The 56,593-nt window shown below is 63.8% G+C and carries 54 protein-coding genes (2 of these 54 running past the window's edge); 29 read left to right on the top strand and 25 right to left on the bottom strand.

Annotated elements, in window-relative coordinates; translation table 11 throughout:
- A protein-coding gene (locus KIP88_RS04095; RefSeq protein WP_214486548.1) for a flavin-dependent oxidoreductase crosses the window boundary here: on the top strand, positions 1–904 show its 3' portion. The gene continues 383 nt to the left of window position 1, outside the view; 904 of the gene's 1,287 nt are visible here — the last part of the coding sequence; its start codon lies off the left edge, out of view; it ends in the stop codon at positions 902–904.
- On the opposite strand, the gene KIP88_RS04100 is transcribed toward KIP88_RS04095, so the two are convergent.
- Positions 873–1,328: a PaaI family thioesterase gene (locus KIP88_RS04100; protein WP_214486549.1), complete on the bottom strand. Its 456-nt coding sequence runs from the start codon at positions 1,326–1,328 to the stop codon at positions 873–875. The genes KIP88_RS04095 and KIP88_RS04100 overlap by 32 nt on opposite strands.
- A 76-nt stretch (positions 1,329–1,404) precedes the next feature.
- Positions 1,405–2,529 carry an A/G-specific adenine glycosylase gene (locus KIP88_RS04105; RefSeq protein ID WP_214486550.1) on the bottom strand — a complete coding sequence of 375 codons (1,125 nt, stop codon included), beginning with the start codon at positions 2,527–2,529 and terminating at the stop codon, positions 1,405–1,407.
- Positions 2,530–2,733: 204 nt separating this feature from the next.
- Here KIP88_RS04105 and KIP88_RS04110 point away from each other — a divergent pair, with 204 nt between their 5' ends.
- From KIP88_RS04110 to KIP88_RS04150, 9 genes are all read left to right on the top strand, one after another.
- Positions 2,734–3,213, top strand: a complete 480-nt coding sequence (locus KIP88_RS04110) for a DUF721 domain-containing protein (RefSeq protein ID WP_214486551.1) — start codon at positions 2,734–2,736, stop codon at positions 3,211–3,213.
- A gap of 115 nt (positions 3,214–3,328) precedes the next feature.
- A complete protein-coding gene (locus KIP88_RS04115; protein ID WP_214486552.1) occupies positions 3,329–3,985 on the top strand; it encodes a DsbA family protein in 657 nt (218 codons plus the stop codon).
- A gap of 226 nt (positions 3,986–4,211) precedes the next feature.
- Positions 4,212–7,676 carry a chromosome segregation SMC family protein gene (locus KIP88_RS04120; RefSeq protein WP_214486553.1) on the top strand — a complete coding sequence of 1,155 codons (3,465 nt, stop codon included), beginning with the start codon at positions 4,212–4,214 and terminating at the stop codon, positions 7,674–7,676.
- 128 nt (positions 7,677–7,804) lie between these two features.
- Positions 7,805–8,773 carry a small ribosomal subunit Rsm22 family protein gene (locus tag KIP88_RS04125; RefSeq protein WP_214486554.1) on the top strand — a complete coding sequence of 323 codons (969 nt, stop codon included), beginning with the start codon at positions 7,805–7,807 and terminating at the stop codon, positions 8,771–8,773.
- Between the two features lie 217 nt (positions 8,774–8,990).
- Positions 8,991–9,551 carry a LemA family protein gene (locus KIP88_RS04130; RefSeq protein ID WP_214486555.1) on the top strand — a complete coding sequence of 187 codons (561 nt, stop codon included), beginning with the start codon at positions 8,991–8,993 and terminating at the stop codon, positions 9,549–9,551.
- Positions 9,552–9,582: 31 nt separating this feature from the next.
- Positions 9,583–10,773, top strand: a complete 1,191-nt coding sequence (locus tag KIP88_RS04135) for a M48 family metallopeptidase (RefSeq protein ID WP_214486556.1) — start codon at positions 9,583–9,585, stop codon at positions 10,771–10,773.
- Positions 10,774–10,939: 166 nt separating this feature from the next.
- Positions 10,940–11,692, top strand: coding sequence for a hypothetical protein (locus KIP88_RS04140; RefSeq protein WP_214486557.1), 753 nt, complete (start codon positions 10,940–10,942; stop codon positions 11,690–11,692).
- Positions 11,693–11,752: 60 nt separating this feature from the next.
- On the top strand, positions 11,753–12,421 hold the full coding sequence (locus KIP88_RS04145) for a hypothetical protein (RefSeq protein ID WP_214486558.1): 669 nt from the start codon (positions 11,753–11,755) through the stop codon (positions 12,419–12,421).
- 104 nt (positions 12,422–12,525) lie between these two features.
- Positions 12,526–12,858 (top strand): GIY-YIG nuclease family protein, encoded by a 333-nt coding sequence (locus KIP88_RS04150; protein ID WP_214486559.1) that lies wholly within the window; start codon positions 12,526–12,528, stop codon positions 12,856–12,858.
- 179 nt (positions 12,859–13,037) lie between these two features.
- Here the strand turns inward: KIP88_RS04150 and KIP88_RS04155 are convergent, their stop codons facing one another.
- A complete protein-coding gene (locus tag KIP88_RS04155) occupies positions 13,038–13,577 on the bottom strand; it encodes an adenine phosphoribosyltransferase (RefSeq protein WP_212420285.1) in 540 nt (179 codons plus the stop codon).
- A gap of 120 nt (positions 13,578–13,697) precedes the next feature.
- The gene (locus tag KIP88_RS04160; protein ID WP_214486560.1) at positions 13,698–15,854 is read right to left on the bottom strand and encodes an anthranilate synthase component I; all 2,157 of its coding nucleotides are present in this window, start codon (positions 15,852–15,854) and stop codon (positions 13,698–13,700) included.
- A gap of 328 nt (positions 15,855–16,182) precedes the next feature.
- Between KIP88_RS04160 and KIP88_RS46295 the strand changes: the two genes are divergently transcribed.
- Both KIP88_RS46295 and KIP88_RS46300 read left to right on the top strand, forming a co-directional pair.
- On the top strand, positions 16,183–16,446 hold the full coding sequence (locus KIP88_RS46295) for a hypothetical protein (RefSeq protein WP_249790472.1): 264 nt from the start codon (positions 16,183–16,185) through the stop codon (positions 16,444–16,446).
- Complete coding sequence (locus KIP88_RS46300) at positions 16,398–17,183, top strand: VOC family protein (RefSeq protein WP_374226424.1); 786 nt, start codon at positions 16,398–16,400, stop codon at positions 17,181–17,183. Before KIP88_RS46295 ends, KIP88_RS46300 begins: the two co-directional genes overlap by 49 nt.
- A 154-nt stretch (positions 17,184–17,337) precedes the next feature.
- Here the strand turns inward: KIP88_RS46300 and KIP88_RS04170 are convergent, their stop codons facing one another.
- From KIP88_RS04170 to petA, 4 genes are all read right to left on the bottom strand, one after another.
- The gene (locus tag KIP88_RS04170; protein WP_214486561.1) at positions 17,338–18,237 is read right to left on the bottom strand and encodes an NAD-dependent epimerase/dehydratase family protein; all 900 of its coding nucleotides are present in this window, start codon (positions 18,235–18,237) and stop codon (positions 17,338–17,340) included.
- A gap of 141 nt (positions 18,238–18,378) precedes the next feature.
- On the bottom strand, positions 18,379–19,053 hold the full coding sequence (locus KIP88_RS04175; RefSeq protein ID WP_214486562.1) for a dienelactone hydrolase family protein: 675 nt from the start codon (positions 19,051–19,053) through the stop codon (positions 18,379–18,381).
- Between the two features lie 196 nt (positions 19,054–19,249).
- Positions 19,250–21,322, bottom strand: coding sequence for a cytochrome c1 (locus tag KIP88_RS04180; protein WP_214486563.1), 2,073 nt, complete (start codon positions 21,320–21,322; stop codon positions 19,250–19,252).
- Positions 21,323–21,387: 65 nt separating this feature from the next.
- Entirely contained in the window at positions 21,388–21,918 is a 531-nt protein-coding gene (petA, locus tag KIP88_RS04185) for a ubiquinol-cytochrome c reductase iron-sulfur subunit (protein ID WP_214486564.1), read from the bottom strand.
- Between the two features lie 282 nt (positions 21,919–22,200).
- Between petA and KIP88_RS04190 the strand changes: the two genes are divergently transcribed.
- From KIP88_RS04190 to KIP88_RS04215, 6 genes are all read left to right on the top strand, one after another.
- Positions 22,201–22,686, top strand: coding sequence for a tRNA (cytidine(34)-2'-O)-methyltransferase (locus KIP88_RS04190; RefSeq protein WP_214486565.1), 486 nt, complete (start codon positions 22,201–22,203; stop codon positions 22,684–22,686).
- Entirely contained in the window at positions 22,683–23,315 is a 633-nt protein-coding gene (queE, locus tag KIP88_RS04195; RefSeq protein WP_214486566.1) for a 7-carboxy-7-deazaguanine synthase, read from the top strand. Before KIP88_RS04190 ends, queE begins: the two co-directional genes overlap by 4 nt.
- Before the next feature lie 16 nt (positions 23,316–23,331).
- The gene (locus KIP88_RS04200; RefSeq protein ID WP_214486567.1) at positions 23,332–23,697 is read left to right on the top strand and encodes a 6-carboxytetrahydropterin synthase; all 366 of its coding nucleotides are present in this window, start codon (positions 23,332–23,334) and stop codon (positions 23,695–23,697) included.
- A gap of 122 nt (positions 23,698–23,819) precedes the next feature.
- Positions 23,820–24,707, top strand: coding sequence for an oxygen-dependent coproporphyrinogen oxidase (hemF, locus tag KIP88_RS04205; RefSeq protein WP_214486568.1), 888 nt, complete (start codon positions 23,820–23,822; stop codon positions 24,705–24,707).
- A 75-nt stretch (positions 24,708–24,782) separates the two neighbouring features.
- On the top strand, positions 24,783–25,037 hold the full coding sequence (locus KIP88_RS04210; RefSeq protein WP_214486569.1) for a YodC family protein: 255 nt from the start codon (positions 24,783–24,785) through the stop codon (positions 25,035–25,037).
- 144 nt (positions 25,038–25,181) lie between these two features.
- Entirely contained in the window at positions 25,182–25,910 is a 729-nt protein-coding gene (locus tag KIP88_RS04215; protein ID WP_214486570.1) for an HAD family hydrolase, read from the top strand.
- A 32-nt stretch (positions 25,911–25,942) separates the two neighbouring features.
- Here the strand turns inward: KIP88_RS04215 and KIP88_RS04220 are convergent, their stop codons facing one another.
- The 5 genes from KIP88_RS04220 to KIP88_RS04240 are packed head-to-tail and all read right to left on the bottom strand — an operon-like array spanning position 25,943 to position 29,499.
- Complete coding sequence (locus KIP88_RS04220; RefSeq protein ID WP_214486571.1) at positions 25,943–26,704, bottom strand: sulfite exporter TauE/SafE family protein; 762 nt, start codon at positions 26,702–26,704, stop codon at positions 25,943–25,945.
- Complete coding sequence (locus tag KIP88_RS04225; protein WP_214486572.1) at positions 26,701–27,960, bottom strand: CCA tRNA nucleotidyltransferase; 1,260 nt, start codon at positions 27,958–27,960, stop codon at positions 26,701–26,703. Before KIP88_RS04225 ends, KIP88_RS04220 begins: the two co-directional genes overlap by 4 nt.
- Positions 27,957–28,220 carry a DUF6111 family protein gene (locus tag KIP88_RS04230; protein ID WP_214486573.1) on the bottom strand — a complete coding sequence of 88 codons (264 nt, stop codon included), beginning with the start codon at positions 28,218–28,220 and terminating at the stop codon, positions 27,957–27,959. Before KIP88_RS04230 ends, KIP88_RS04225 begins: the two co-directional genes overlap by 4 nt.
- Positions 28,217–28,879 (bottom strand): CoA pyrophosphatase, encoded by a 663-nt coding sequence (locus KIP88_RS04235; RefSeq protein ID WP_374226421.1) that lies wholly within the window; start codon positions 28,877–28,879, stop codon positions 28,217–28,219. The genes KIP88_RS04230 and KIP88_RS04235 overlap by 4 nt, the downstream gene beginning before the upstream one ends.
- A gap of 8 nt (positions 28,880–28,887) precedes the next feature.
- Positions 28,888–29,499: a DUF1285 domain-containing protein gene (locus tag KIP88_RS04240; protein ID WP_214486575.1), complete on the bottom strand. Its 612-nt coding sequence runs from the start codon at positions 29,497–29,499 to the stop codon at positions 28,888–28,890.
- A 263-nt stretch (positions 29,500–29,762) separates the two neighbouring features.
- Between KIP88_RS04240 and KIP88_RS04245 the strand changes: the two genes are divergently transcribed.
- From KIP88_RS04245 to KIP88_RS04275, 7 genes are all read left to right on the top strand, one after another.
- Positions 29,763–30,764 carry a MoxR family ATPase gene (locus KIP88_RS04245; protein WP_214486576.1) on the top strand — a complete coding sequence of 334 codons (1,002 nt, stop codon included), beginning with the start codon at positions 29,763–29,765 and terminating at the stop codon, positions 30,762–30,764.
- Positions 30,764–31,708, top strand: a complete 945-nt coding sequence (locus KIP88_RS04250) for a DUF58 domain-containing protein (RefSeq protein ID WP_214486577.1) — start codon at positions 30,764–30,766, stop codon at positions 31,706–31,708. The genes KIP88_RS04245 and KIP88_RS04250 overlap by 1 nt, the downstream gene beginning before the upstream one ends.
- The gene (locus KIP88_RS04255) at positions 31,708–34,518 is read left to right on the top strand and encodes a DUF4159 domain-containing protein (protein WP_214486646.1); all 2,811 of its coding nucleotides are present in this window, start codon (positions 31,708–31,710) and stop codon (positions 34,516–34,518) included. Before KIP88_RS04250 ends, KIP88_RS04255 begins: the two co-directional genes overlap by 1 nt.
- A gap of 3 nt (positions 34,519–34,521) precedes the next feature.
- On the top strand, positions 34,522–36,585 hold the full coding sequence (locus tag KIP88_RS04260) for a hypothetical protein (RefSeq protein ID WP_214486578.1): 2,064 nt from the start codon (positions 34,522–34,524) through the stop codon (positions 36,583–36,585).
- Positions 36,586–36,800: 215 nt separating this feature from the next.
- Positions 36,801–37,211, top strand: coding sequence for a DUF2946 family protein (locus KIP88_RS04265; protein ID WP_214486579.1), 411 nt, complete (start codon positions 36,801–36,803; stop codon positions 37,209–37,211).
- A 111-nt stretch (positions 37,212–37,322) separates the two neighbouring features.
- Positions 37,323–39,707: a TonB-dependent receptor gene (locus KIP88_RS04270; protein ID WP_214486580.1), complete on the top strand. Its 2,385-nt coding sequence runs from the start codon at positions 37,323–37,325 to the stop codon at positions 39,705–39,707.
- Positions 39,708–39,841: 134 nt separating this feature from the next.
- On the top strand, positions 39,842–41,638 hold the full coding sequence (locus KIP88_RS04275) for a cation:proton antiporter (protein ID WP_214486581.1): 1,797 nt from the start codon (positions 39,842–39,844) through the stop codon (positions 41,636–41,638).
- Between the two features lie 36 nt (positions 41,639–41,674).
- Here KIP88_RS04275 and KIP88_RS04280 read toward each other — a convergent pair whose 3' ends face one another.
- The 4 genes from KIP88_RS04280 to KIP88_RS04295 form a co-directional block, all read right to left on the bottom strand.
- Positions 41,675–42,187 (bottom strand): GNAT family N-acetyltransferase, encoded by a 513-nt coding sequence (locus tag KIP88_RS04280; protein WP_214486582.1) that lies wholly within the window; start codon positions 42,185–42,187, stop codon positions 41,675–41,677.
- Between the two features lie 68 nt (positions 42,188–42,255).
- On the bottom strand, positions 42,256–43,191 hold the full coding sequence (locus KIP88_RS04285) for a glycosyltransferase family 2 protein (RefSeq protein WP_214486583.1): 936 nt from the start codon (positions 43,189–43,191) through the stop codon (positions 42,256–42,258).
- Positions 43,192–43,237: 46 nt separating this feature from the next.
- Positions 43,238–44,380: a hypothetical protein gene (locus KIP88_RS04290; RefSeq protein ID WP_214486584.1), complete on the bottom strand. Its 1,143-nt coding sequence runs from the start codon at positions 44,378–44,380 to the stop codon at positions 43,238–43,240.
- A 59-nt stretch (positions 44,381–44,439) separates the two neighbouring features.
- Entirely contained in the window at positions 44,440–44,928 is a 489-nt protein-coding gene (locus tag KIP88_RS04295; RefSeq protein WP_214486585.1) for an NUDIX domain-containing protein, read from the bottom strand.
- A 95-nt stretch (positions 44,929–45,023) separates the two neighbouring features.
- Here KIP88_RS04295 and KIP88_RS04300 point away from each other — a divergent pair, with 95 nt between their 5' ends.
- Positions 45,024–45,914 carry a metallophosphoesterase gene (locus KIP88_RS04300; RefSeq protein ID WP_214486586.1) on the top strand — a complete coding sequence of 297 codons (891 nt, stop codon included), beginning with the start codon at positions 45,024–45,026 and terminating at the stop codon, positions 45,912–45,914.
- 32 nt (positions 45,915–45,946) lie between these two features.
- On the opposite strand, the gene KIP88_RS04305 is transcribed toward KIP88_RS04300, so the two are convergent.
- The 4 genes from KIP88_RS04305 to KIP88_RS04320 form a co-directional block, all read right to left on the bottom strand.
- Positions 45,947–46,618 (bottom strand): hypothetical protein, encoded by a 672-nt coding sequence (locus tag KIP88_RS04305; RefSeq protein WP_308163218.1) that lies wholly within the window; start codon positions 46,616–46,618, stop codon positions 45,947–45,949.
- A gap of 36 nt (positions 46,619–46,654) precedes the next feature.
- Complete coding sequence (locus KIP88_RS04310; RefSeq protein ID WP_214486587.1) at positions 46,655–47,209, bottom strand: hypothetical protein; 555 nt, start codon at positions 47,207–47,209, stop codon at positions 46,655–46,657.
- Positions 47,210–47,479: 270 nt separating this feature from the next.
- Entirely contained in the window at positions 47,480–47,686 is a 207-nt protein-coding gene (locus KIP88_RS04315; RefSeq protein WP_212033207.1) for a hypothetical protein, read from the bottom strand.
- 22 nt (positions 47,687–47,708) lie between these two features.
- Complete coding sequence (locus tag KIP88_RS04320) at positions 47,709–49,334, bottom strand: isocitrate lyase (protein ID WP_214486588.1); 1,626 nt, start codon at positions 49,332–49,334, stop codon at positions 47,709–47,711.
- A gap of 228 nt (positions 49,335–49,562) precedes the next feature.
- On the opposite strand from KIP88_RS04320, the gene KIP88_RS04325 reads away from it, so the two are divergent.
- From KIP88_RS04325 to KIP88_RS04335, 3 genes are all read left to right on the top strand, one after another.
- On the top strand, positions 49,563–51,008 hold the full coding sequence (locus KIP88_RS04325) for a short-chain fatty acyl-CoA regulator family protein (RefSeq protein ID WP_214486589.1): 1,446 nt from the start codon (positions 49,563–49,565) through the stop codon (positions 51,006–51,008).
- A gap of 1,114 nt (positions 51,009–52,122) precedes the next feature.
- Positions 52,123–52,353: a hypothetical protein gene (locus tag KIP88_RS04330; protein WP_214486590.1), complete on the top strand. Its 231-nt coding sequence runs from the start codon at positions 52,123–52,125 to the stop codon at positions 52,351–52,353.
- A gap of 264 nt (positions 52,354–52,617) precedes the next feature.
- A complete protein-coding gene (locus tag KIP88_RS04335) occupies positions 52,618–52,893 on the top strand; it encodes a hypothetical protein (RefSeq protein WP_214486591.1) in 276 nt (91 codons plus the stop codon).
- Between the two features lie 190 nt (positions 52,894–53,083).
- Here KIP88_RS04335 and KIP88_RS04340 read toward each other — a convergent pair whose 3' ends face one another.
- The 4 genes from KIP88_RS04340 to KIP88_RS04355 form a co-directional block, all read right to left on the bottom strand.
- Positions 53,084–53,440, bottom strand: a complete 357-nt coding sequence (locus KIP88_RS04340) for a VOC family protein (RefSeq protein WP_214486592.1) — start codon at positions 53,438–53,440, stop codon at positions 53,084–53,086.
- A 133-nt stretch (positions 53,441–53,573) separates the two neighbouring features.
- Positions 53,574–54,308 (bottom strand): hypothetical protein, encoded by a 735-nt coding sequence (locus KIP88_RS04345; protein ID WP_214486593.1) that lies wholly within the window; start codon positions 54,306–54,308, stop codon positions 53,574–53,576.
- Between the two features lie 199 nt (positions 54,309–54,507).
- Positions 54,508–55,074, bottom strand: a complete 567-nt coding sequence (locus tag KIP88_RS04350; protein WP_214486594.1) for a DinB family protein — start codon at positions 55,072–55,074, stop codon at positions 54,508–54,510.
- Between the two features lie 231 nt (positions 55,075–55,305).
- On the bottom strand, positions 55,306–56,593 hold the 3' portion of the coding sequence (locus KIP88_RS04355) for a xanthine dehydrogenase family protein molybdopterin-binding subunit (RefSeq protein WP_214486595.1). 986 nt of this gene lie beyond the right edge of the window; the window shows 1,288 of its 2,274 coding nt (coding positions 987–2,274); its start codon lies off the right edge, out of view; the stop codon is at positions 55,306–55,308.

A 56,593-nucleotide genomic window follows, 5' to 3' on the forward strand; every position in this document is an offset into this window, starting at 1 on the left:
CGGCTGGACCGAGACGGAAAACGGCGTGCGCGCCGAATTCATCGACAAGGCGACCGGAAAGTCAAAAGGCCATCACGACGGCACGCTATTGATCGCGGCCGACGGCATCCATTCGGCGGTTCGCGAAAAGCTCTATCCCGGCGAAGGCCCGCCGATCTGGAACGGGCGCATCCTGTGGCGCGGCATTACCGACAGCGACGCCTTCCTGTCCGGCCGTACCATGATCATGGCCGGCCACGAGATCCTGAAGTTCGTCTGCTATCCGATTTCGAAGCAGGCAGACAGCGCGGGCAAGTTCAAAATCAACTGGGTGGCCGAGCGGCATATGCCGCCGACCTATCAGTGGCGGCGCGAGGATTATAACCGCACTGCAAAACTCGAAGAGTTTCTGCCCTGGTTCAAGGACTGGAAATTCGACTGGCTCGACGTGCCCGGCTTGATCGAGAACTGCCCGCACGCCTACGAATATCCCCTCGTCGACCGCGATCCCGTTGCGCAATGGACGTTCGGCCGGGTCACGCTGATGGGCGACGCCGCACATCCGATGTACCCGATCGGCTCCAACGGCGCGTCGCAGGCGATTTTGGACGCGCGCGTCATCACCCGCGAAATCCTGGCGCATGGCGCGACCAACGCCGCACTTGTTGCTTACGAAGCCGAGCGCCGGCCGGCGACAACCGACCTCGTGATGCTCAACCGCCGCAACGGCCCCGAGCAGGTGATGCAGATGGTCGAAGAGCGCGCGCCCGACGGCTACAATGTCGTCACCGATGTGCTCTCGCTGAAAGAGCTGGAAGACATCGCCGCCAACTACAAGCGTGTCGCCGGCTTCCAGGTCGAGGGCCTCAACGCCAAGCCGCCGATCGTCCAGCTCACGCGGGAAGCACCGCGGGCTGCAGGCTAGCCGAAGGGGCGATGGCCTTCGCGGTCTCGACCAGCCGCGCGCTGGTCGTGGCCGTCGCCAGCAGCGTGCCATCCGCGGCCGTCAACCGCCCCTCCACAAAGGCAACGGTCTTGCCAAGATGGGTGACCCTGGCCTCGCCTGTGATCGGCCCGGGCTTCGCCGGCGCCAGAAAATTCACGGTCATGGTGATGGTCGCCGTGTAGAGTTTTCCGTCTGTCATGGTGAACACCGCCGGCCCCATGGTGTCGTCGAGCATCGCCGAGAGAATGCCGCCCTGCACGAAGCCGGCCGGGTTGCAGAAATCCCGTTTGCCGTCGAATCCAATACGGATCCAGCCCTCCTTCGGCCGCGCGTCGAGCACGTGCCAGCCGAGCAGTCTGGAAGACGGCGGCGTGGGGATAGTGTCAAGAGCGGTGCTGATCATGGGAACCTCCGTTAGGCTCCCGGTCTAACGCAAGCCTGCTGCCAGCATGGTGTCAGCAGGCTTCGGCGCGCCGCGCCTAGAGGTCCAGCCCGTGTGTGATCGCTTTGCGCATCACGTTGGGCAAAGCCTCGTCAGCCAGTGTTGCGATCGGCACCCAGCGCATGCCCTCCGGCGCCCGCGTGCGCGCGGGAAGCTGGGCGGTATAGATCACAAGCTCAAGCGGAAAATGGGTGAAGACGTGGGTCACGACGCCTGCCTTGCGATGCCAGCGCGCCACGCCCTTGAGCGCAGGCGCCTGCTTCAGCGCCGCCTTGTCGTCCTGCCCGGCCAGCCATTCCGAGCCTGGTACTTCGGTCATTCCGCCGAGCAGGCCTTTTTCCGCCCGCGTACGCACAAGGAGTTCATCGCCGCGCGTGACGATAAAGGCGGCCCCGCGGCGCAGGGTACCCGCCTTCTTCGGCGCCTTGCGCGGAAAGATCTTCTGATCGCCGCGCAAGCGGGCGGCGCAGTCATCATTCAACGGGCATAACGCACAGGCCGGCTTCTTTGGCGTGCAGATCGAAGAGCCCAGATCCATCAGCGCCTGCGCGCTATCGCCGGCGCGAGACTTCTCGTCGCCGGCGCGGGATGGTCCGAGCAACGTCGACGCCAATTCCTGTATGAGCGGCTTGGCCTGCGGCAGCGGCTCTTCGACCGCGTAAAGCCGCGACACCACGCGCTCGATATTGCCGTCCACCGGCATGGTTCTGATGTCGAAGGCGATCGCACCGATTGCCGCCGCCGTGTATGGCCCGATCCCCGGCAATTTGCGCAGGCCTTCCTCGGTGTCGGGAAACACCCCGCCATGGTCGCGCAGCACCGCCACCGCGCAGGCATGGAGATTGCGCGCGCGCGAATAATAGCCGAGCCCGGCCCACATCCGCAGCACGTCATCCTGCGAGGCGCGGCCGAGCGCGGCGACATCCGGCCAGCGCGCCAGAAACTTCTCGAAATACGGCCCGACCGTTTTGACGCCGGTCTGCTGCAGCATGATCTCGGACAGCCAGACCCGGTACGGATCGGCCCGCTCCCCCGCCGGTGGCCGCCATGGCAACCGACGGCGATGACGGTCGTACCAGTCGAGCAGCAGCGCGGGGCGGGAGGCGCTGCTCTCGGAAGGGACTGCCAGTCGCGTGATTTTGGCTGCCGCGGAAGAAGTCATTCGTGCACTCTAATGTCGGAACGCAAATCTCTCCACGTCATGCCCGGGCTTGTCCCGGGCATCCACGTCTTTCTTCTTTGTAGCAGTTCAAGACGTGGATGGCCGGGGCGTAGGCGAGCGGAAGCAACGCCGTCCTTCAGACGGCTATGCCCGGCCATGACGGCGGAGATGGCGCCGGCGACGAGCAAGGTGATATAAAGCCCCATGTCCAAACCCGGCCCGATCTCGGCAAAACCCCTCTCCGTCCTGCTCAGCGACGTCTTTTCCGACGCCTACGCCAAGCAGGGTTTTGCCGCGCGCGAACTGGTGACGCGCTGGGCCGACATCGCCGGCCCCGAAATCGCCGCCCACTCCGAGCCGCTGAAGATGCAATGGCCGCGGCCGGTGGAGGGGCAGCCGCAGGAGCCGGCTACGCTGATATTGCGGGTCGAGGGCCCTGCGGCGCTGGAGATCCAGCATTCGTCCGACGTCATCCTGCAACGGGTCAACCGCTTCTTCGGCTGGAGCGCGGTCGGCCGGCTGGCGCTGCGGCAGGCGCCGCTGTCGCGCCGGGCCAGTCCCGCGCGCAGCCGCGCGCCGGACCCGAAATCGGTGGCACAGGTCGCCGAAACCCTGTCCGCGGTGGAGGACGAGGAACTGCGCGCCGCGCTGGCCCGGCTCGGCGCCGCGATCAAGCGAAATTGAGCCTTAGGCGCGGCGCAGCCGCTGCAACCCGCCATTGCCACAACTGGCGTTTCAAGCTAGCGAAGGCTTCTTTTCGTACTTCTTTCGGGCGTGAACGCGCCACTCGGGAGCAGACTTGATGATTACGCGCCGCGCCTTCACCGCCGCCCTGTCGCTGACCGGGCTGACCGCCCTCGCAGGCTTCTCGCCGCTGCGGCTGATCACGGATGCCATCGCACAAGGCGCCGCCGACGTCGCCAAGCCGCAATCCTTGCCGGACATGGCGCTTGGACCTGCCAACGCCACCGTGACCATCACCGAATATGCCTCGATGACCTGCCCGCATTGCGCCGCGTTCACCGAAAAAGTGTTTCCGAAGATCAAGTCGGAATTCATCGACAGCGGCAAGATCCGCTTCGTGTTCCGCGAATTCCCGCTCGACATCAAGGCTGCCGCCGGCTCGATGCTGGCGCGCTGCATCGCCAAGGACGACGCGCCGAAGTTTTTTGCCGTGATCGACCTTCTGTTCAGGCAGCAGAACGACTGGGTGGTGAAGAACACCACGGAGACGCTGACCCGGATCGGCAAGCAGGCCGGCCTCACCCAGGCGCAGGTCGAGGATTGCCTGAAGGATCAGGCGCTGCTCGACAAGATCGCGGCCGACCAGAAGTTCGCCGCAGATGTCCTGAAGGTGCAGTCGACACCGACCTTTTTCATTAACGGCGAGATGCTCAAGGGTGAGCAGAGCTTCGAGGAATTCGCAAAGCGCATCAATTCGCTGTTGAAAAGCTGATTCGCCCAGGCGGATTCATTCGAGCCGATAAGTCCAGCAAAAGGCTCGGCACAAGCGCTTCAAAAGCCTTGGGAAAAGCCCCGCGGGGCCGTTGCCCTCCGGCCCCAGCCTCGCCATTGTCGCGCTCCAGAAGAGCCGCAATGGGCGTCTCATCCACACCGACATTGCCTTCTATGGTATTGTCACGGCAGGGAGATTCGCGCCCGGCCAACAGAGATTTGTGTTCATGAAACTTACGCGCCTCCGCCTCCACGGTTTCAAGTCGTTCGTTGAACCCACTGATTTCATGATCGAACCCGGCCTCACCGGCGTGGTCGGACCGAACGGCTGCGGCAAATCGAATCTCGTCGAGGCGCTGCGCTGGGCGATGGGCGAGACCTCGCACAAATCGCTGCGCGCCGCCGACATGGATGCGGTGATCTTCGCCGGTTCCGGGAACCGCCCGGCGCGCAACCACGCCGAAGTTGTCATGACGATCGACAATTCCGATCGCACGGCGCCAGCCGCAGTCAATGATAGCCAGCTTCTTGAGATCTCTCGCCGCATCGAGCGCGAGTCCGGCTCGGCCTATCGCATCAACGGCCGCGACGTCCGCGCCCGCGACGTGCAGATCCTGTTTGCCGATGCCGCCACCGGCGCGCGTTCGCCGGCGCTGGTTCACCAGGGCAAGATCGGCGAGATCATTCAGGCGAAACCCGAACAGCGCCGCCGCGTGCTGGAAGACGCTGCCGGCGTCGCCGGCCTGCATGCCCGCCGCCACGAAGCCGAGCTGCGGCTGAAGGCGGCCGAAACCAACCTCACCCGCGTCGAGGACGTGATCGGGCAATTGTCCGGCCAGATGGAAGGGTTGAAGAAGCAGGCCCGTCAGGCCATTCGTTTCCGCGAAGTCGCCGCCAAGGTGCGCAAGGCGGAAGCCACGCTGTTCCATCTGCGCTGGCTGGAAGCCAATGTCGACGTCGCGGAAGCCGGGCATACCCACGACATCAACGTCCGCGAGATGGCCGAGCGCACCCGCGAACAGGCCGAGGCCGCGCGTATCCAGGCGATCCGCGCCTCCGAACTCCCTGCCCTGCGCGAGGGCGAAGCCCGCGCTGCGGCGGGGCTGCAGCGCCTCACCAATGCGCGCGAACAGCTTGACCGCGAGGAAGGGCGCGCCAAGGAGCGCGTCGCCGAGCTCGACCGGCGGCTGACGCAATTCGCCGCCGACATCGCGCGCGAACAGCAGCAGACCTCCGATGCAGAGATCGCGCTGCAGCGGCTCGACACGGAAGACGCCGAGTTAAAGGAAGAGATCAAGTCGCGCGTCGAAAAGCGCTCCGGCGTTGATGAACGCGTGTCAGACGCCGAGACAACGCTGGCCGCCGCCGAGCGCATGTTCGGCGAACTGACCACCGCGCTGGCCGACCTTACCGCCAAGCGCAAGCAGCTCGAAGCCGGTGTACGCACCCACCGCGACCGGCTGGCCCGGCTCGATCAGGAAATCGCCAGCGTCCAGGCCGACGAGCAGAAACTCAGCGACGAGACCGGCAATCTCGGTGACCTCGACGTGCTCGCCGCGACCATGGAGACCGCGCAGGAAACGCTGGCGGCGTCCGAAGCCGCAGCCCAAGCCAGCGAGACCGGTCACGTCGCCGCGCGGCAGAAGCTCGAAGCCTCCCGCGCTCCGCTCACCGAGGCCGACAAGCGCGTGCAGCGGCTGGAGACCGAAGCGCGCACGATTTCAAAACTCGTCAACGGCGAGACCAAGAATTTGTGGCCGCCGATCATCGACGGCGTCACCGTCACCAAGGGCTATGAAAAAGCGATCGGCGCCGTCCTCGGCGACGATCTTGACGCCCCCGTCGACCCCTCCGCGCCGATGCGCTGGACCCATGCGGGTGCGAGCTTCGACGATCCGTTGCTGCCGGCCGGCGTCGACCCGCTTGCCGCCCACGTCGAGGCGCCGTCCGAGCTGGCGCGTCGTCTCGCGCAGATCGGCGTCGTGCCGAAGGAGCGCGGCGCCGAACTGGTTTCGCAATTGAAGACCGGCCAGCGGCTGGTGTCGCTGGAAGGCGACGTCTGGCGCTGGGACGGTTTTGTCGCGGCTGCGCACGCGCCGACCGGCGCCGCACGGCGTCTTGCCGAACGCGCGCGCCTCGTCGATATCGAACATGAGCTGGAGCAGGCCCGTACCGACGCCGCCAATAAGCGGCAGGCCTTGGAAGACGCCGAGGCCGAACTGAAGGCGGCCTCCGCCGCCGAGTCCGCCGCCCGCGAAGCCTGGCGGGCTGCGCAACGCGAAGCCGATGCGGCGCGCGAACGCCATGCCACGACCGAGCGAGAGATCAATCGCCACGCCGCGCGCAAATCCGCGCTGACCGAAGCCCATACCCGGCTCGCCGCCGATCGCAGCGAGGCCGAGGCCGCGCATGAGAGCGCCAACGCCGCGCTGGCCGAGTTACCGCCAACCGATGAGACGGAAGCGAAACTTAGCGCCGTTCGCTCCGAGATTGACGGGCACCGCCGCTTTGCCGCGCAAGTGCGGGCCGAAGCCCAGGCGCTGGCGCGCGAGGCCGAACTAGCCGACAAGCGCGTGCAGGCGATAACGGCCGAGCGCACCGAATGGCAGAACCGCAGGCAAAGCTCGGCCTCCCAGGTCGCCACCGTCGAGGCGCGTATCACCGAAGTGACGGCCGAGCGCGCCGACCTTGAAAATGCACCGGCGCTGTTTGCCGAAAAGCGCCGCGCGCTGATCAACGAAATCGAGTCCGCCGAAAGCGCCCGCCGCGTCGCCGCCGACGCGCTCGCCGCCGCCGAGAGCGTGATGGCGCAGACCGACCGCGAAGCCAAGGCATCGCTCGAGGCGCTCTCCTCTGCCCGCGAAGCCTGCGCCCGCGCCGAAGAGCGCATGGAAGGCACCAAGCGCCGGCTTTCCGACATCGAGCGCGAAATCCACGACATGCTCGAAGTCGAGCCGCATGCGGTGGCAGCGATGGCCGAGATCGAGCCCGGCGCGGAACTGCCGCCACTCAACGAGATCGAGGAAAGCCTCGAAAAGCTGCGCCGCGATCGCGAGCGCCTGGGCGCCGTCAATCTGCGCGCCGAGGAAGAGCTGCGCGAGGTCGAGACCCAGCACACCGCGCTGACCACCGAGCGCGACGACCTCGTCGAAGCCATCAAGCGGCTGCGCCAGGGCATCCAGAGCCTCAATAAGGAAGCCCGCGAGCGGCTGTTGACCTCGTTCGAGACCGTCAACGAGCACTTCAAGCGGCTGTTCACGGAACTGTTCGGCGGCGGCGAAGCAGCACTTCATCTGATCGAAAGCGACGATCCGCTGGAGGCTGGTCTGGAAATCATCGCAAAACCGCCCGGCAAGAAGCCGCAGACGCTGTCGCTGCTGTCAGGTGGCGAGCAGGCGCTGACGGCGCTGGCGTTGATCTTCGCGGTGTTCCTCACCAACCCGTCGCCGATCTGCGTGCTGGACGAAGTCGACGCCCCGCTCGACGACCACAACGTGGAGCGGTTCTGTAACCTGCTGCACGAAATGACGTCGTCGACGGAAACCCGCTTCATCATCATCACGCACAATCCGATCACGATGGCGCGGATGAACCGGCTGTTCGGCGTCACCATGGCCGAACGCGGCGTGTCGCAACTGGTCTCGGTCGGCCTCGACGACGCCGTGAAGATCCTGGATCAGATCGTGGCGTGAGATCGCCCGTTTACCCGATTGACGTCATCATCCGCGAAGGCGGATGATCCAGTACGCCGCGCTTTCTGTGAGACTCTCAACCTTCTCGGCGTACTGGATGCCCGCCTACGCGGGCATGACGAGAACAAATGACCTCACCCGACCTCCCCGCTGAACTGAAAGCCGCGCTCGACGGCAAGCTGCGGGGTTTTTCGCGCAGCGACGCTGCCGGCCGCGCAGCTTCAATCTCGAAAACCTATCGCGACGGCGGCGGCTCCGGCGGCATCCGGTCGGAAACCGATGCACTGGCCTACGCACTGGCGCGGATGCCCGCGACCTATGCCGCAGTAACGGCGAGCCTGAACGCGCTCGTCGAGATCAGGCCGGAGTTCGCGCCCAACAGCCTGCTCGATGTCGGCGCCGGGCCGGGAACCGCGACCTGGGCAGCGGCGGAGGCTTTCCCCTCACTGCAGCGCTTTGCACTGCTCGATGCCAACAATACCTTGCGCACGCTGGCGCTCGACCTCGCACGGGACAGCACGCGTCTTCGTCAGATCAACTACGACCGCGGCGAAGCCCGCGCCGCTCTGACCAGCGCGGATGCGGCCGATCTCGTCGTGGCGAGCTACGTGATCGGCGAGATCGGCGACGCCGAGCGGCGTACGCTCGCCGAACTGATGTGGGAAAAGACCCGCAACACGCTGCTCGTCGTCGAACCCGGTACGCCTGCAGGCTACGCAAGGATCATCGAGCTGAGAGGAAGGTTGATCGCTCTCGGCGCACACGTCGCCGCCCCCTGCCCGCACGACGGCCAATGCCCGCTGCAGCCGCCCGACTGGTGCCATTTCACCCAGCGCCTGCAGCGCTCGCGCGCGCATAAGCAGGTCAAGGGCGCGGAGCTGCCGTTCGAAGACGAAAGGTTCTCCTATGTTGCACTCGCGCGCGCGCCGGTCGCACAGCGCCCTTCCCGCGTGCTGGCGCAACCGGCCGTCAGCAAGGTCGAAATAACAGCAAAGCTCTGCACTCCGGATGGTCTCGCCCTCACAAAGGTGCCTCGCCGCACCAAGGCGGATTACGCCGCCGCCCGGCGCTGGCGGTGGGGGGACGCTGTTAATTGACCCGTCATTCCGGGATGGTCCGTAGGACCAGACCCGGAATCTCGAGATTCCGGGTTCGATGCTTTGCATCGCCCCGGAATGACGACGGAGTGTTCGCCGCTTGAACTTATCCCGCCCCACTTCCGACTAAAGCCATGCCCCAACTCGCGGCGGGCTGCCGCGCGCCCGGTTTTTCGTCTAGTTTCCCTGCCTCTTCGTCCCACAGGAGTTGTCCGTCATGTCGACCGGCTGGATCGTTCTCGGCGTCATCGTCATCATCGTGCTGTTTGCCTTCGGGGCGTATAACCGCCTCGTCGCGCTCAGCCAGCGCGTCAGTCAGGCCTTTGCCGACATCGACGTCCAGCTCAAGCAGCGCCACGACCTGATCCCGAACCTGGTCGAGACGGTCAAGGGCTACGCCTCGCACGAGCGCGGCACGCTCGACGACGTCATCAAGGCGCGCAATTCGGCGATGTCGGCGCAGGGGCCTGCACAGGTGTCCGCCGCCGAGAACCAGCTGAGCGGGGCGCTCGGGCGCCTGATCGCGCTGTCGGAGGCTTATCCGGACCTCAAGGCCAACGCCAATTTCCAGCAGTTGGCGAGCGAACTGTCCGATCTCGAAAACAAGATCGCCGCCAGCCGACGTTTCTTCAACAACGCGGTCCAAGAATACAACACCGGCATCCAGCAGCTTCCCGCGGCGCTGTTCGCCGGCATGTTCGGCTTCACCCGCAAGGAATTTTTCGACCTCGGCGCCAGCCGCACCGAAGTCGAGGCCGTGCCGACCGTGAAGTTCTGACGCTTCAAACACCCGGCAGAGCAGCCTCATCATGGCCGCGTATGGTCTCTACACGCATATCGCATCGAACAAGTTTCGTTCGATGCTGCTGCTCGCCGGCCTGTTCCTGCTGATCTACGTGCTGGTGTTTGCCGGCGCGCTGGTCGCGGAAGTGCTGATCAACAGCAACGCCTCGGTCGACTATTACCTGATGCGCGCATCGCGCGATCTGATCGCGGCCTTGCCCTACGCGACAATCATCGCCGCGCTGTGGATCGTGATCGCCTATTTCTTCCACCAGAACATGATCGACGCCGTAACCGGCGGTGAGAGCGTGACGCGGCAGCAGCAGCCGCGGCTCTATAATCTCCTGGAAAATCTTTGCATCTCGCGCGGCATCCCGATGCCGAAGCTGAAGGTGATGGACAGCCCGGCGCTGAACGCATTCGCAAGCGGCCTCAACCGGCGGCAATACACCGTTACGGTCACATCGGGGCTTCTGGAGGCGCTCAACGACCAGGAAATCGAAGCCGTGCTCGGCCACGAGCTGACACATATCCGCAACGGCGACGTTCAGTTGATGGTGATCGCGGTCATCATCGCCGGCGTGGTCGGTTTCTTCGGCGAGCTGTTCTTTCGCATGTTCACCAACCTGTCGTGGAATTCCAGCGGCAGCGGCTATTCGTCATCGTCGTCTTCATCGTCCTCTTCTTCATCGTCCGACCGCGACAGCAAGGGCGGCGGCGGCGCAATCATCGCGATCATCATCGCGGTGGCGCTGATCCTGCTGGCTTGGCTGTTGTCGCAAGTCGTGAAGCTCGCGCTGTCGCGGTCGCGCGAGTTGCTGGCTGACGCCGGCTCGGTCGAACTCACCAAGAATCCCGATGCCATGATCACGGCGCTGCGCAAGATCGAGAACCGCGGCGAGCTTCCCGGCGCGACGTCCGCGGTCATGGAGCTCTGCGTCGACAATCCGCGCGAGGGGTTTGCCGACCTGTTCGCGACCCATCCGTCGGTGGACAGGCGCGTCAAGGCGCTGGTGCAGTTCGCCGGCGGTCATGATCCCGGCCCACTCGCCCTGCCGTCGGACACGGAAGGCGAATCCGACGAGCCGAAGGAATCGGACTCCGGGCAGCTCCAACCGCCGGTTCCCCGCGGCCCGTGGAGCGATGCCAACGAGCCCGCCGGCGTTCCGGGCACTCGCCTCGGACCCTCCGATGGCCCTTGGGGCCCGCACCGCTAAGAAGCCGCCCGATCCCGCCCCCCGGATTAACGAATTCGGTATGAATCATGGCGATGGGCTTCTAAGGAATTGAATTCTCCCTTGTTTCTGCCATGTTCGCGCCCAAAGCAGGGAATGGGGCCACCCGATCGCTCCCGCGGCCGGGGACGTTGTTCAAAGGAATTCCATGGCAAAGCCAGTCGTGATTGTGGTGGGCGCGGACAAGGGCGGGGTCGGCAAGACGACCGTGTCGCGGACGCTCCTGGATTACTTCAGCGCCAACAACGTGCCGACCCGGGCATTCGACACCGAATCCCCGCGCGGCACCCTGAAGCGGTTCCATCCTGACATCACCGAGATCGTCGACATGACGACAACCTCGGACCAGATGAAGATCTTCGATACGCTGAACGCGGCCAGCCCCTCCGTCACCGTAATCGACGTCCGCGCCGGACTGTTGTCTCCGGCGCTGGCCTCGCTGCGCGACATCGGCTTTCTCGACGCGGCCAAGGCGGGTCAGATCACCTTCGCCGTGTTCCATATATTGGGCCCCTCGATCGCCTCGCTGGATGAAATCGCCGAGACCGCGGGTTTCATGCAGGGCGCCAAATATTTCCTGGTGAAGAACTTCATCAACGACACCCAGTTCTTCCAGTGGGACCAGTCGACCTACAACTCCTACTTTCACCGCATCAAGGACGCTACCGACCTCGTCATCCCCAAGCTCAACGAAATGGCCTACGAGCAGGTCGAGGTTTCCTCCGTGCCGTTCCTCAAATTCGTCGCCAACAAGGGCAAGGAGGACGAAGCCGCGAACTATTCGTTCGTGCTGCGCGGCTATGTCCGGCACTGGCTCGCCAATGTCTGGAGCGAGTTCGATCGCATCAAGCTGACCGATCTCGTCGGCGCCAAGCCTGGCGTGCGCGGCGGTGAAAAATAGTCGCGCACCCGCCGCGATGGGGGCTGGAATAGGCGAAGAATTCCCTTGATATAGCGGGTGATGAGCTCAACACCCGTCTACATCATCTGCTCGCCCCGGCCGCTTGTCGGCAAGACGCTGCTTGCGCGGCTCCTGAGCGAGTTCCTGCTGCTGAAGAACGGTTCGGTTGCCTCCTTCGACATCAACCTGAAGGAACCATCGCTGCTCGAATATCTGCCGCGCCTGACCGAGACGGCCGACGTCATGGACACCTACGGCAAGATGCAGCTCATGGACCGCCTGATCGTCAACGACGGTATCGCCAAGGTGATCGACCTCGGCTTTCATGCGTTTGACGAGTTCTTCAAGATGACCAACGAGATCGGCTTCCTGAAAGAAGCTGTGCGGCGCAGCGTCGCGCCGATCATCCTGTTCGTGGCCGATACCGACCGCGTTTCCGCGCGCGCCTATCCGACGTTGCGGGAGCAGTTCCCGCTGAAAGCGCTGATTGCGATCGACAACGAGCATGTGGTGCGCGGCGAGCTGCCCGAGGCGATGGGCCTCGGACGGGTGCTGCGAATAACGGCCCTGCCCTCCTTCCTGAAGACCTATGTCGACCGGGTGAGCTTTTCCTTCACCGACTACCTGCGCAACGAGAGGGACTCGTCGACCGAGCTGCACCAGTGGATCCGCAGGAACTACACCAGCTTTCGCGAGCTTGAGTTCAGCCTGCTCCCGCAGCAGTCGTGAGCCCTTGCGACGGGTGCCGCCCCACAATATTACCCGGGTAATATTGACATAACCGCCTTGTCAGGTACCGCCTCGGCCTGACTCCAACCGGCGAGGCCATCCCCGTGACATCAGACAGAAAGGCGGCCATCGCGGCCTACAAGGAGCGAAAAACCTTCGCAGGGATTTTCGTCATCCGCTGCAAGGCCTCGGCCCAGGCATGGGTCGGCCAGACGCCCAATCTGGAGAAGATCCAGAACCGGATCTGGTTCACGCTGCGCCAGGGCAGCCACACCTGCCGCACCCTGCAGGCGGCATGGACCGCGCATGGGCCGGACAGCCTGACGTTCGAGGAATGCGAACGGCTGGAAGAGGAAGAGACGTCTTACATACGCGATGCGCTGCTGAAGGAACGCGCGCTGCACTGGCGGTCGCAGCTTGGCGCTGAAGCGGTCTGAAGCCGCGCAACCATTGCTAGCCGTCGTCCCGGCCAAGCGAAGCGCGCGCCGGGACCCATACCGCGTTGCTCGCGCGATTGAGACGAGATGGCTGACGCCTGCTCAAACAACTGCGGCCGGTGGCTATGGGTCCCTGCGTTCGCAGGGACGACGGAAAGAACGGTTCGATTGACGAAAACTCAATGCCCTTCGAACGCCATCAGCGTGCGCACCGGAACGTCCATCGCGCGCAATTTGGCGGCGCCGCCGAGATCCGGCAGGTCGATGATGAAGCAGGCCGCGACCACGTTGGCGCCAATCTGGCGCAGCAGCTTCACCGCGCCCTCCGCCGTGCCGCCGGTGGCGATGAGATCGTCGACCAGGATCACGCGCTCGCCGGGCTGGATTGCATCGACATGCATTTCCATTTCATCGAGGCCGTATTCCAGCGAATAGGCAATCCGCACGGTGGTGTGCGGCAGTTTTCCCTTCTTGCGGATCGGCACGAAGCCCGCGGAGACCTGATGCGCCACCGCGCCGCCGAGGATAAAACCCCTCGCCTCGATGCCGGCGACCTTGTCGATCTTCAATCCCGCCCAGGGCTGCACCAGTTCATCGACCGCGCGGCGGAAGGCGCGCGCATCCGCCAGCAGGGTCGTGATGTCGCGAAACAGGATGCCCTTCTTCGGGTAATCCGGAATGGTGCGGACGGTAGCCTTCAGATCGTGATCGAATGTCATCGGTCCTCAATCCCTTTTGACAACTCCTCCGTCATTGCGAGGAGCGAAGCGACGAAGCAATCCACTCTTTCCCCAATGCGGCGAAATGGATTGCTTCGCTTCGCTCGCAATGACGGGCCTTCAGCTAACATTTAGCCGGAACGCATTCTCGACGATACGCAGTCCGACCTCGCCGCCGAGCGACATCAGCGATTCCGGGTGAAACTGCACGCCGCCGACCGGCAGGGTCTTGTGTTCGATCGCCATCGCGACGCCGTCCTCGGTGGTCGCGGTGACCTCAAGAACTTCCGGCACGCTGTCGCGCTCGACATAGAGCGAATGGTAGCGGCCGATCACGATCTCGTTCGGCAGGTTCTGCATCAGCCGTCCGCCGCGCACCTGAACCCGCGACGGCCGTCCGTGCGCGGGGTGGGTGAGCTGGCCGAGCTGGCCGCCGAAATATTCGCCGATCGCCTGCACGCCGAGACAAACGCCGAAGATCGGCAGTTTTCTGTCGAGCGCCGTGCCAATGGTTTTCGAAATCCCGAAATCCTCTGGCCGCCCCGGGCCCGGCGACAGCACCAGCAGATCCCAGTTCTTCTTCAGCATCTCCTGGGCATGCACATGCCGGACCACGGTCACGCTTGCGCCGACTTGCCGGAAATAATCCGCCAGCATGTGCACAAAACTGTCGTCGTGATCGATCAGAAGCACCTTGCGGCCCGAGCCGGTGGCATCGGGCGCAAATGCCGACAGCGGTTTTGGCGCATCGCCGCGCAGCGCCTGGAACAGCGCCGCCGCCTTGACCTGGCATTCGCGGTCTTCCGCCGCCGGATCAGAATCGAACAGGCAGGTGGCGCCGACGCGCACTTCAGCCAGACCGTCCTTCATGCGAATGGTGCGGATGGTGAGCCCGGTATTGATGCTGCCGTCGAAATTCACAGCACCAATCGCGCCGGCATACCAGCGCCGCGACGAACGCTCGTTGTCCTCGACGAACTGCATCGCCCACAATTTCGGCGCACCGGTCACGGTGACCGCCCAGGCGTGGGTCAGGAAAGCGTCGAGCGCATCGAAGCCCGGGCGCAGCATGCCTTCGACATGATCGACGGTATGGAACAGCTTTGAATAGGTCTCGATCTGCCGCCGTGCGAGAACCTTGATGGTGCCGGGCACGCAAACGCGCGCCTTGTCGTTACGGTCGACGTCGGTGCACATGTTGAGTTCGAACTCGTCCTTTTCCGAGTTCAGCAGCTGCCTGATCTGCTCGGCATCGCCGATCGCATCGACGCCGCGCGCGATGGTGCCCGAGATCGGGCAGGTCTCGACCCGGCGGCCGTCGGAGCGCACGAACATTTCCGGCGAGGCCGACACCAGAAATTCGCCGTCGCCGAGATTCATCAGCGCGCCATAGGGCGACGGGTTGATGCGGCACAGCCGCTGGAACACTTCGGCCGGCGACCGTTCGCAGGGCTCGGCGAACAATTGCCCGGGCACCGCCTCGAACAGGTCGCCGCGCGCGAATGCCCCGCGCGCGACCTCGACGGTGGCCTGATATTCGCCGGGCGCGTGATCGGCAAATCCCTGCCGCGGCGTTTTGGCGTAAATGCTCTCGGCGGTGTCGCGCGGCAGCCCTTTGGTGGATTTTCCCTTCCAGGAAAAATCATAGCTCAACACGACGCCGCGGCCGGTGGCGCGGTCATAGGCCAGCAGGCGATCCGGCACATACAGCACGATGTCGCGCTGGTCGCTCTCCCGCGTGCGCTTCTGCACGAGGTCTTCGATCTGGAATACGAGGTCGTAGGCGAACGCACCGAACAGGCCGAGCAGCGGATCGTCATTGGCTGACAAGGCGGCGACGAGATCACGCACCAGCGACATCACGCTGGCGCGGCGCGTGCGCTGGTCTTCCTCGACCGGCGCTGCGCCACGGATGATATGGCCGGCCAGACGGGTCGGGCTTTTTTCAGAGATAACCACACAGGGCTCGCGCAGCACGTCGCCCAGAAACGCGATCAGCACCTCGCCCCGCGCATTCAGCGCAGAGAGCGAGAAGTTGGAGCCTGCGGTTTCCAGCACCAGCGGCGGATCGGCAAAGCCGAGGTCGAAACTCTCGTAGCGGCCCGGCACCGTGGTGCCGGAGGACAGCACCACACCGCGGCGGCGGTCGAGCAATTCGATCAGGTCGTCAAGCCGCTTGGCGTTGCCGGTGAACTGCTCGACAACACGCGAAATCGCGAGGCCACCGCTGGTCCGGTAGTCGCTGTGCTCGGGCAGGGAGAAGGCTGTCCTGTTCATGTGATCCTCTTACGAAACTTCGGGAGGGAGCGCCACACAGGACAAACGAAGGGACCGTCGCACTGCGATGGCGACCTTCGACGATTGAAAAAATGAAATCGCACCGGCCACCTCTTTAAGAGGTGCGCCACCAAAGACGGGATGGGCTGATACCGGTGTTCATGGAAGCCTAATCACATCCGCCGCTGACGATGTCAAGAGAGGGACGGCCAGGACAACCCCCTTCCCGGGCCCGTCCTGGGGTGTCGGAAAGCGGAAAACTTGCGTAGGATTTGAGCAAGCAGCGGCGCTTCCAACGCGCAAAGATTGCAAACAAGGGAGGCAGGCGATGGCATTGCTGGGTCTGGGATATGCCGGCTTCGGATCTGATAACCTCGAGGACTGGCGGCAGTTCGGGACCGGCCTGGTCGGGCTGCAGGTGGTCGAGCGCGGCAATTCGCTGCTGGCGTTCCGGATGGACGACCGCAAGCAGCGCATCGTGATCGATCGCGCGATGGGCGAAGGCACGCGCTTCTTCGGCTGGAGGTTGCGGATAGCACGGCGCTGGATGCGCTGGCGGCACGGCTGGAAGCGGCCGGCGTGCATGTTGTAGCCGAACCGCAGACGCTGGCCGACGCCAGGCGCGTCCGCAGCCTGATTTCGTTTCACGATCCGGCCGGCAACCGGCTGGAAGCCTTTTACGGCGCGGAGATCGACGATACGCCGTTCGTGGCGGGGCGATCGATCTCGGGCTTTCGCACCGGCCCGCTCGGCCTCGGGCACGCTGTGCTGACGGTCAAGAAAGTCGAGCCGGTCATGGCGTTCTATGTCGACGTGCTCGGCTTCGGGCTTTCCGACTACATCGAAAAGCCGTTCCGCGCCTATTTCTTCCACGTCAACGCGCGGCATCACAGCCTCGCGCTAATCGAAACCGGCAGGAACGGTATGCATCATCTGATGGTGGAGCTGTTCTCGCTCGATGACGTCGGACAGTGCTACGACATCGCGCTGACGCAACAGGACCGTGTCGGCGTCACCCTCGGCCGCCACACCAACGATTTCATGACCTCGTTCTACGCCAGGACGCCGTCGGCCTTCATGATCGAATGCGGCTGGGGCGGCCGCGAGATCGATCCCGCGACGTGGCAACCGGTCGAGATGCATGACGGCCCAAGCCTGTGGGGACACGAGCGCGTCTGGCTGCCGCCCGAAGACCGCGTGGTCGCCCGCGAGATGCGGATGCGTGCGGCGGCGTCAGGATTGCGCGCGCCGGTGCAGGTGATGGAAGGAAATTACAAGCTGATGTCGGGAACGTGCGCGTGGTGGGATGGGGTGCGCGAGAAGAGTTAGGCGGAAATGTCGCCCAACTGCCTGCGTCGTCCCTGCGAACGCAGGGACCCATAACCACAGGGAGTTGTCGTTGCGCGAAGTCGTCGAACAGCAATTCCCAAAACGATAGGCCGCGGCGTATGGGTCCCTGCGTTCGCAGGGACGACAGAGAGATTTACTCCCGATAACATCCCTGCTCGATCTCTTCGATCAATCCGCGCGCGTTCGGATTCCAGCCAAGCTGCCGCGCGTGCTTTGCGCGCACCCGGCTGTTCGACGCCATCGTATCCTCCGTGGTGCCCTCGCCCCATTCGGCGGCTGCTTCTGCCATCGACATCGCGGTTGGTGGTCCCGCAAAACCCAGCATGCGGTTGATCGCCTCGCAGGCTTCGCGCATCGAATTCTCGCCGTTCTCGGCAAAATAGAATGCGCCAGCCGGGGCCTTCTCGATGGCAAGCACGTAGAGCGCCACCAGATCGTCGATATGAACATTCGACCAGATGTTCTCGCCCGGTCCGGCATGGGCCGCATTGCCGCGCTTCCGGGCGAGCTTAATCAGCAACGGCACCTGCACGCTGTCCGGATTGGCGCCATGACCGAGGCCATAGATCAGGCTCGGGCAGATAATGGCCGGTCGGCAGCCCTTGTCGCGATATGAATGGATGAATTCGTTGAGCGCGACCCGCGCCACGCGCGCGGGCGAAGGCGTGATCGGCGTGTCTTCGTCGAAAATCGCATCTGACCGCTCGCCCTTGGCGCGCGTGCCGACGATGCTCGATCCCGATGTGTGGATGAACGGTTTGCCGCTGCCGGCGAGCGCGCCAAGCAGGCTCTCGACGGCGCCCCTGTGATCGGCGCTCGCCGCATTGACGACGACGTCGGCGGCCTGCGCCGCTTGCGCGAGAGTTTCCCCGTCATCGAGCGTTCCCAGCACTGGCTGGATGCCGCGCGCGCGAACCGCCTCGGCCTTTTCAGGCGAGCGAACCAGGCCGGTCACCTGATGGCCGGCAGCGATGAGATGGGCCGCAACCGATCCGCCGATATAGCCCGACGCGCCCGTGCAAAAGATTTTCATTCACCGCCTCCGCCGTCATTGCCTGCGACAAACGCGAAGCGTTTGCGCAAGGGAGCGAGGCGACGAAGCAATCCATGTCGCCGCATCCCTCAAGATGGATTGCTTCGCTTCGCTCGCAATGACGAGGAAGCGTCGATTGGTTCAGCCCAAATGCTTCTTGAAGAAGTCCGTCGCCCTGCCCCAAGCCAGCTCTGCAGCCTGACGGTCATGCACCGACTGCCGCTGCTCGTTGACGAAAGCGTGCTCGGCGTCATAGCGGAACAGCTCGAGCGACTTGCCGGCGGCCTTCATGCCCTGCTCAAAGGCATCGACCACCTGCGGCGTGCACCAGTCGTCCTTGTTGGCGAAATGGGCCTGCAGCGGAATCTTCACATCCGCGGGCTTTGCCGCCTGCTCCGGCGGAATGCCGTAGAACACCACGCCGGCCACAAGCTCCGGAATCTTGGTGGCGCCGATGATGGTCACCGCGCCGCCGAGGCAGAAGCCGGTCAGCCCGACCTTGGCGCCGTTGCGCGACAGATATTGCGCGGCGCCCCGCACGGTCTGCGTGGTGGCATCCATGAAGTCCAGCGAGTTCATCTCTTTGCCGGCCGCATCCGTGTCGTGATACGGCACCACCGTGCCCTTGTAGAGATCGGGCGCCAGCGCATCGAAGCCCGCCACCGCGAAGCGGTCGCACAGGCCCTTGATCTGGTCCTGCAGGCCCCACCATTCCTGGATCACGACCACGCCCGGCGCATTGCCACGCGCGGCGTTGGCGAGGTAGCCGCTGGCATCCTTGCCGTCCGGCCGCTTGAAAGTGATGCTGGTACCCATGGGTTCCTCCGGAATGGTTTCTGGCTGATTGGCGGCTATTTTGGCCGCGCTGGGCACAGGAAGCAATCGGCGATAACGCCGTCATTGCCTGCGACAAACGCGAAGCGTTTGCGCAAGGGAGCCAACGGGTCGCTAATGACGAAGCCAACAAAAAAGCCCCCGCAGGGGGGCTTTTCCGAAATCGCGTACACCTTGATCAGTGGGCGTTGGCCCAGACTTTCTTCTTGGTGAAGTACAGAAGCACGGTGAGGAGGATCAGGAACACGAACACCTGCAGGCCGAGTGCCTTGCGCGCTTCCATATGCGGCTCCGCAGTCCACATCAGGAACGTGGTGACGTCCTTGGCGTATTGCGCAACCGTCGCCGGCGAGCCGTCGTCATAGGTGACCTGGCCGTCGTTCAGCGGCTTCGGCATCTTGATGGCGTGACCGGGGAAGTAGTTGTTGAAGTAGGAGCCTGCCGGCAGATTGAAGCCGGCCGGTGGCTTGTCCTCATAACCCTGCAACAGCGCCGCGACGTAGTCCGGTCCCTGCTCCTGATACTGGGTGAAGAAGTCGATCAGGAACTGCGGGAAGCCGCGGCCATAGCTGCGCGCCTTGGTGATCAGCGACAGGTCCGGCGGAAAGGCACCACCATTGGCCACACGCGCCGCCTGCTCGTTCGGAAACGGCGACGGGAAATAGTCAGCCGGGCGCCCCGGCCGCTCGAACATCTCGCCCTGGTCGTTCGGACCGTCCTTCACCTTGTATTCCGAGGCGAACGCCGCGGCCTGCGCCACCGAGTAACCGGGACCGCCGGATTCGGCGAGGTTGCGGAATGCGACGAAGGACAGACCGTGGCAGGAAGCGCAGACTTCCTTGTAGACCTTCAGGCCGCGCTGCAATGCGCCGCGATCGAATTTACCGAAAGGGCCGGAGAACGACCACTTCTGCGCTGGCGGCTTACTAGCACCTTCAGCGGCGCGGGCGCTGTCGGCGCCGCCCAGCAGCAAGCCGCCGGCAACCATCAGCGCGATCACGGTCGACACCATCGGCGCGGCCTTGCCGCCCGACTTCGCCAGCACGTCGTCGGCGATCGAATTAGGCACCGGACGCGGCGTCTCGATCCGGGAGAGCAACGGCAGCAGGATCAGGAAGTAGGCAAAGTAGAGGAAGGTCAGGATGCGGCCGACGATGACATAGATGCCTTCCGGCGGCTGGGCGCCGAGATAGCCGAGCCCGATACAGACGACGACGAACATCCAGAAGAACTGCTTGGCCAGCGGACGGTATTTCGACGAGCGCGTCTTGGCGCTGTCGAGCCAGGGCAGGAACGCCAGGATGATGATCGCGCCGAACATCGCGACGACGCCGGCAAGCTTGTTCGGGATCGAGCGCAGGATGGCGTAGAACGGCAGGTAGTACCATTCCGGCACGATGTGCGGGGGCGTTACAGCGGGGTTGGCCGGGATGTAGTTCTCGGGGTCGCCGAGATAGTTCGGCATGTAGAAGATGAACCAGGCGAAGAACAGCAGGAAGCAGGAGACGCCGAACATGTCCTTGATGGTCGCGTAAGGCGTGAACGCCACCGTGTCCTTTTCGGTCTTCGCCTCGACGCCGGCAGGATTGTTCTGGCCAGCCACATGCAGCGCCCAGATGTGCAGCACGACGACGCCCGCGATCACGAACGGCAGCAGATAGTGCAGCGAGAAGAAGCGGTTCAGCGTCGGATTGCCGACGGAGTAGCCGCCCCACAGCAGCGTCACGATGCTCTCGCCGAAATAGGGCACGGCCGAGAACAGGTTGGTGATGACGGTCGCGCCCCAGAAGCTCATCTGGCCCCACGGCAACACGTAGCCCATGAAGCCGGTCGCCATCATCAAGAGGTAGATGATGACACCGAGGATCCACAGCACCTCACGCGGCTCCTTGTACGACCCGTAATAGAGGCCCCGGAACATGTGGATGTAGACGGCGAAGAAGAACATCGAGGCGCCGCAGGCGTGGACGTTGCGCAGCAGCCAGCCGTAATTGACGTCGCGGACGATCAGTTCGACGGATTTGAAGGCGAGATCGGCGTGCGGCGTGTAGTGCATCGCCAGGATCACGCCAGTGAGGATCTGCACGCCCAACATCAGCGAAAGGATGGCACCGAAGGTCCACCAGTAGTTCAGGTTACGCGGCGTCGGATACGCCACGAACGAGGAGTGCATGAGTCCCATGATCGGGAGGCGCCGTTCGATCCACTTCAAGGCGGGATTGGTCGGCTGGAAATCGGATGGTCCGCTCATTGATGCGATCCTGAGGAAGTAAAACGACGCGACGGGTTAAGGGGTCTCGGACAAGGTCCGAGCCCTTAGCCGATCTGGATTTTGGTGTCGGAAACGAATGTGTAGGGCGGCACCGGCAGGTTGGTCGGCGCGGGCCCCTGACGGATGCGGCCCGAGGTGTCGTAGACCGAACCGTGGCACGGGCAGAAGAAGCCGTCGTAAGCGCCCTCATGGGCGATCGGGATACAGCCGAGATGGGTGCAGATGCCGACCACGACCAGCCACTGGTCATGGCCAGCCTTGACGCGCGCCGAGTCGGGCTGCGGATCGGGCAGGCTTGATACCTGCACGTTTTGGGCAGCTTCGATCTGCTTCTTGGTCCGATGGCTGATGTAGATCGGCTTGCCGCGCCAGAACACCTTGATGTCCTGCCCTTCGGCGATCGGGGTCAGGTCGACCTCAATCGGCGCACCGGCCGCGATCGTCGAGGCGTCCGGGTTCATCTGGGAAACCAGCGGCCACACCGTGGCAGCCGCGCCTACGGCGGCGACGGCTCCCGTTGCAACATAGAGGAAATCACGGCGTGTCGGATGGTCCGCCGAAGACGCTGTCGTCACGATTCCAAGCCCTTTCTTATCTGCAGCCAGCGGAACCGCCCCGGAGGCGCCAAAAAGCGCGATCCGGAAGAGGCTGCCGGCGCCCGCGGCCCCCGCGGCGGCAGAAAAACCGCTTTTTCCTTCCCCAATCCGGCGGAACAAGCAGTCCAGAATCGTTCTATTGGCACCCTTGCCGTAAGAGCGCAAGCCCGCTATCGGCTCGCAAGCGTGCAATGCACTAAATCCGCGCCCGACCGTGATTTATTCAATACATTCACCCGCGCTGCCGAAGCCTCGACACCCATGCACATCGCCCTCTTCCAGCCCGATATCCCACAGAACACCGGGACGATTCTGCGCCTGTGTGCGTGCCTGGGCGCGGCCGCCCATATCATCGAGCCGGCCGGCTTTCCGACCTCGGACCGGCATTTCCGCCGGGCGGGAATGGACTACCTCGATCACGTGGCGATTACCCGCCATGACTCATGGTCAAAATTCCAGCAATGGCGTAACGAAGCCGGGTCCCGGCTGGTGCTGTTTACGACCAAGGGAGCCGGTTCCTATCTGGATTTCCGCTACCAGAGCGACGATGTCCTGCTGTTCGGCCGGGAATCCGCAGGGGTTACCGATGAGGTCGCATCCGTCGCCGATGCGCGGCTGGTGATCCCGATCAGGCCGGGCTTGCGCTCGCTCAATGTGGCCATGGCAGCCGCCATGGCATTGGGGGAGGCGCTGCGGCAGACGGATCACCCGATGGCGGGCGAGATCGGTTCCAAGGAGAAGGTGTGAGCTACGCGGTCAAAGAGATATTCCTGACCTTGCAGGGAGAAGGCGCGCATGCCGGCCGCGCGGCGGTGTTTTGCCGTTTTTCCGGCTGCAACCTCTGGAGCGGCCGCGAACAGGACCGCGCCGGCGCCACCTGCAAGTTCTGCGATACCGACTTTGTCGGCACCGACGGCACGCTGGGCGGCCGCTACGCCACCGCGGACGAACTCGCCGACGTCATCGCCAGGCAATGGACCGGCGAGAATACCAACCGCTATGTGGTCCTGACCGGCGGCGAGCCCCTGCTGCAGGTCGACACCCCCTTCATCGATGCGCTGCATGCGCGCAGCTTCGCCATCGGCATCGAGACCAACGGAACGATCGAACCGCCCGACGGAATGGACTGGGTCTGCGTCAGCCCGAAAGCCGGCGCCGGGCTCGTGGTGCGCCGCGGCCACGAATTGAAGCTGGTCTATCCGCAGGCGGGCGCCGCGCCGGAAGATTTTGCGGGGCTCGATTTCGAACGTTTTTCGCTGCAGCCGATGGACGGACCAGACGTGATCGAAAACACCGCGCGCACGGTCGACTACTGCCTGCGCCATCCGCAATGGCGGCTCAGCCTGCAGACACACAAGACCCTCGGCATCAGATAGGAACCAGATTTTCAAGATGTGGGAACTGACGAAATCATTTCGCTTCGAAGCCGCGCATTCGCTGAAGGGAACGACCTTCGGCGCGGACAGCGAGGAAATTCACGGCCACTCGTTTCGCGCCGAAGTGAGCGTGCGCGGCACGCCCGATCCTGAAACCGGCATGGTGCTGGATCTCGGCCTGCTCGAACGCAGCATGGAAGAGGTCCGCAAGACCCTCGACCACAAGCTCCTGAACAAGGTCGAGGCGCTGGGAACGCCGACGCTGGAAAACATTTCGCGCTACATCTTCGAACGGGTCCAGCACGCCGGAAAGATCACCCGCGTCAGCGTTCATCGCGACAGTTGCAACGAGAGTTGCACCTACTTCGGGCCACAGGGCTAAAGAGAAATGCATCTTCCCGTCATTGCGAGGAGCGAAGCGACGAAGCAATCCAGTTCTTTTTCGTGGCACGATGGATTGCTTCGCTTCGCTCGCAATGACGGAAGTAACGTTGGGAATTCCGTATGGACATGTCGCTGATCGAGGATCGCAAGACACGCGCGAGAGCCTGGTTCGAAGCCTTGCGCAACGATATCTGCGCGGCCTTCGAGCGGCTGGAAGACGATGCGCCGGCCTCGCTCTATCCCGGCGACGCCGGACGCTTCGTGCGCACGCCCTGGGATCGCACCGACCACACCGGCAAGCCCGGCGGCGGCGGCGTGATGTCGATGATGCGCGGGCGGCTGTTCGAGAAAGTCGGCGTACACTGTTCCACCGTGCACGGCGAATTCGCGCCCGAATTCCGTGCACAGATTCCGGGCGCCGCCGACGATCCCCGGTTCTGGGCGTCAGGCATTTCGCTGATCGCCCATCTGCGGAACCCGCACGTGCCTGCCGTGCATATGAATACCCGCTTCGTTGTCACCACCAAGGCGTGGTTCGGCGGCGGCGCTGACCTGACGCCGGTGCTGGACCGGCGGCGCACCCAGGAGGACCCGGACACGTTGGCCTTCCATCAGGCGATGAAGGAAGCCTGCGAGGGATTGAACGGCGTGGCCGACTACGACAAATACAAAAAATGGTGCGACGAATATTTCCATTTGCCGCATCGCAAGGAAGCACGCGGCATCGGCGGCATTTTCTACGACTGGCATGATTCCGGCGACTGGGACGCCGACCTCGCCTTCACGGCGGATGTCGGCCGCGCCTTCCTGAAAATCTATCCCGAACTCGTCCGGCGCAATTTCGCCCTGCCCTGGGATGCCGCCGACCGCGAGGAGCAGTTGATCCGGCGCGGGCGCTATGTCGAATTCAACCTCTTGTACGACCGCGGCACCATCTTTGGGCTGAAAACCGGCGGCAATGTGGATTCCATTCTCTCGTCGATGCCGCCGGAGGTAAAGTGGCCATGATTGGACTGTCATGATCGGCCTGTCATGACCGACCGCTAGGGTGCGAATCGCGTCATGCATTACAAGGAGCAGATCATGGATTTGAAACCAGGCGATGTCGTCATGCTGAAGTCGGGCGGCCATCCGCTTAGCGTGGTGGAAGTCAAGGACGGCAATGTCGCGTGCGTGTGGATGGGCAATGAAGGCGATCTCTTTCGCGAGACGCTGCCACTGGCCGTGCTTGAACTCGCCGAGCACGACACGTCAGATGACGACGAAGAGGAAGACGACGACGAAGAAGAGGATGACGAGGACGACGAAGAGGGCGAGCACAACAGCAAGGTCGCCTAATCGAATTTCGACGTCGCCCGGCATCCACAGCCCGGCGACGTCGTTTCCTGGAATTGGACCCGGTGCGGAGGATCTGATATTCGCGGCAAGTCGACCGCAGCTTCCCGCGGTCGACAGCGCTGAAAGCAAAATGGCCGTGAAACGATGACCCACCTGCCCCGCGCCATGCTGATCGACATGGATGACACCATCCTGTCGGCCTATGGCCGTCCCGAGATCGCCTGGCACAACGTCACCGCGGAATTCGCCGCCGAGTTCGGGCCGTTGACCTCGCAGCAGGTTGCCAACGCAGTTCTGGATTCCGCGCGCAAATTCTGGGCGGTCGCAGGAGCCGAATGGCGGCTGAAGCTGGATGAGGCGCGGCGCCTGACCGTCACGCGCGGATTTGCCGCCCTTGCCGCAGGCGGCCACACGCTGCCTGAGGATCTTGCGGTACGGTTGGCCGACCGCTTCACCGCCTACCGCGAAGAGGAAATGTTCGTCTTCCCCGGCGCGCATGATGCCATCGACGAATTGAAGGTGCGCGGCGTCAAGCTGGCACTGGTGACGAACGGCGCCGCCGGCACCCAGCGCGCCAAGGTCGAACGTTTTGCGCTGTCGGACCGTTTCGATCACATCCAGATCGAGGGCGAGCACGGTTTCGGCAAGCCGGACGAGCGTGCCTATCTGCACGCCATGCAAACGCTCGGCGTCACCGCATCCGAAACCTGGATGATCGGCGACAATCTGGAATGGGAGGTCGTGGCGCCGCAGCGGCTCGGCATCTACGCCATCTGGATCGATGTGCATGGCGACGGGCTGCCTCCGGACTCCACCGTGAAGCCCGATCGCATCATTCGCTCGCTGACGGAACTGCTGCCCCGCGAGCGCTGATAGAGCGGTTGAAGTTTCATTGTCGGTCTAGATCAGTGCCGCAGCGCCGCTGTGATCATGACGACGCCGCCGACCATCACGGCGGCATCGAGGATCGCAGTGTGGATATGCACCGGCATGCGCTCGACGAAGGCTTTGGCCAGGAATGCGCCGGGAATCGCGATGGCGCCGATCAGGAGGGCAAAGGCCAGCACCTGCGCGGTAACGACGCCGGCCAGGCCGAATACCGAAATCTTGATCAGGCTGGTCACGACCGAGATCACGGCGTCGGTGGCGATCACGGCAGCTCCTTCGAGCCCGGACGCCATCAACAGCGACAGCAGGATCACGCCTGAACCTGAGGTGCCGCCGACCAGCACGCCATAGCCCGCCGCGCTCACACCGAGGCCGGTATCGCCAATCCTGATCTCGCGCTTCCTGGCCAACCGGCGCATCGGCACGCTCAGGATCAGCATGCTGCCGATCACCAGCGCCGCGCCCGCGCTGCTAAGCCGCGTGTAACCGTAGGCGCCGAGCGCGGTGGTCAGCGCGGCGGCCCCGATCACGATCAGGGCGCGGCGCCGGTCGGCGTAACGGAAATAGGCCACGAAGCGGCTGATATTGGTGATGATCGCCGATATCGCGATGATCGGCACCACGGGCTCGGCGCCGACCATCGGCACCAGCACCAGCGGCATCAGAGCGCCGGTGCCGTAGCCCGCAAGCCCGCCGACGATGGACGCGAATAGCGCCATGCCGCCAACCAGCACGAGTTGGCCGAGCGAAATGTCGGCGAAGCCGGCGAGAATGTTCACAGCCGGTGATCCCTGGTGAAACGGGCGGCGGTCTGGTCGGCGATCGCGGCCAGCGCGGATGCATCCAGCGGAAAATCCGCGGCCAACCAGGCGTCTTCCGCAAGCGTCAGCACGTGACCGAGCGCGGGGCCCTCGGCAATGCCGCGGGAGATGAAATCGGCCGCCTTCAACGGAAATTTCGGCGCGCTCCAGCGCTGCGGCAAAGTCGCGAGATCGTGCCAGCGCGCAGCGCCATTGCCGACGCCGCCTGCCCGCGCCCATGCCAGCATCAGCCGGTCGCGGTAGGGATCCTCGCCGAGCCGATAGAGCAGCTGCCGCGCCCGTGCGTCGTCCTTGCTGGCGAGCCGCCACCAGCGATGGCCCATCGAGTCCAGCGCCTTGGTTTCCGCGTTGGAAAGGCGAAGCCGCGCCGAGACGCGTTTGGCGTCCTCGGTGACGGCGACCGTGAGCGCGGCAAGCCGGCGCACGGCGTTCGGCGGCAGCCCCAGCGCGCGTTCGACCACGATCATCGCCGCGAACGCTCCGGTATAAGCGACGCCGCCGAAGATCGGCAGCAGCAGCCCGGCATCCGCCATCGCCTGCAGCGCAACGGCAGCGCCTTCCGCGATCAACAGCTTCAACATTTCCATGCGTACGCGTTCGGCGGAAAGGCTCGAAAGTCCCGCGCGCCCGTCGATGCAGGCGAGATATCCGGCACGGTCCGGCTCACCCGCCCCGTAGGCGGCATGCATGCGAAAGAAGCGCAGGATACGCAGATAATCCTCGGCGATGCGCTGGTTGGCATCGCCGATGAAGCGCACGCGTTTGGCTTCGATATCGGCAAGCCCGCCGACATGGTCATGCACGATGCCGTCGGCATCGACGGAAAGCCCGTTAATGGTGAAGTCGCGCCGTTCTGCGTCGCGAACCCAGTCGCGCCCGAATGCAACCTTGGCCTTGCGGCCAAAGGTCTCCGTATCCTCGCGCAAGCTCGTGACCTCGAACGGATGCGATTCGACGACCAGCGTGACCGTGCCGTGGTCGATGCCGGTCGGCACGCATTTGATGCCGGCACCCTTGGCGCGGCGGACGACCTCGTCGGGCAGCGCCGTGGTTGCGATGTCGATGTCGCCGAGGGGAATTTTCAAGAGCGCGTTGCGCACGGCGCCGCCGACCACGCGGGCTTCTTCGCCATCGCCATTGAGCAACGCGAGCACGCGCGCGGCCGGACCGGATCTGAGCCAGGGCGCGTCCGACAGCACGCGGGCCTCGCTCATTTCTCGACTCCGTCAACCAGCTTGCCGTTTTCGAGATGCGCGGGAACGTAGGTCGAATCCGGCGGCGCGCCGGAGAATTGCGCGAGAAAGACGAAACTGATCACGACCAGCAGCAGCGATCCCAGCACCAGTTTGGCGACAAGATGCGCCGGCCAGGAGGACGACACCAATACTCCGGAACGGGTGGCGATCAGGAACAGCGCATAGGCCGCGAACGGGATCAGGAAAATTCCGATTTCGGTCAGAATCGGACGGATCATGCGAGATATATCCGCTCATACAGCACGCGCAGAATTCCTGCGGTCGCGCCCCAGATGTAACGCTCGGCGAACGGCATGGCGTAGTAGGAGCGCTCCATGCCGCGGAATTCCTTGGAATGGATCTGATGGTTCTCGGGATTCATCAGGAACGCCAGCGGCACCTCGAAGGCGTCGACCACCTCGCCTTCGTTGATCGTCAGCTTGAAGCCGGGCTTGACGCGCGCCACCGTCGGCAGGATGCGAAACCCGAACGCGGTTCCATAGAGGTCGAGATAGCCGATCGGCTCGATGAAGTCGCGCTTGAGGCCGACTTCCTCCTCCGCTTCGCGCAAGGCGGCGTCGAGCGGCGAGGCATCGGTCGCGTCGATCTTGCCGCCGGGAAAGGAAATCTGGCCGGCGTGGCTGGACAGATGCGGCGAGCGCTGCGTCAGCAACACGGTCGGCTCGCGGTGATCGACCACCGGGATCAGCACGGCCGCCGGGCGCACCGGCTGCTCGAGCGCCACGATCTCGAGCATGCGGTCGTTGCCCGCATCGCCGGTTTTCGGAATGATGTTGGGATCGATCAGGCCGGGCGGCACGTCGAAGTTCAGCCGAGCCTGGCTCCGCGTGAAAAACTCGGCCGAGGTGATCGGCGCCGCTTCCATCTTTTTCAGCATCGGCTCGTTCAAACCGCGTCCCTCACCTGCTTCGCGTCCGCCATCGTAAAGAACTCGCCACCGGACTCGATGCCGAACATCGGCTGACCATCGACCACCCGCTCTTCCCCCATGTCAACCAGATCGTAATAGAGCGCGCGCGTTACTTTCGCCCAAAGGTCGGCGCGGACATGCAGGTAAGGCGTCAGCCCGCCGTCGGCGGCCATCTCGAACCGCAGGCGATGAGCAGAATCGCATGGCACCCAGTCGTCGACGTTGGTGCGAAAGCGCAGCAGCCGGCCGCGATCGCCAGCCTCGTTTTGCATCTCCACCGCCATGAACGGCGCATCGTCGACGCGAATGCCCACCTTCTCGACCGGGGTCACGAGAAAGTGCTTGCCGTCCTCGCGCTTGAGAATGGTCGAAAACAGCCGCACCAGCGCCGGCCGTCCGATGGGCGTGCCCATGTAGAACCAAGTACCGTCACTGGCGATTCGCATGTCGAGATCGCCGCAGAACGGCGGATTCCACAGATGGACCGGAGGCAGCCCCTTCCCGGCCGGGGCGGCATTGGCGGCTTCCCTCGCAGCGACAGTTAGTCCTTCGAGGCCCTGAGCGCCGGTTTGCCCTTGCTTCGCCATTGTTTGCCCTGACTCTAGCACTCGATCGATCTGGCACGATTGGTGCACGTATACCGAGATATGTGTTCCCGACGATTTGCGTCCGTACTAATGCGGATCAAGTCGCCACATCGTGATGCCGTTCATACCCCGAAATACCGATAATGTGGGGATAGTTTAATTCAACGAATACATGGCCTTTGCACAGGTTTAGCATGAGGTTCGTGGCATGACGACGCAACCAGCGGTGTCATGAAGCGGTTATACGGTTGAAGGAGAAAGACATGGCGAGTGCAGACGGTGTCGAGAAACTCGAGGACGCGGTCGTCCGGTCGGCGGAGCAGGTCGCCGGCCAGATCCGCGCCGCGAAGGAAGCCATCTCCACCGTCATCTTCGGCCAGGACCGGGTGATCGAAAACACCCTGGTGACGATCCTGTCGGGCGGTCATGCGCTGCTGATCGGAGTGCCCGGCCTCGCCAAGACCAAACTGGTCGAAACGCTGGGCATCACGCTCGGGCTGGACGCCAAGCGCATCCAGTTTACGCCGGACCTGATGCCCTCGGATATTCTGGGCGCCGAGGTGCTGGACGAGAGCAATTCCGGCAAGCGGTCGTTCCGTTTCATCTCCGGACCGGTGTTCGCGCAGCTGCTGATGGCCGACGAAATCAACCGCGCCAGCCCGCGTACGCAATCGGCGCTGCTGCAAGCCATGCAGGAACAGCACATCACCGTTGCAGGCGCGCGGCATGACCTCCCGAAACCGTTCCACGTGCTCGCCACGCAAAACCCGCTGGAGCAGGAAGGCACCTATCCGCTGCCCGAGGCGCAGCTCGACCGCTTCCTGATGGAGATTGACGTCGATTATCCCGACCGCGATGCCGAACGCCGCATCCTGTTCGAGACGACAGGCGCGGAAGAGACGCTCGCCAAGGCCTCGATGAACGCGGAAATCCTGATCGCGGCGCAACGGCTGGTGCGGCGCCTGCCGGTCGGCGACAGCGTCGTCGAGGCGATCCTGTCGCTGGTGCGCGCCGCGCGCCCGAGTTCCGAAGACGGCGGCGACAAGCTGATCGCCTGGGGGCCAGGCCCCCGCGCCAGCCAGTCGCTGATGCTGGCGGTCCGCGCCCGCGCATTGCTCGACGGCCGCCTCGCGCCCTCGATCGACGACGTGCTGGATCTCGCCGAACCCATCCTCAAGCACCGCATGGCGCTGACGTTCTCGGCGCGCGCGGAAGGCCGCACCATTCCCGACGTAATCAGACAATTGAAGACGCGGATCGGTTGATGGCCGCAGAGACCAGCCACGGGACCAGGGAGATTTTAGCAATCCGACGTGCCGATGGCGAAAGCCGAACGCTCGCCGCATCGCTGCCCCGTCTCGTGCTCGAAGCCCGCCGTATCGCAGCCAACGTCATCCATGGCCTGCATGGCAGACGCCGCGCCGGCGCCGGCGAGAGCTTTTGGCAATATCGCCGCTTCGTCTCCGGCGAGCCGTCGCAGAACGTCGACTGGCGGCGCTCGGCGCGCGACGATCATCTCTATGTGCGCGAGCAGGAATGGGAGGCCGCCCATACCGTCTGGCTGTGGCCCGACCGCTCGCCGTCGATGGTGTTTGCATCCAAAGGTGCGCGCGACTCTAAGCTGGAGCGCGGGCTGATCGTTACGTTTGCGCTCGCCGAACTGCTGGTTTCGGGCGGCGAACGCGTCGGCATTCCCGGCCTGATGAACCCGACCGCAAGCCGCAACGTGATCGACAAGATGGCGCAGGCGATGCTGCACGACGATGCGGCGCGCGCGAGCCTGCCGCCGTCCTTTGTCCCGTCGGCGCTGGCCGAAATTGTCGTGCTGTCGGATTTCTGGTCGCCGATGAGCGAGATCAGGACGATGCTCGCGGGGCTTTCGGCCTCCGGCGCCCACGGTTCTCTGATCCAGGTCGTCGATCCCGCCGAAGAAACCTTTCCCTACGCCGGCCGGGTCGAATTCGTCGAGCCGGAAGGCTTCGGCGTCATCACCGCCGGCCGCGCCGAGAGCTGGGCCAGCGACTATGTCGCGCGCGTAGCACTGCATCGCGACGAGATCCGCAGCGAGACCAACAAGCTCGACTGGTTGTTCTCGACCCACACCACCAGCCGTTCCGCCGCCGAGCTCCTGCTGTTCCTGCATTCGGGCATGATGGTAGCCAAGGGAAGCGCGCGCGGCTCAACCGTCAAAGCGGGGCGAAGCGCATGATCGCGGGTCTCCCCCTCACCTTCGCCCAACCGCTGCTGCTGCTGGGCCTGTTGAGCCTGCCGGTGTTGTGGTGGCTGCTGCGCGTCATGCCGCCGCGACCGAGGCGGATCGAGTTTCCGCCGACGCGGCTATTGTTCGATATCCGACCGAAGGAAGAAACCCCGTCGCGGACGCCGTGGTGGTTGACCCTGCTACGCCTCGCAGCCGCGGCACTGGTCATCCTTGCCGCCGCAGGCCCGATCTGGAATCCGCAGACCGGGGTCGGCGGCAGCAACGCGCCATTGGTGATCCTGCTCGACGACGGCTGGAGCGCGGCTGCAAGCTGGGACACCCGCGTCAAGGCCGCGGACGAACTGATCGCCAACGCCGACAACGACCGCCGCGGCGTTGCACTGGTTCCGCTTTCCGAGACCACGCGCGACATCACGCTGATGCCGGCCGGCACCGCGCGGGTCGCGCTGCGTCAGATTGCGCCAAAGCCCTATTCGGTCGATCGCGTCGACACACTTGGCTCGCTCGACCGCTTCCTGAAGAGCACCGGAGATGCCGAGATCGCGTGGCTGTCCGACGGCGTCGATACCGGGCGCGGTAGTGAGTTTGTCGAAAATCTCGGCAAGACCGTCGGCGACCGCAAGCTGACGGTGTTCGAGGGCGGCGCGGCCCCGGCGCAGGCGCTGGTCGCCGCTGAAAACGCCGCGGCGAAGATGACGGTCAAGGTGCTGCGCACCACCGGCGGCGTCGCTGCCGGCGTGGTTCGCGCGATCGACGCCAAGGGCTCGCCGATCGGCGAGGCGCGCTACGCGTTTGGCATGCAGGATCGCGAGAGCGAAGCGGCGTTCGATCTGCCCGTCGAACTGCGCAACGACATTTCGCGGCTGGAAATATCGGGCGAACGATCGGCCGGCGCGGTGCAATTGCTCGACAAGCGCTGGCGGCGGCGCGCCGTCGGCGTCGTCACCGGCGCGACCAGCGATACCGCCCAGCCACTCTTGGCGTCGACCTTCTATCTCACCCGCGCCTTGTCGCCATTCGCCGACGTGCGCCTGGGCGACCGCGGCGCGGCGCAACAGGTGATCGCGCAATTCCTCGATCAGCGGTTGCCGATGATCGTACTTGCCGATGTCGGCACGCTGTCGCCGGAAATCCGCGAGCGGCTGAACGCATGGATCGACCAGGGCGGCGTGCTGGTGCGTTTCGCAGGCCCCCGTCTGGCGCAGGCCGATGACGATCTGGTGCCGGTGAGACTGCGTCGCGGCGGCCGCATCCTCGGCGGCAGCCTGACCTGGGAAAAGCCGCAGCATCTGGCTTCCTTCGCTGCCGACGGTCCTTTCGCGGGCCTCACCGTGCCCAAGGACGTCACCGTGAACCGGCAGGTGCTGGCCGAGCCGGATGCAGTGCTCGCAACCAAGACCTGGGCGTCGCTGGAGGACGGCACGCCGCTGGTGACCGGCGAGCATCGCGGCAGGGGCATTGTCAGCCTGTTCCATATCGGCGCCGACTCGCGCTGGTCGGACCTGCCGATGTCCGGCAGCTTCGTCGAGATGCTGCGGCGGATGGTCGACATGTCCGGCTACACGTCGAAGCCCGGTGCGGGCGTTGCAAGCGAGGCGACCAATGTCGAGACCGTGGCGCCGCTGCGCACCCTCGACGGTTTCGGCGCCTTCGGACCGCCGCCCTCGACCGCCAAGCCGATGCCGGCGGATTATCGCGACCGCGCCACGTCGGATCATCCGCCAGGCTTCTACGGCCCGGCCGATGGCCCGATCGCGGTCAACACGCTGGCCTCGGCCGATCGCATTGCGCCGCTCGATACATCCTCCCTGCGCGCGCAGCGTGCCAGCTACACCAACGCCGAACCGCGCGATTTGCGCGGCATCCTGCTGTCGTCGTCGCTGGCGCTGTTCCTGATCGACGCGGTCGTGGTCGCGATGCTGGGCGCGGGCCTTGCCGCGTTGTGGCGGCGGCGCACGGCGGCTGCCAGCATTGTGCTGGCCCTGATCCTGTCCGCGACCTCGATTGCGCCTTCACCGACGCGAGCCCAGGGCAACGATGAATTCGCCATCAAGTCGGTGTCGCAGACGCGCCTTGCCTATGTCGTCACCGGAAATGCCGACGTCGATTCGATCGTCAAGGCCGGCATGGCGGGACTGACACTGTTCCTGGCGCAGCGCACGGCGCTGGAGGCCGGCGATCCCGTCGGCGTCGATCCCGCGCGCGATGAACTGGCGTTCTTCCCGCTGATCTACTGGCCGGTGGTGCCAGGCGCGCCGAAGCCGCCGCAGGATGCCATCAACCGCATCGACGCTTATATGAAACAGGGCGGCACGGTGCTGTTCGATACCCGCGACGCCATCGAGGCGCCGCCCGGCGAGAACGGCGCGTCGCAGACGCCGGGCATGCGCTCCTTGCGCGAAATTCTCTCCTCCCTCGACGTGCCTGAACTGGAGCCGGTTCCGCGCGAGCACGTGCTGACCAAGACGTTTTACCTGCTGCGCGACTTCCCCGGCCGCTTCAACACGGGCCAGACCTGGGTCGAAACCTTGCCGCGTGAGGATGACGACGATGCAGCCTCGCGCCCGGCTCGCGGCGGCGACGGCGTCTCGCCCATCATCATCACCTCGAACGATCTGGCCGGCGCCTGGGCGCATCGCCCGGACGGGCAGCCGATGCTGCCGCTGACCCCGGGCGAGCCGCGCCAGCGCGAATTCGCGTTCCGCTCCGGCGTCAACATCGTGATGTACACGCTGACCGGCAACTACAAGGCCGATCAGGTGCACGCGCCGGCCCTGATCGAGCGGTTGGGGCAATAGAGCATGCAGTACGGCATCGCGTTCACCCCCCTCGTTCCGACACTCGTGCTGTGGATCGCGCTGGCCGCGATCGTTGCGATCGCGGCGCTGTTGCTGCTCGGGCGCTCGCGCGGTGCCGCCGTGCGCGTCGCGGCGCTGGCGCTGATCCTGCTGGCGCTCGCCAACCCCTCCTTCACGCGCGAGGACCGCGAGCCTCTGTCCTCGGTCGCCGCCGTCGTGATCGACAAGAGCCCGAGCCAGAACTTTGGCACGCGCAACCAAGAGACGGCCAAGGCGCAGGAGGCGCTGGTCGATACGCTGAAGAAGATCAAGGGGCTGGAAGTGCGCGTCGTCGAGGCCGGACAGGCCGACGGCGAAACCGACGGCACCAAACTGTTCGGCGCACTGTCCTCGGCACTGTCGGACGTTCCTGTCGATCGCGTCGCCGGCGCGTTCCTGATCACGGATGGCCGGGTGCATGACATTCCCGCCAATGCCGCCGCCCTCGGCTTCCAGGCGCCGGTGCACGCGCTCGTCACCGGGCGCAAGGACGAGCGCGACCGCCGCATCGCGATTTCGGCCGCGCCGCGTTTCGGCATCGTCGGACAGCCCCAGACCATCACCTACCGGCTCGACGACCAGGGCGTGAGCGGCCAGCGCGCCAAGATCGTGGTGCGCCGCGACGGCGAGGTGATCAACGAGCGCACGCTCTCGAGCGGCCAGACCGCCAATGTCGAGGTCGACATCAAGCACGCCGGCTCGAACATCGTCGAGATCGAGGCCTCGCCGCTCGAGAACGAACTGACGCTGGTGAACAATCGCGCCGTGGTCGCGATCGAAGGCGTGCGCGACAAGCTCCGCGTGCTGCTGGTATCGGGCGAGCCGCATTCCGGCGAGCGCACCTGGCGCAATCTGCTGAAGTCCGACGCCAGCATCGACCTCGTGCATTTTACGATTTTGCGCCCGCCGGAGAAGCAGGACGGCACGCCGATCAACGAATTGTCGCTGATCGCGTTTCCGACGCGCGAATTGTTCCAGCAGAAGATCAACGAATTCCAGTTGATCATCTTCGACCGCTACGCCCGCCAGGGCGTGCTGCCGATCGCCTATTTCGACAACATCGCGCGCTATGTCCGCGCCGGCGGCGCGGTGCTGGTGTCGGCCGGCCCCGATTACGCCTCCACCACCAGCATCTGGCGCACGCCCTTGGATACGGTGCTGCCGGCAGAACCGGTCGGCGTCACCGAAAAACCGTTCTATGCGCACTTAAGCGACGCCGGCAAACGCCATCCGGTGACGCGCGGCCTCGAAGGCTCCGCCAGCGAGCCGCCGCGCTGGAGCCGCTTCTTCCGCACCGTGGATACGCGCAACGCGATCGGCGCACCCGTGATGACCGGCGCCGACGGCAAGCCTCTGCTGTTGCTGTCGCGCTTCGGTGAAGGCCGCGTCGCGCTGCTGTTGTCGGACCACATCTGGCTGTGGGCGCGCGGCTTTGAAGGCGGCGGTCCGCATCTGGATCTGCTGCGGCGGACGTCGCACTGGCTGATGAAGCAGCCTGATCTGGACGAAGAGGCGCTGCGCCTGCAGATCCAGGGCAAGGACCTCGTGGTGCTGCGCCAGACCATGGCCGACAACGTGCCGCCGGTGACCGTGACGTCGCCGAGCGGCGCCACCAAGGAACTTACGCTGACCGCAAGCGACCCCGGCACTTGGCGCTCCACCCTTCCCGCCAACGAACTCGGGCTATGGCAGGCAACCGATGGCGCGCTGAAAGCCCTGATCAATGTCGGGCCGACCAACCCGAAGGAATTTTCGGAAGTCACCTCCACCACCGAAATGCTGAAGCCGCTGGCGCAGGCCACCGGCGGCGATTCGCGCCGCGTGGTCGACGGCACCAGCGTCGACCTGCCCCGCGTGGTCCCGGTGCGCGCCTCCGGCATCTTCCATGGCGATGGCTGGATGGGCGTGAAGATGCGCGACGCCAGCGTCGTGAAGGGCGTCGGCGTGCTGCCGATGTTCGCGGGGCTTGTCGGGCTGCTGCTGCTGCTCGGCGCGTTCGCGGCGACCTGGGTGCGCGAGGGGCGGTAAGCGCCGCCCGCTGTCGATCTGACGAAGCCCGTAGCCCGGATGAAGCGAAGCGCAATCCGGGCTACGATCTCCCGGCCGTTGCATCAATCACACAATGCTCGCCGTTTCACCGCAGCCGATCAGCGCTGCGGTTGACATCGTCTGGGCCTTCCGATGTTATAATATAACATTGGGCGGCCAAGGCGCTTGGCCGTTCGGGGAAGGCGTAATTCGTCGTGAACTGGTTCCGGAAGCATCTCAAGCACGGCTCGCGGCTGGCGCTGTTTGCGCTCGCGATCCAGTTTGCGCTGTCCTTCGGGCATTTCCACGGAGAAGTCGCTCGTGCCGCGCCGGCTGTTCAGGCCGGACTGGCCGATGCGGACCTCGCCATTGCCGCTACCCTGGCCCCGCAAGCTGAGCACTCCGAGGCTGCCCAGCAGCCTTCCAACCACGATACCGACCACCAAACCTCTGACTGCGCGCTCTGCGCTGTCCTCTCGCTGGCCAACAATTTCCTGTTCGCAACACCGCCGCTGCTGGAGCTGCCGCAGGCGGTCGAGCTTCTGCACCTCACCACGGGTGCCGAGTTCACGCATCTCGGCTCGCTCCATCCCGCCTTCCAGTCCCGCGCACCTCCCGTCTCCTGACCTCGATTGATTGATGCACTTCTCGAGGGGGATCGCCGCGCCACGCGGCCGATCCGCCGAGGGAAAATCGGAATCGATCCGTCGCACACCGACGGGATCAGGATCGGGACAATGACATTTAGGAAGAAACGAGCGTTCCATTTCGGTGGAGCAAGCTGGCTGTTGCTATGCGCTATGGCCGACGGGGCGCAGGCCCAGACCACGCCACCGTCATCGACGCAACTGCCTGAAATTACCGTGACGGCGCCAAGTCCGATCGTACGGCGCAAACCCGTGCCGTCGCGAACGCCGGCGCGCGTCGCCCGTGCAGCGCCGGGCCAGAATCGCGAGCGCGCGGCAGAACCGCAGCCAGCGCTCGTCGCCGCCGCGCCACAGCAGGGCGTGCTACCCGTCGTGACCGACCAGTTCGCCACCGTCACCGTCGTGCCCAACGAGGAAATCCGCCGCCAGGGCACCGCCCAACTTGGCGATCTCCTGTTCTCGAAGCCCGGCATTACCGGTTCCAGCTTCGCGCCCGGCGCTTCGAGCCGGCCAGTCATCCGCGGCCTCGACGTCAATCGCGTCGGCATCATCGAAAATGGCACCAACGCTGGCGGAGCTTCCGATCTTGGCGAAGACCATTTCGTTCCGGTCGATCCACTGGCGACTAACCAGGTCGAAGTCATCCGCGGTCCGGCGGCGATGCGGTACGGATCGACATCGATCGGCGGCGTCGTCAGCGCAACCAACAATCGTATCCCGGACGCCTTGCCAACATGTGCGGCCGCACCGTTCCAGACCTACGGACTGCCGGCAAAAGCGCCGCTCGCAAGCGCTGGACCACCTTCCTGCGTCACGGTCGAAACCCGAACAGCCGTCAGTTCCGTCGACCGCGGTGTCGATGGCGGCATCCTGCTCGATGCCGGCGGTGGCAATTTCGCTGTTCATGCCGACGCCTATGGCCGAAAGTCCAGCGATTACAGCATTCCGGGCTATCCGTATTTGTTCGACCAGACCCGCCCGGTCAACGGCCGGCAGCCGAATTCCGCGATGCAGGCGGACGGTGCGTCGATCGGTGGCTCTTACATTTTCTCCGGCGGCTTTATTGGCGCTGCGATTACGCAGAACGATACGCTCTATCGTATCCCTGGCATCGATGGCGCCGATCACCAGACCCGCATCGACGCGCGCCAGACCAAATTCACGGCCAAGGGCGAATACCGGCCGGATGCGGCGGCGATCGACGCCGTCAGGTTTTGGGCGGGCGCTACCGATTACAAGCACAACGAGATCGGTCTTGCCGATCCGACCGACCTCTCGACATTGGGCGTGCGGCAGACCTTCACCAACAAGGAGCAGGAAGGGCGCGTCGAGGTGCAGATGACGCCGTTCAACGCGCGCTTTGCCGCCGTCACGACGGCATTCGGCCTGCAGGCAGGTCATCAGGAACTGACGGCGCCGAGTCCGGACGATCCAACCAGCCCGCTCAACGGGTTGTTTGATCCTAACAAGAATAACAGGGTCGCCGGCTACGTCTTCAACGAGTTCAAGTTCACTGACTCAACCAAGGCGCAGATCGCCGGCCGTATCGAGCATGTCAGTCTTAGCGGAACAACGCCGGCATTTATTCCGGAGCTGTTCGACCTCAATGTCGACCCTGCCGCCATTGGTCCTGCCACACCGCGCAATCTGAATTTCACGCCAAAGAGCGCAAGCATCGGCTTGATCCAGGATCTTCCGGGCCAACTGGTTGCCAGCATCACCGCTCAATACGTCGAGCGTGCGCCCAAGCCGGCGGAATTGTTCTCGCGCGGCGGCCACGATGCCACCGGCACCTTCGACATCGGCAATCCCAATCTCGGCATCGAAACCGCCAAGACGATCGAGATCGGATTGCGGAAGGCGACAGGGCCTTTCAGGTTCGAAGCAACCGCCTACTACACCAAGTTCAATGGCTTCATTTACCGTCGCCTCACCGGCAACACCTGCGAGGATGTCGCCTGCGTCAGCCCCGCTGATCCGGCTGCTCCGCTCGAACTGAACCAGGCGATCTATTCGCAACGCGACGCCACCTTCCGCGGCGGCGAGTTCCAGAGCCAGTTGGACATCGGCCCGCTCAACGGCGGTATCTGGGGCATCGAGAACCAGTTCGACGTGGTGCGCGCAACCTTCAGCGACGGCACCAATGTCCCGCGCATCCCGCCGGTGCGCGTGGGCGGCGGCCTGTTCTGGCGCGATTCCAACTGGCTCACGCGGATCAACCTGCTGCACGCCTTCGCACAGAACGATATCGCGCCGATCGGCGAGACGCCGACTGCGGGCTATAATCTGTTGAAGGCGGAGGTCAGCTACAGGACGAAGCTCGATCCAACCTGGTTCGGCGCGCGGGAAATGACGGTCGGACTCGTCGGCAACAACCTGTTGAACGAGAACATCCGCAATTCGGTGTCCTACACCAAGGACCAGGTTCTCATGCCGGGCATCGGTGTGCGGGCATTTGCCAATCTGAAATTCTAGGTCACGCACCAAGCGGCCATGGGGTGGCGTTAGCTGGTGCTACCAGCTAACGTCCAAGTGGGACGATGGCGGGTGCCAGACGGAATCCGCTCTCAGATTTCCCTGCCCATGGAAGCGGGATGCACAACCAATAGATGACCTCGTCTATCAATGTTCACGTCTACAGCGACGCGCTCGTTCTGCTCGGCACCGCGGGCGTTGTCATTCCATTGGCGCGGCGGTTCGGCCTCAATCCTGTTCTAGGCTATCTCGGAGCCGGCGCGATCCTGGGTCCTCTTGGGCTGGGATCGTTTATCGATAGCTTCCCGCTGCTCTATTGGGTCACGGTCGTCGACGCCAAAAACGTCTCCGGCATTGCGAACCTCGGCATTGTGTTCCTGCTCTTCCTCATCGGCATGGAGCTTTCCTACGATCGCTTGAAGGCGATGCGGCGCCTGATTGTTGGGCTGGGCAGCCTGCAGATCATATTCTCTACGGTGGTGATCGGCGCAGTCGCGGCCCTTGCGGGCAGCAAGGGGCCGGTAGCGTTCATCATTGGTGCGTGCCTCGCACTGTCCTCGACCGCAATTGTCGTCGAGATGCTGTCCAGGCAAGGACGACTCAACACAAGTGCGGGGCGGGCAAGCTTCGCGACGTTGCTGGCGCAGGATCTGGCGGTCGCTCCCCTCCTGCTCTTCATCTCCATTTATGGCGCCGGCGAATCCGGTTCGGTTGTTGCGACACTCCTCGTTGCGCTCACCAACGCCGCGATCGCGCTCGCCGTGATCGTCATTGTCGGCCGCGTGGTGATGAAACCCCTGTTCCGTCTCGTCGCGTCAGCGGACATGAGCGACCTGTTCGTGGCTACGACGCTGTTTGTCATCGTTGCAACGGGGGTAGCGGCCGCGGTGGCCGGCATATCAATGGCGCTTGGCGCCTTTGTCGCCGGCCTGCTGCTTGCCGAGAACGAATTCCGCAAGGCGATCGAAACCGCCATCGGTCCTTTCAAGGGGCTCTTGCTCGGGCTGTTCTTTTTCACGGTCGGCATGAACATCGATTTTCGCGAGCTGGCTCGCGATCCGGTTTGGCTGCTGGGGGGCGCTTTCGGACTGATTGCCGTGAAGGCCGCCATTCTCATCGTCCTTGCCCGGCTGTATCGGCTTTCGTGGCCGGCTTCACTTGAGATTGGCTTTCTGCTTGGCCCAGGCGGCGAGTTCGCCTTTGTCGGGATCGGCATAGCGGCAGGGCTCGGCCTGATCGATGCCAAGGTGTCGAGTTTCACGGTAACGCTGACCGCGCTGACCATGATGCTGATCCCTCTGCTGTCCCATCTCGCACGGCGGCTGGCGCCGATGGTGCGTGAAGACAAGCCGCTCGACCCCGAACTTGCCGCAGCGCCGAGCGGAGGAAGCGGCCATGCCATTGTCGTCGGACACGGCCGGGTGGGACAGGTGGTTTGCGCGATGCTCGATCACCACCAGTTCAAGTACATTGCCGTCGATAATGATGCCGCGGCCGTCCCTGAGCAGCGCAGGCAAGGGCGCACCGTCTTTTACGGTGACGCAACAAACCCGGAGTTCTTGAAGAGCTGCGGTCTCATGGAAGCCGCCGCCGTCGTCGTCACGATCAACCAACCCGAAGGCATCGACGAGATTGTCGCTCAGGTCCGTGCGCTCAGAAAAGATGTGCTGGTGGTTTCGCGCGCCCGCGACGCCGACCACGCGCGGCATCTCTACCAGATCGGCGTCACCGACGCAGTGCCGGAGACCATTGAGGCGAGCTTGCTGTTGTCCGAAGCAGCCCTGATCGGCCTCGGAGTGGCGATGGGACTTGTCGTCGCCTCCATCCATGAGAAGCGCGAGGAGTTTCGGCACGAATTGCAAAGGGCCGCAGGAAGCGCAGGATCCGTGCCGCTCCGGCCGGCCGGCACCAAAAGGCGTCGATCTTCCTGATGTACGACAACACAGGAGGAGCCCTGCAGCGCCGCGCTACCGCGCCTTGCTCCAGTCCGGCCGGATCTCGCCGGAGACGCCTTCGAAGGCACCCTCGACCAGTTCCGCTACCAGGAGGCGGCTGTAATCGACCGGACCCGGCATGATCGCCCGCCCCTTCGGTATGACCTTGAAGCCGACGCGGCCGTAATAAGGTTCGTCACCGACCAGAATGACCAGGCGATGGCCCTTGGCCTTGGCGTCCTGCAGCGAGCGATCGAGCAGCATGCGGCCGACGCCGCGCTTTCGGAACGGCGGTTCGACCGTCAACGGCCCGAGCATCAGGGCCGGCGTATCGCCGATGCAAATCGGCAATTGCCGTACCGAGCCGACCAGCAATGTGCCGATCCGTGCCGTGAACGACAGCTCGAGCAGATGATCGACATGCTCGCGCAGGCGGTAGGCGCTCAGCACGAAACGGCCGGGACCGAACGTGCGCTCGTGCAGGCGTTCGATCGCCTGCGCGTCCTTTGGTGTTTCGGTGAGTATGGTGACGTCAAGTTCGCTCATGATGGGGCGCGGGATAGCATCTGGCGGCGGCGCGGTCCATTGCCGGAGGCGGCAATCCCCGTATTGCCTTAATCCCTTTTGATGGCGGGCTGGGACAAATAGGCCAGCAACTTCATTTCGCGGCGGCCGCGCGTCACCGTATCCAGCACCAGCCCCGAGCTTACCGACAGCACCGCCACGATCATCAGGCCCATCGACAGCACCGCGGTCGGCAGCCGCGGAACGAGGCCTTCCTCGAGATAGGTGATGATCACGGGGATCGCGAGGCCGATCGAGACCAGCATCAGGAGCACGCCGATGACCGTGAAGAACCGCAGCGGCTTTTCCGACCGGTATAGTTTCAGGATGGTGGCGAGAATCCGGAAACCATCGCGCCAGGTGTTCAGCTTGCTGAACGAGCCCTCGGGGCGGGCATAATAAGGCGTCTCGACTTCCATCACCGGCAGCGCAAGTTCGAGCGCGTGCACGCTGAGCTCGGTTTCGATCTCGAAGCCGTCGGACAGCACCGGAAAGGATTTGACGAAGCGGCGCGAGAACACGCGGTAGCCAGAAAGGATATCCTTGAACGCCTGGCCGAACACCGCGGAGAGGAAGCTCGTCAGCATCCAGTTGCCGGTGCGGTGACCGGGACGGTAGGCGGCGGCCGACTGGTCGACGCGAAAGCCCACCACCATATCGAGGTGCTCGTTGACCAACGCATCGATCATGCGCGGGGCGCTCGGTGCGTCATAGGTCGCGTCACCATCGACCAGCACATAGACGTCGGCATCGATATCGGCGAACATGCGCCGCACCACGTGCCCCTTGCCCTGGCGACGCTCGCTGCGGACGATGGCGCCGGCCGCGCGCGCCACCTCGATGGTACGGTCCCTGGAATTGTTGTCGTAGACGAAAATCTCAGCCGTCGGCAGCGCCTTGCGGAAGTCGGCGACCACGGTGGCGACCGCGGCTTCCTCGTTGAAGCACGGCACCAGAACCGCAACCCGCAGCGCAGGTGCCGTCATTGCACGCTCACCGAATTAAATCCGTCCATGGCGCGTCATACCGCAATCAGGCATTGGCCGGTCGGGGGAAGGCCGCACTTTCGGCGACCCGTTCGCCGGGCAGATCGAGCGTTGCGAACAGCAAAGTCCAGAGCGAGAGCATGTCGATCGGAATGATATAGTACGGCGTAAATATCGGATGGGTCATGAAGAAAATCAGGTTTACCGCAAGGTTTAGGGCGACCAGGATTGCAGCATACTTTGCGCGGCCTTGATTGGCCCACCATAGCCAGGCGGTCCAGGCGACCGATATCGCCAGCAAGGTGAATTGAACGTCAACGAGATAGCTCAACAGCACGGTGGCATTCAGCTCGGGCGGCAGGGCATCGACGCTGCCATAGGTGGTCGAGAACGGACTGCCCGCGTTGATCGCGTTCGCGATCAAGGTCGGCGTAATCCCGATCAGGAAAGCGATGCCGAACGATGCCGCCTGCAGGAAAGTCTCCTTGCTGCGCGCCAGCAGGAAGGCCCCGGCAAGATACAGGCAATAGCCCGCCGCCAGAAACAGGTTGGGCAGTCGGAAGTTGACGGAGAGGCCGATCAGGAGGCCTACCAGCGCCCACAGGACGAACCGATGCCGCGATCGTTCCATGAAGAGCTTCGCCGTTAGAAAACCCACCAGCGCGCACACCATCATGGTCGGCGCTACCGAATAGCTGGCCTTGGTCGGATTGATCATCAGATAGATCGCAGTGTCCCCGAACGCTGCGACGAGCATCAGCCGATAAAGTGTGGACGCATAGGTCAACGCAAGGAGTGAAAAACCGACAGCGACGACCGACGTCAATATGTAGAGCGGGATAACGCGGAAACCGGCGGGAAACAGCGACAGGATGAAGCCGGTCCCGGGCGGATATTGCAGCACATGTTTGTCCGTGCCGCTAATCCAGGTGTGGCAGGGCGTTCGCTTCGCATCATCCCATCCCGGAAAATCGATCTGCTTCAGCTTGTTCTTGAGATAATGATCGTCGTCGAAGGTGATGTTGGTGTCGATGCCACGGAGACCAAATCTGTCGAACAGATGCGCCTGCCTCAGGTAGCAGATATCGTCATAAACCCCGCGGGCTTCGATCCAGCCGGATATTGACCAAATATTGCTGACCAGTACGACGAGGAAGCCGATCGCGCAAAGAATCTTCAGGAATTTCATTTTTGCCTGATCGCCCCGCCTTCGATTTTGCGCTGAAGGATTACTAGCATAGGCGCCCCCTAGCGCCAGGTGGCGATCGGCACGGCCCCATCGAGCACTTCCGCGATCCGGAGCCGCGTGCCCCTGGTCGTCTCCTCCGGCAGCGCACCCGCCGCATAAAACCCGCACTCCACGATCTCGTGGTTGGGCGTCGGCAGGCGGTCCTGCCGGAACTGCCTGACGACATAGACCGCAACATGGTCGCGGCGGGAGACGTGGCTGTTGAAGAACAGGCCGTGTAGCACCGGCTCCCCGGTCAGTTCGATCCGCCCCTCCTCCATCAGTTCCTGGCGCAAGGCTTCGAGAAAGGTTTGGCCGACCTCGACCCCGCCGCCCGGCAGGTGCCAGCCGGCGACGTAGCTGTGCCTGACCAGGAATACCTTGTCGTCGCCGTCGAGCACGACGCCGCGGACCCCGAGCGTCATGCCACGGGCCATCCGCCAATAGAGGTGGAAGGCCCGCCGCAATTGCGGCCCGAAGCGTGTTCGCAAGTGCTGCAGCGCCGTCACGCAAACCTCGGATGGACAGCTATCACGTTTGATCCTTATATCGCCGACATGATCGTGCGACGGCTCTATATCACAGGGAATGCGGCAGAGCGCGAATGACCGATACCTTCACGCTGGCGCATCTGTCCGATCCGCATCTGCCGCCGCTGCCCGCGGCGCGGCTCCGCGATCTCGCGGGCAAGCGTGCGTTGGGCTATCTCAACTGGACCCGCAACCGCCACAAATATCACCGCCGCGAGGTGCTGGACGCGCTGGTCGCCGACATGCAGGCGCAGCGGCCGGACCACATCGCGGTGACGGGCGATCTCGTCAACCTGGCGCTGGAGGCGGAGTTCACCCCGGCCCAGGCCTGGCTGGAAAGCGTCGGCACGCCGCAACGGGTCACGGTCGTTCCCGGCAATCACGACGCCTATGTACGGGCGACGCGGCATCATTTCACTGGTGCGTTCGAGAACTATCTGCGCGGCGATGCCGCGGCGGACGGCACGCCGTTTCCGTTCGTGCGCCGGCGCGGGCCGCTGGCGCTGATCGGCGTCTCCTCGGCGGTGCCGACGCTGCCGCTGATGGCGACCGGCCGGCTTGGCCGCGCGCAGCTCGATGCGCTCGATCGCCATCTGGCGCAGATGTCCGCCGATGAGGCCTTCCGGGTGCTGCTGGTGCATCATCCCCTGCACTCGGGTTCGCGGATGAAGCGGCTTACCGACTCGAAGGCGCTCCGCGCCGTGCTGAAGCGGCGCGGCGTCGAACTCGTCCTGCACGGCCACGACCACATCCATTCGACGATGTGGCTCGAAGGCGCCGACCGCCAGATCCCAGCGGTCGGCGTGCCGTCGGCCTCGGCGCTGGCGCACCGGCATTACCCGGCTGCCGCCTACAATCTGTTTTCGATCGCGCGCGACGGCGAAAAATGGCGCTGCGTGCAGACCGTGCGCGCCATCGACACCGACTTCCGCGTCAAGCAGATCAAGCAGACGACGCTGCTCTAGCGGCTCTCCGCGCTCGCAATGCCGCGAAGTCCTCAATCCCCGCCGCAGCCGCCGCCGCCCCCGTCGCCACCACCACCGTCGCCGCCGCTGTCACTTCCGGTATCGCCAAACCCGTCCGAACTGCCGTCGAACGACGTATCTGCGAAATCGCCGCCGCAATACGCCGCACCGCTGCCGTTCTTGCGCAGCTCTTTGCAGTCGGGGTGATAGACGAACCCGTTGGCGATATTGAGCTTGCTGTCGAGCGCAAACAACAGCGGCAGACGCGTCGGGTTGACCGGATCGATGTTCTCGTATTTGCAGCAATACCACCAGACACGGCGCAGGCCTTCATTGCTTTTGCGATGCTCGCTGAGGACGACGGCGGGGGTGTGGTGAAGGAATCCGCCGAACGCGCGCCGGCAGAACGCGTCGTACTCGCGCGTGTACAGGATGAATTCGTGCCAGAGGTCGTCGGCGACTTGCGAGGGCATCGAGACGTGACGCTTGCCGCTCATCAGATAGGCGAGGAAAAATTGTCGCAAGCCCCGCGAGACCAGCGCGCTGTGCTTGCGCTCAAAGCCGGGGTGATGCTTCTCCAGCCGCTTGAGCAGCCCCGGCGGCCAGCGATAGGTCCGGATGAATTCGGCGCGGCGCAGCTGAAGCCACCGCGGGACTATCGCGACCAATACGGCCGCCCCGACACCCATCAGCGCGATCGCCACAACTGGATACACCAGGGCTGCTCCGGTCCAGGCTAACTACAGCCCACGCAACGCGGCGTATAGCGCCAATCCGAATAGCCCCACCGCGCCCAGCACGAAGCCGAGCACGAAGGCCCCGAAGCCGCGGCGGCGCGGCTTTGTTTCCACGACCGGCTCAGCCGCCTGCATTGCCACCATCGCATGTTCGCGCTCGATCATGCGGCGCGCGACATAGCCGGTGACGGCATCGACGATGACGGGCACGTCATGCGACTCGGCGATCACGATGCGGCCGTAGCGCGTATCCTGCACGAAGCGATAGATGCGCTTGTCGCGCCCCATCACCACATGCGCCACCACGTCGATCCACAGCCGCGGCGTCTCGCCCTGGCTGACACCGCGATCGAACAGGTCGACCTGCCCGGGCACCTCGGCGAACAGCGGATCGAGCGCCTCGTTCAGGATCTCGAGCCGGGCGACCTCGGCATCGCGCAGTTCGACCACGACGCCGGTGCGGTCGGCGGCCTCGATGCGGGCCTGGCGGAGCGCGTCGCGCAGCCGTGTCGGTCGCATGTCGCGGGCTTCACTGCCGGAATTTTGCGCTTCTGCCATCGGTAGCCGCCTTTAATCCTGAGAGGTGGGCCCGGTTAACCTATCAGTAACTACCTTGGGCGCAATGGCTGTTTGTTTGCAATGGGTTAGCGATCCACCGGCTTCTGAGTCTGCGGCGACACCCCACCCCGGCCCTAAGAGCGAGCTTCGCTCGTCTCGACCCCCGCAAGCGGGAGAGGGAGAAGAAACGCAAACGGCCCCACCCGGTTTTCCGGATGGGGCCGCTTGTCCTTGGCGTTTCCCTAGACGTTGTTCGTTGGCAGCAGGCGCTCAGGCCGAGACGCGGGAGGGCTCTTCCACGATGGAGAAGCGCACGCCGGCCTTGTGGCGGTTCTCTTCAGAGACCGCGCGCCAGGCATCCTCGGCCTCTTTGCGGGTCTTGAAGGGTCCCTGTACCTGGGCCGAGCCTTCCACGAGCTTGTGGAAGTTCATCGAACCGAACTCGCCGCCAATCACCCAGAAATTGCTCTTCGTCATGACTAGTCTCCTGCTGTTACCGTTAGCCGAACTGGTTCATCGTATTGTGGGCGCCGCCCGCCTTCAGAGCGGCTTCACCAGCGAAATATTCCTTGTGCTCGTCGCCGATATCGGAGCCGGCCATGTTCTGATGCTTGGCGCAGGCGATACCTTGACGGATCTCCTGGCGCTGAACATTCTTCACATAGCCCAGCATGCCCTGCTCGCCGAAATACTCCTTCGCGAGATTGTCAGTCGACAGAGCTGCCGTGTGATAGGTCGGCAACGTGATCAGATGGTGGAAGATGCCGGCACGCTTTGCTGAATCGGCCTGGAAGGTGCGGATACGCTCGTCGGCTTCGATGCCAAGCGGCGTATCGTCGTATTCCGGCTTCATCAGGTCGGCCCGGTTGTACTTGCTGACATCCTTGCCGGCTTCCTTCATCGCGTCGTACACCTGCCAACGGAAGTTGAGCGTCCAGTTGAACGAGGGCGAGTTGTTGTAGGCCAGCTTCGCGTTCGGAATGACCTCGCGAATGCGGTCGACCATCTTGGCGATCTGCTCGATATGCGGCTTCTCGGTCTCGATCCACAACAGGTCGGCACCGTTCTGCAGCGAGGTGATGCTGTCGAGCACGCAGCGATCTTCGCCCGTTCCGGCGCGGAACTGGTAGAGGTTGCTGGCAAGCCGCTTCGGACGCATCATCTTGCCGTTGCGATTGATGATGACATCGCCGTTCTTCGCGTTGGCGGCGGTCACTTCCTCGCAATCCAGGAAGCTGTTGTACTGATCGCCGAGGTCGCCGGGCTTGTGGCTCACAGCGATCTGCTGCGTGAGACCGGCACCCAGCGAGTCGGTGCGGGTCACGACGACGCCGTCTTCGACGCCCAGTTCGAGGAAGGCATGGCGGCAGGCGCGAATTTTCGCCAGGAACACCTCGTGCGGCACAGTCACCTTGCCGTCCTGGTGGCCGCACTGCTTTTCGTCGGAGACCTGATTTTCGATCTGCAGAGCGCACGCACCCGCTTCGATCATCTTCTTTGCGAGCAGATAGGTCGCCTCGGCATTGCCAAAGCCAGCGTCGATGTCGGCGATGACGGGCACGACATGGGTCTGGAAGTTGTCGACCTTTTCGATCAGTTCCTTTTCCTTCGCCTTGTCGCCTGCCTTGCGAGCGGCGTCGATGGCGCGGAAGATGTCGTTGAGCTCACGGGAGTCCGCCTGACGGAGGAAGGTGTAGAGCTCTTCGATCAGCGCCGGCACCGAGGTCTTCTCGTGCATCGACTGGTCCGGCAGCGGCCCGAACTCGGAGCGAAGTGCTGCGATCATCCAGCCCGAGAGATACAGATAGCGGCGATCGGTCTTGCCGAAGTGCTTCTTGACCGAAATCAGCTTCTGCTGCGCGATGAAGCCATGCCAGCAACCGAGCGACTGGGTGTACTTGGTGGGATCGGCGTCATAGGCAGCCATGTCGCTGCGCATCAGCGCCGCGGTGTAGCGGGCGATGTCCAGGCCGGTCTTGAAGCGGTTCTGCAGACGCATGCGCGCCACGGCTTCGGCGGTGACGCCGTTCCAGGTCGGCTGGGTCTCGAGGAGCGCCTTGGCAGCTCCAATCTCGCTCGCATAGGAAGCCGGTCCCTGGATAATCCCACGTGGCTGGAAGTTCATGTGCCTGATCCTTTCGGTGACGACAAATCTGCAGCGGTTGTCTTCGCCACTCTTGTCTCTAATCGACATTCTTGACAGTGCATTGCGAAATGCGTGGTGAGAGCTAAACGCGAAAAGGACAAATTCGTATAGATGGCTTGTTTTCTATTGGTGATGTATTGTAACATATAAACTTGTCATAGATGTCACTTTGTAAATTTTGTCACAAATCAGGTCAGGGAACCTGCCATGGCCACCGACTCCGGAAAGAAGCTTTTCGTCGGCCCCCGCTTCCGGCGGATCCGTCAGCAGCTCGGGCTGTCGCAGACCCAGATCGCCGAGGGCCTGGGGATTTCTCCGAGCTATATCAACCTGATAGAGCGGAACCAGCGCCCGGTGACGGCGCAGATCCTGCTCCGACTGGCCGAAACCTATGACCTCGATCTGCGCGACCTCGCCACCGCCGACGAGGACCGCTTCTTCGCCGAGCTGAACGAAATCTTCTCCGATCCGCTGTTCCGGCAGATCGACCTGCCGAAGCAGGAACTGCGGGATCTCGCCGAACTGTGTCCCGGCGTGACTCATTCCCTGCAACGGCTGTACGCCGCCTATACGGAGGCCCGCCGCGGCGAAACGCTGGTCGCAGCCCAAATGGCCGACCGCGACGAGGGCACCCGCTTCGAGGCCAACCCGATCGAGCGCGTGCGCGACCTGATCGAGGCCAACCGCAACTACTTTCCGGAGTTGGAGCAGGCCGCGGAAAATTTGCGCGACGAACTCAACGTCTCTGCGGAAGAATTGTTTGCCGCGCTTTCGGCGCGGCTGCGCGAAAAGCATTCGATCGTCACCCGCATCATGCCGGTCGACGTGATGCGCGAGACGCTGCGGCGGTTCGACCGCCATCGCCGGCAATTGCTGATCTCCGAACTGGTCGACGGCTCCGGCCGCGCATTTCAACTCGCGCTGCAGATTGGCCTCGCCGAATGCGGTGCCAGCATCGACGCCATCGTCAATCGCGCCGGCCCCCTCGATGACACGCCGCGGCGGCTTTATCGGATTACGCTGGCGAATTATTTCGCCGCCGCCGTGATGATGCCCTATCAGCCATTCCACAGCGCAGCCGAGGCGTTGAACTACGACGTCCACGTGCTGGCGCAGCGTTTCAATGCCGGCTTCGAGCAGGTGTGCCATCGCCTCACCACGCTGCAGCGGCCGAACGCGCGCGGCGTGCCGTTCTTCCTGTTGCGCGTCGACAATGCCGGCAACGTCTCCAAGCGGTTTTCCTCCGGCACGTTCCCGTTCTCGAAATTCGGCGGCACCTGCCCGCTGTGGAACGTGCATTCGACCTTCGACACGCCGGACCGCCTGCTCAAGCAGGTGATCGAACTGCCCGACGGCACGCGCTACTTTTCGATCGCGCAGATGGTGCGCCGCCCGATCGCCCCGCACCCGCAGCCGCAGCCGCGTTTTGCGATCGGATTGGGTTGCGAAATCCGCCATGCGACGAAGCTTGTTTACGCCGCCGGGATGGACCTGGAGAAGGCCGAGGGCACGCCGATCGGCGTCAACTGCCGGCTCTGCGAACGCGAAAACTGCAGCCAGCGCGCTGAGCCGCCGATCACGCGGACGCTGATTTTGGATGAGAACACGCGGCGGGTGTCGTCGTTCGCATTTTCGAATGCACGGGAGTTGTGAGGGCTTGCTTACCCTCCCCTGGAGGGGGAGGGTCGGCTCGCATGAGCGGAGCGAAATGCGAGACGGGGTGGGGTGATCTCTCAACTCGGGCACTGTTCGCGACGAGAGACCGTCACCCCACCCCGCCGCGCCCTGCGGTCGCGTCGACCCTCCCCCTCCAGGGGAGGATAAGAGAGAGGCGCCACCAACACCCGTCATTGCGAGCGCAGCGAAGCAATCCATTCTTCCTTTTGCGCGGCGCAGATGGATTGCTTCGCTGCGCTCGCAATGACGTGGATAGACATGGTTTCTCATCCCCGCGGCGCGTTGCGCCCGAGTTGTGCTTGAATTCGCAAGCCCCCAAAAATAAGAGGGCGCAGGGAAGGCCGGGTGCTGGCTGGCACCCGCGGTCTCGTGTGCAATAGGCGCAACGAAAAACGCACACGAGCATACAGGTATCAGCCGGGGCATCCGGCCTTCCCTGCGCAATGGTTTACGGCTTATGCCGTGCTCTCCCCGGAGACGAATTCCTCTTGCCTCCGTCGCCGGCGAATTGGCGGCTCGCATCGCCCGGTTGAGCTTTGCAAACCTCCGCCGGCTTGACACCAGCAACGGGTGCCAGGACCACACGGTTTTGCCGTCCGCAACTGCGCCGTTCGTCTGGCACGCTGGAGATCGCTCACGGGAAAACCCGCCCTGCAATCACGCCACGCGCCCGGCGCTTTCGCGTCCACCGCAGCCCGGCCCAACGTTCGTGACGATCGCGATACGCCCCTCTTGCGGGCCGGGATGGCGGGAGTTCTAGGACTGATTTGGGTCTCGCGCGAAGCGGATTCTTTTTCCGCGCAGGACTGGACCGGGCAAATCAGTTTGAAAGGATTGAGAAACTTTTTGTTTTCGCGCAGCGGCCGCGGGGTGGGTTAGCGGCAGCGTAGGCCACCAAACTGAAAAGCACGCGGCGGATGATGCTGTCGCCAATCCGGCCTGCGGCCTGCGCCACCTGAGCACGAAATTTCGGCGCGAAGATGAAGGACTGTTCATCAGCATTACATCGCGGGTCAGTCCATCGGGAAAAACCGGAACATCGCTGCATCCAGGACGTTGCATTTCGTCCAACGACACGAAGGAGGGACCAATGCTGAAACCACTGATTGTCGCGACCGCCGCCCTGCTGGTCGCAACCTCGGCGTTTGCGCAGAGCGACAAGATGAAATCCTCGGATTCCTCTGAGTACTCATCGGCGCAGAAGAGCAAAACTGCGGCGGCGGGACAAAAGATGAAGAAGAGCAAGGCTTCGACCGCGAAGGGGGCAACGGAAAGCGCACCCGGTACGACCACCGGATCGGCTGCGAAGAAGACGTACTAATTCTCCAACAGCACGGCCCGGCATCGATGCCGGGCCGTTTCACGTGCGCGTGTCCGCAGGTTCGATCTTTCTACAGGTCTCCGGCGTCATTGGCGCAGTGCATCAATGTACCGCTTTCTCCCGCCGGGAAGCCGCATCTGTGTCCCGCTGGTGACGATCACATTTAAAACGTGGGTATTCCTCAATTTTGCGATGGAACGGCCAAGCCGATTCGCTAGTTTTGAAAACAGCGATTCCCAGAACTCGCGGATGGATGCAGGCCCGATGTTGCGACGCGTTATGCTGTTGAACCCGTTCGAAATCACCCAGGACCGGGTCGCCCCGGACCGGCCGCAGCCGGTCGAGCGGAAGGTGACGAGCCGGACCGCCCGTTCCACGCCGGTCTGCGCCGCCTGCGGTTCTGACGACATCATCTGCCACGCCACCGCGCAGTGGAGCAACGAGGCGCAGGAATGGCAGCTCGCCAACACCTTCAACCAGCCGGCGCACTGCAACACCTGCCACCACGACGGCAATCTGGTGTGGCTGACGCTGAACTGAGCGCGGTAACAGCAGCGGCATAGCGCCCGGAGTAGCCCGGATGGAGCAAAGCGAAATCCGGGGACCATCTCTCCGCTGAGCGACCTGCCCCGGATTGCGCTGCGCTCCATCCGGGCTACGGTTCTGTGCGACGCAACGCGGCGGCATAGCGGCTAGAGTAGCCCGCATGGAGCGAAGCGAAATCCGGGGACTATCTCCGCTGAACGACCCGTCCCGGATTGCGCTGCGCTCCAACGCCGTGCCGTAGCAGCTCGTCGGCGCAGCGATCGACGTCATCAACCGCGACCTTGAACGCGAGCTGCAGCGAAGCGCTGCCTGTGGGCGTCGGTGCATCCTTCGCCGTCCGGCCCGGCCGCGACAAGGCAAGCGTGTTGCCCCCGATCTGATATTCGATCCATCCCGCCGACAGCTCGCGCGTCAGAGAGAAGCGCAGGACGCCCTCATAGAAACGGCGCATCGCCGCCATGTCGCGCACGATGATGACGGTGTAGTCGACGGCGCGGATGGAATGGAAGGGTGAAGTGGCAGATAGATTCTGATCGTTCATGACGGCTTTCACATTCGGCACGTGGCCCGCATGCGCGCAGCGACAGGCGACGAAAAAGCCCGGATATCGCTTCGCTCATCCGGGTTACCCTTCTACCCACCCTGACCGCGGATAGGAGGTCCTACGCGCTCGCCTAACCGAGGTTCACGTAAACTTCAAATGGCAAGTTAAGCTTGTGCGATAGCTCCATCGTCGGTGAAAGCATTGAGCTGTCATTCTTTCTATCAACTCGAATGAAGATGAGATCACGATAAAATCGCATCTCCGAAACCAGTGGATCCAAATTGCGGGCCGCAAATAGATCGATCCATCGTCTCAGCTTATCTCCTGTCAGAATTGATTGATCCTTGCTCCATGGCTCCGCTTCAAGCCGTTCAAGGATCCATGTCCTCGCTTTGCCGGGAGCAAGATGCGCGATGTCAGGATCAAACACGACGAAGCACATGTTGGGCGCTATCCCCGGTATTGGCCTCCCCCCATCCAGGACCGAGATATGGAAATCCCGCTTTCCCTTCGGTGCCTTCCGCGGTAGCAGCTCTTCGCCGACCAAGAGACGCAGATCATGTTTCCCGGCAAGTCTCCAGGCCTGCAGGACCCCCTCCTCCCCAACCGAGCCCGCAAAGATCACATCGATCACATTGCAATAAAAGCAATACTCCGTACCGTAGGGGTCATCCGGATCCGCATCCCCGATCAACGGAAAGGAACGGCGCATGTCGTCAAACCATTTTCGTAGACGAGGCGAAGACGATTCTGGCTTGTGCCATTTGTCCTTTGGGGCGCCCTTGATCTCGCGCACGATCCAGTCGCAATAATCGGCCTGCGCCAACGCAGCGCGCTCGTCGAACACGAAAACTCTGATACCCACCTTTTTCTTCCCCCAAGATGGCTTGCGACTAGACGTCCGAAGCTACCGGGTTTGCCAAAGAGCCCGGTGATTTACCTGCGGTCCGACAATGCCGACCGAACCTGCCGGCAGCAAATAGCGCGAATGAGCGCAGCGATATACGAGAATCGGGACACGCCCCCGGATATCGTTTCGTTCATCCAGGCTACGGAATTCACCTCTAGGCCTCCGAGCCGCCCCAAATCTTCTCTTCGCTCCAACCCAACTCCGCAAACTCCTCCGCCCGCAACGAGGCTTCACCCACCGCGAAGAACTCGTCGAGCTGTGGCGGGCTCACCGACGTGCCGCTCAGCATGGCGTGGACCTGGCCGCGATGATGCACCTGATGTTGAAACAGATGCAGGAGCAATCGGTCCATCCGCTCGCGCTGGATGGAGGTGCCGCGATGCACGGAGATGATACGCTGCAGTCCGGCGCCGTCGAGCGCTTCGACGATCTTGAGCAAACGCCGATCGACTGCGGCCTGGGCTTCCTTCAGTGCGACGACCGTTGCGCAAGGCTCCTGATCCGCAAAGGCGGCCGGGCCGAGCGTGCCGCCTTCCATCGCGTCGACGTAAAAATGGTCGATGATCAGGATGTGGTTGAGCGTGGCGCGCAGACTTGGAAAGAAGCCGGTTCGTTTTGCGGTGAACTCATCCGGCGGCAGTCCGATGCAGGCGGTCAGCAGCCGGTGGTTTGCCCAGGCGTTGTTGTACGCCATGGCGCGATAGGGAAGCACATCAGTCATTGGCGTTGCAAACCAGTAGCCCGCATGAGCGCAGCGATATGCGGGGAGCGATAATGAAGGTCCCGGATTGCGCTGCGCTCCATCCGGGCTACGCTCGCTAACTCACCCCACGATTTCTCCGCCGTCATTGCGAGAAGCGATAGCGACGAAGCAATCCACCTTCTCGATGCCGTGCTATGGATTGCTTCGCTTCGCTCGCAATGACGGTTTGGCTACATACCGTCGTACTCCCTACTCCGCCGCCTCTCGCGTCGGTGCTTCCAGCACTTCCAGCACCTTCGGCGGCGACATCGGCAGGGCGTAGAAACGTTTGCCGAGCGCGTTGTAGATCGCGTTAGCGACCGCGGCCATCACGGGGACTAGCGGCACTTCGCCGACGCCCTTGACGCCTTGCGGGTGTTTCGGGTTCGGCACTTCGACCATGATGCAGTCGAGCATCGGCAGGTCCGAGCAGACCGGCATGCGATAGTCGAGGAAGCCGGGGTTATCGACCTTGCCTTCCCGCGTGTAGATGTATTCCTCGTTCAGCGCCCAGCCGATGCCTTGGGCGACGCCGCCCTGGAGCTGGCCCTCGACATAGCCGGGGTGAATGGCGCGGCCGACATCCTGCACGGCGGTGTAGCGGATGACGCGCGCAATGCCGAGATCGACGTCGACCTCGACGTCGCAGACATGCGTGCCGAAACCGCCATCGGCGCCCGTGGTGTTGAGCTGCACGCCGGCGCCGATCGGGCCACCCATCGCGGGCGCCTTCTCGGCGAGCTCTTCCAGCGTCAGCGGTTCGAACTGGCCGGCGTTCGGGCTCACCGGGTGCGCCGCGCCGTTCTCCCACTTCACCGCTTCAGGATCGATCTCCCAGATCTTTGCGGCGCGCTCGCGCAGCGTCTGGATGATCTTTTCGGTCGACTGCGTCACGACAATCGAGGAGGCGAACAGCACGCGGCTGCCGCCGGTGAGATTCGAAAAACCAATCGTCTGCGTGTCGCCGATGATGACGGAGACGCGGCGGTAATCAATACCAAGAAGTTCGGCGCAGATGTTGGCGATGCCGGCACGCGAACCGCCGATGTCAGGATGCCCTGTCGTGACGACGACGTTGCCGTCTTCCGTGATGTTGACTTGCGCGGAGGATTCACCGCCGGCGTTGAACCAGAAGCCGGAGGCGACGCCCCTGCCCCTTGGATTGCCGTGGCCGTCACCGAGGGGCGCGGCATAATGCGGCGAGCTTTTGGCTGCTTCCACCGTCTCGATATAGCCGATGCGCGGAAACACCGGGCCGTGCGCGGCTTTCGTTCCTTCCTTCGCGGCGTTCTTCAGGCGGAAGTCGAGCGGGTCCATCTTGAGCGCTTCGGCGACTTCGTCCATCACGCATTCGACGGCATAGGCGCCGATCGGCGCACCGGGCGCGCGATAGGCTGCGACTTTCGAGCGGTTGGAGCAGACGTCAAAACCTTCGGAGAGCAGGTTCGGGATGTCGTAGGGCGTGAAGCTGCAGCCGGCCGCGCCGCGGATCGGCGAG

This window comes from Bradyrhizobium sp. SRL28, assembly GCF_018596315.1.
In the GTDB taxonomy this organism is placed as follows: Bacteria; Pseudomonadota; Alphaproteobacteria; order Rhizobiales; family Xanthobacteraceae; genus Bradyrhizobium.

What these genes read in the sequence shown, in the direction of transcription:
- KIP88_RS04100 (WP_214486549.1), bottom strand. Translation starts at nt 1,328, where the DNA reads ATGATCAGCACCGCTCTTGACACTATCCCCACGCCGCCGTCTTCCAGA.
- KIP88_RS04105 (WP_214486550.1), bottom strand. Translation starts at nt 2,529, where the DNA reads ATGACTTCTTCCGCGGCAGCCAAAATCACGCGACTGGCAGTCCCTTCC.
- KIP88_RS04110 (WP_214486551.1), top strand. Translation starts at nt 2,734, where the DNA reads ATGTCCAAACCCGGCCCGATCTCGGCAAAACCCCTCTCCGTCCTGCTC.
- KIP88_RS04120 (WP_214486553.1), top strand. Translation starts at nt 4,212, where the DNA reads ATGAAACTTACGCGCCTCCGCCTCCACGGTTTCAAGTCGTTCGTTGAA.
- KIP88_RS04125 (WP_214486554.1), top strand. Translation starts at nt 7,805, where the DNA reads ATGACCTCACCCGACCTCCCCGCTGAACTGAAAGCCGCGCTCGACGGC.
- KIP88_RS04130 (WP_214486555.1), top strand. Translation starts at nt 8,991, where the DNA reads ATGTCGACCGGCTGGATCGTTCTCGGCGTCATCGTCATCATCGTGCTG.
- KIP88_RS04135 (WP_214486556.1), top strand. Translation starts at nt 9,583, where the DNA reads ATGGCCGCGTATGGTCTCTACACGCATATCGCATCGAACAAGTTTCGT.
- KIP88_RS04140 (WP_214486557.1), top strand. Translation starts at nt 10,940, where the DNA reads ATGGCAAAGCCAGTCGTGATTGTGGTGGGCGCGGACAAGGGCGGGGTC.
- KIP88_RS04145 (WP_214486558.1), top strand. Translation starts at nt 11,753, where the DNA reads ATGAGCTCAACACCCGTCTACATCATCTGCTCGCCCCGGCCGCTTGTC.
- KIP88_RS04155 (WP_212420285.1), bottom strand. Translation starts at nt 13,577, where the DNA reads ATGACATTCGATCACGATCTGAAGGCTACCGTCCGCACCATTCCGGAT.
- KIP88_RS04160 (WP_214486560.1), bottom strand. Translation starts at nt 15,854, where the DNA reads ATGAACAGGACAGCCTTCTCCCTGCCCGAGCACAGCGACTACCGGACC.
- KIP88_RS46295 (WP_249790472.1), top strand. Translation starts at nt 16,183, where the DNA reads ATGGCATTGCTGGGTCTGGGATATGCCGGCTTCGGATCTGATAACCTC.
- KIP88_RS04170 (WP_214486561.1), bottom strand. Translation starts at nt 18,237, where the DNA reads ATGAAAATCTTTTGCACGGGCGCGTCGGGCTATATCGGCGGATCGGTT.
- KIP88_RS04175 (WP_214486562.1), bottom strand. Translation starts at nt 19,053, where the DNA reads ATGGGTACCAGCATCACTTTCAAGCGGCCGGACGGCAAGGATGCCAGC.
- KIP88_RS04180 (WP_214486563.1), bottom strand. Translation starts at nt 21,322, where the DNA reads ATGAGCGGACCATCCGATTTCCAGCCGACCAATCCCGCCTTGAAGTGG.
- KIP88_RS04190 (WP_214486565.1), top strand. Translation starts at nt 22,201, where the DNA reads ATGCACATCGCCCTCTTCCAGCCCGATATCCCACAGAACACCGGGACG.
- KIP88_RS04200 (WP_214486567.1), top strand. Translation starts at nt 23,332, where the DNA reads ATGTGGGAACTGACGAAATCATTTCGCTTCGAAGCCGCGCATTCGCTG.
- hemF (WP_214486568.1), top strand. Translation starts at nt 23,820, where the DNA reads ATGGACATGTCGCTGATCGAGGATCGCAAGACACGCGCGAGAGCCTGG.
- KIP88_RS04210 (WP_214486569.1), top strand. Translation starts at nt 24,783, where the DNA reads ATGGATTTGAAACCAGGCGATGTCGTCATGCTGAAGTCGGGCGGCCAT.
- KIP88_RS04215 (WP_214486570.1), top strand. Translation starts at nt 25,182, where the DNA reads ATGACCCACCTGCCCCGCGCCATGCTGATCGACATGGATGACACCATC.
- KIP88_RS04225 (WP_214486572.1), bottom strand. Translation starts at nt 27,960, where the DNA reads ATGAGCGAGGCCCGCGTGCTGTCGGACGCGCCCTGGCTCAGATCCGGT.
- KIP88_RS04230 (WP_214486573.1), bottom strand. Translation starts at nt 28,220, where the DNA reads ATGATCCGTCCGATTCTGACCGAAATCGGAATTTTCCTGATCCCGTTC.
- KIP88_RS04235 (WP_374226421.1), bottom strand. Translation starts at nt 28,879, where the DNA reads ATGCTGAAAAAGATGGAAGCGGCGCCGATCACCTCGGCCGAGTTTTTC.
- KIP88_RS04240 (WP_214486575.1), bottom strand. Translation starts at nt 29,499, where the DNA reads ATGGCGAAGCAAGGGCAAACCGGCGCTCAGGGCCTCGAAGGACTAACT.
- KIP88_RS04245 (WP_214486576.1), top strand. Translation starts at nt 29,763, where the DNA reads ATGGCGAGTGCAGACGGTGTCGAGAAACTCGAGGACGCGGTCGTCCGG.
- KIP88_RS04250 (WP_214486577.1), top strand. Translation starts at nt 30,764, where the DNA reads ATGGCCGCAGAGACCAGCCACGGGACCAGGGAGATTTTAGCAATCCGA.
- KIP88_RS04260 (WP_214486578.1), top strand. Translation starts at nt 34,522, where the DNA reads ATGCAGTACGGCATCGCGTTCACCCCCCTCGTTCCGACACTCGTGCTG.
- KIP88_RS04270 (WP_214486580.1), top strand. Translation starts at nt 37,323, where the DNA reads ATGACATTTAGGAAGAAACGAGCGTTCCATTTCGGTGGAGCAAGCTGG.
- KIP88_RS04275 (WP_214486581.1), top strand. Translation starts at nt 39,842, where the DNA reads ATGACCTCGTCTATCAATGTTCACGTCTACAGCGACGCGCTCGTTCTG.
- KIP88_RS04280 (WP_214486582.1), bottom strand. Translation starts at nt 42,187, where the DNA reads ATGAGCGAACTTGACGTCACCATACTCACCGAAACACCAAAGGACGCG.
- KIP88_RS04285 (WP_214486583.1), bottom strand. Translation starts at nt 43,191, where the DNA reads ATGACGGCACCTGCGCTGCGGGTTGCGGTTCTGGTGCCGTGCTTCAAC.
- KIP88_RS04290 (WP_214486584.1), bottom strand. Translation starts at nt 44,380, where the DNA reads ATGAAATTCCTGAAGATTCTTTGCGCGATCGGCTTCCTCGTCGTACTG.
- KIP88_RS04300 (WP_214486586.1), top strand. Translation starts at nt 45,024, where the DNA reads ATGACCGATACCTTCACGCTGGCGCATCTGTCCGATCCGCATCTGCCG.
- KIP88_RS04310 (WP_214486587.1), bottom strand. Translation starts at nt 47,209, where the DNA reads ATGGCAGAAGCGCAAAATTCCGGCAGTGAAGCCCGCGACATGCGACCG.
- KIP88_RS04315 (WP_212033207.1), bottom strand. Translation starts at nt 47,686, where the DNA reads ATGACGAAGAGCAATTTCTGGGTGATTGGCGGCGAGTTCGGTTCGATG.
- KIP88_RS04320 (WP_214486588.1), bottom strand. Translation starts at nt 49,334, where the DNA reads ATGAACTTCCAGCCACGTGGGATTATCCAGGGACCGGCTTCCTATGCG.
- KIP88_RS04325 (WP_214486589.1), top strand. Translation starts at nt 49,563, where the DNA reads ATGGCCACCGACTCCGGAAAGAAGCTTTTCGTCGGCCCCCGCTTCCGG.
- KIP88_RS04330 (WP_214486590.1), top strand. Translation starts at nt 52,123, where the DNA reads ATGCTGAAACCACTGATTGTCGCGACCGCCGCCCTGCTGGTCGCAACC.
- KIP88_RS04335 (WP_214486591.1), top strand. Translation starts at nt 52,618, where the DNA reads ATGTTGCGACGCGTTATGCTGTTGAACCCGTTCGAAATCACCCAGGAC.
- KIP88_RS04340 (WP_214486592.1), bottom strand. Translation starts at nt 53,440, where the DNA reads ATGAACGATCAGAATCTATCTGCCACTTCACCCTTCCATTCCATCCGC.
- KIP88_RS04350 (WP_214486594.1), bottom strand. Translation starts at nt 55,074, where the DNA reads ATGACTGATGTGCTTCCCTATCGCGCCATGGCGTACAACAACGCCTGG.